The organism is Brevundimonas sp. MEB006b (genome assembly GCF_030209705.1).
In the GTDB taxonomy this organism is placed as follows: domain Bacteria; phylum Pseudomonadota; class Alphaproteobacteria; order Caulobacterales; family Caulobacteraceae; genus Brevundimonas.
In genome coordinates, this window is the sequence record NZ_JARVRL010000004.1 from 111,889 (window position 1) to 167,351 (window position 55,463).

A 55,463-nucleotide genomic window follows, 5' to 3' on the forward strand; every position below is an offset into this window, starting at 1 on the left:
GATCCCCTCGCCTCGCCCGCCTTCTCCGACAAGATCGCCTTGCTGGCCGAGATCGACGCCTGGGCGCGCGCCCGCGATCCGCGTGTGGTCCAGGTGTCCGCCTCCCTGATCGGCGAACGTCGGGCCATCGAGATCCTGCGCGCGGACGAACGGGCGGTGCGCGATGTTCGCCCCCTCGTCCGGCTGAACGTCTCCGTCACCGTCGAACAGAACGGCAAGCGCGAGAGCGCCTCGTCCGGCGCCGGCGGCCGGGCCGGGTTCGAAGCCTGGGTCGCGCCCGAACGCTGGCAGGCCCAGGTGGACGAGGCCCTGCGTCAGGCCTTGGTCAATCTGGACGCCGTCGACTGTCCGGCGGGCGAGATGGACGTGGTTCTGGGCGCCGGCTGGCCTGGCGTGCTGCTGCACGAGGCCATCGGCCACGGCTTCGAGGGCGACTTCCACCGTAAGGGCTCGTCGGTCTTCAACGGCATGATGGGCCAGCGCGTCGCCGCCCCGGGCGTCACCGTGGTGGACGATGGCTCGATCGCCGAACGGCGCGGCTCCCTGTCGGTCGACGACGAGGGCACGCCCACCTCGCGCACCGTGCTGATCGAGGACGGGATCATGGTCGGGCTTATGCACGACCGGCTGTCAGCGCGGCAGCTGGGCGTAGCCGCGACCGGCAACGGCCGACGCCAGTCATTCGCCCATATGCCGATGCCGCGCATGACCAACACCTTCATGGAGGGCGGCAAGGATTCCAAGGCCGACATGATCGCCAATACGAAGCGCGGCCTCTACGCTGCCAACTTCTCGGGCGGCCAGGTGGACATCACCAACGGCAAGTTCGTGTTCCAATGCAACGAGGCCTATCTGATCGAGGACGGGGTGATCACCGCACCCGTCCGCGGCGCGACCCTGATCGGCGACGGCGCCACGGCCCTGACCAAGATCCAGATGGTCGGCGACGACTTCGCCTTCGATCCGGGCGTCGGCGTCTGCGGCAAGGCCGGACAGGGCGTGCCCGTCGGCATCGGCCAGCCCAGCCTCAAGATCGGCGGCCTGACGGTCGGCGGCACCGCCGTCTGAGCGAGCGGAACCGTATCGTCACAAAGTGTGTTTCCCCGCCACACTGGAGAGGAAACACCATGCCTACCGAACGCGAAGTCCAACATCCCGATGGCCGGGTTGAACGCATCACTGAAACCAGCGCGGCGCCCACCACGGTCGTCGAGCGTCGCGGCAGCGGCATGGGCGCCATCGTCGCCCTGATCGTCGGCCTGCTGGCCGTGCTGGTGATCGGTTACTTCCTGATGAACATGAACCGTAGCGATGCGGTCAAGGACAACGCCATCGCCGGCGCCGCCGAGAGCGTCGGCAACGCCGCCGACAACATCGGCGAAGCCGCCCGCGACGCCGTTCCGGAACGCAAGTAGGCTCTAACGCGCCGATTGAGCGGGGGCGGAGGGGCGCCATTCGGGACCGATCGGTTCCAGCCCCTCCGCCTCCAGCCGATCCAATACGCCGTTCGGCTCGGCCAATAGCCGCAAGGGCGCAATAGCGACGGTGACTCCGTCCTCGGCCAGCGCCTTGTCCACCGCCGTGTTCCATATTCGACGCAGATCGTCCGCCTGGGCCATCACCGACCAGTAGGAACAGGCCGTGGCCGCCTTTTCCAAGGGCGAATCCAACACCGCCGGAATCCGGCGCAGACGCCAGTTCTCCGCACGTTGCGCGCCCGCCTCGACCCCGGCCTCGGCCGCCGTCGCCGCAGCGTCGATGCAGTCGAGATAACGTTCGGGCGGCGTCGTCAGAACCTTTTCGATCAGCTCGTCACCCCTGAAGATGCCGACGGGTTCAGCGGGCGTGCGGTTGGCGCGTGTCGCCTGACGGACCAGGCCGGACACCGGACGCCCTCCACTGTTGTAACCGCCCAGTTCCATCAGATCGCCCGACAGGATCAGCATGCTGTCGCGGGTCGGGCCTTCGCCCGTCAGGCTTTCGACCCGGGCTTCAAGGTCAGGTGACAGATAGTCGGCGCTGGTGCGCCCATTCGGCAAACGGGTCAGCGTCCGAAACCGCCAGATCAGCCGGCCCACATCGGCCAGCGAGGCCCGCCCCTCGACGGGAAACAGAACGCGGTCCGCACGATCAACCGCCGAGATGAGAGCGTCGGTGCGCCACTCCATCTTTCTGGGCAAACCGTCGATCGATCCGACCAGGATCAGGACGCTGTCGCCGCGCCGCACCTCCCACATCGGCGCCTCGATCCGGCGGGCAGTGACGACGATATCCTCGACGGCGTCCGATTGCGCATCCTGCGCGACAGCAGGCGCGGTCGTCAGCGCCGTCGCGGCAAGTAAAAGCAATAAAGAAGATGAGCGGCTGATCATTACATCGCTGTAAACTTCATTACTGTCACTGGTGTAATGAAATCGGTGTAATGATGTCGTCGATTTAATCCACCTTGCGGCCTTGTAACTGGAGATGAATGCGCCGGATCGGCACACCTCTCGCCAACACCCGAGGGGAAGACCAATGACAAAGACCCTGCTGCTGGCCAGCACCGCCCTGCTTTTCACCGCCGGCGCCGCATTCGCCGCCGACGCCTCCAACGCAAACAAGCCACAAGTCGCCGAGGCCCCCGTGCCGACCGGCCCGACCAACCAGGCGCCCCTGGCCGACGCCAGCCAGCGCGGCGTGCTGGTCTTCACGCCGGACTTCTTCGCCGCCCAGCGCCCCAATACGGCGCTCGACATGGTCAACCGGGTCCCCGGCTTCTCCATCGACAACGGATCGGGCGCGCGCGGTTTCGAAGGGGCGGTCGGCAATGTGCTGATCAACAACAACCGTCCCGCCTCAAAGAACGACTCGGGTTCGAACGTCCTGGGCCGGACCCTGGCCAATCAGGTCGAGCGCATCGAACTGATCCGGGGCGGTGCGCCGGGCATCGACATGCAGGGCTATTCCGTCGTCGTGAACGTCATACTGAAGACGACCGACAGCCGCCAGTCGATCCTGACCTGGAACGCCATGCTGTTCGAAGGCGGCCATGACATCTATGGCGGCTCCTATCAGTTCACGCAGAACAAGGGCGATCGCAGCTGGGGCGTGACCCTGTCGGACGGAATGGGATCCAGCGATTCCAACGGCGTCGGCCGGTCGGTCCGTCGCAACGCCGCCGGCGATGTCATCCGCGACGAGCGGTACGAGAATGACGGCTGGGGCGGCGGTCAGGGCATCCGCGGCAACTACACCGGCCCGCTGTTCGGCGGAAAGCTGGAAGGCACCGCCCGCTATGGTCTGAACGACTATCAGAACTGGACCGAGCTTTCGTCGCCCACGTCGCTGCGGCGTAGCGACTATGCCGAGGACGGCGATTCCGGTGAGTTGGGCCTGACCTGGACCCGCACCCTGAACCCGCGCTGGACTCTGGAGACGCGTCTGATCCACGAGTTCTCCAGCTTTGACAGCGTCTCGGGCAGCAATGAGACCCTGAACGGGACGGCGGCGCCGGAGCAGCAGTTCAAGTCCAACGGCGACTCTTCGGAATCCATCCTGCGCGCCCTGGTGCGTCACGAACGCTCGCCCGCCCTGACGATCGAGGCCGGCGCCGAGATCGCCTACAATATGCTGGACGTGAACCAGGCCTTCACCATCGGCGGCGTCGGCGTTCCCCTGCCCAGCGCCTCGGTCAAGGTCGAGGAGACGCGCGGCGAGGCCTTCAGCAAGGCGACCTGGCGGATCAATCCGAAGCTGACGCTGGAGGGCGGCGTGCGCCTCGAGGCCTCCACCATCAGCCAATCGGGCGATGCGGACCAGGAAAAGAGCTTCTTCTTCGCCAAGCCGCGGCTGCTGGCGACCTGGACGCCGATGGCGGACAACCAGCTGCGTTTCCGCTTCGAGCGCGAACTGGGTCAACTGGACTTCGGCGACTTCGCCGCCTCGGCCGAACTGGACGACGGGACGGTGTTCGGCGGCAACGTCGATCTGGAGCCGGAACAGCGCTGGATTTCCGAGCTGTCCTATGAGCGCCGCTTCTGGGGCGAGGGCGTGGTCTCGATCGGCTATCGCCACGACCGCATCATCGACGTGATCGACCGCCTGCCCCTGCCCGGCGGCCTGTCGGCGACCGGCAATATCGGCGACGGGACGCTGGATCAGCTGTCGCTGAATGTCGTGGTGCCGCTGGACAAGGTCGGGATTTCGGGCGCCCGGTTCACCTTCAGGAACGATTGGAACAAGACCAGCGTCACCGACCCGACCACGGGCGAGGACCGCCGCATCTCGGGCGTGCGCCCCAGCCAGGCCAACGTCGGCTTCCAGCAGGACATCACCTCATGGAAGACCCAGTGGGGGATCAACTGGCTGCCGCGTCTGGGCCAGGCGACCTACGATCCGGACCAGACCTTCGCCTGGCGCGGCGCGGACTATCTGGAGGCCTTCGTCGAATACAAGCCCAGCTCGACCCTGTCGCTGCGCGCACAGCTGAACCTGTGGGACGACTTCACCCAGCAGCGCACGGTCTACGCCACACGCAATCCGCGCACCGTGGCCTTCGTCGAGGAGCGCTCCATCGACCCGCGCACCTTCATCTCGTTGCGGGTCCGCAAGACCTTCTGAGGTCGCGCTTCACGCAGCAAAAAGCCCCGGCGGATCGCTCCGCCGGGGCTTTCCCATGATCAGGCGTCGATCAGTGGCTGGGCGTCGAGGCCGCAGGACGGGCGACGTTGCCGTCTTCCTGACCGCGGTCGTTCAGCGCAGGGCCAGGGTGGTTGTCCCCGTCATTGGCGCCGTGCGACCAGCCCTTGATGAAGTGGCTGATGACAATGAAGGCCACGCCGATGCCCATGCCCCACAGGCCCAGCAGCTTGAACACTTCAAGCGAGGTCTGCAGCGCAAGGCCCGGGTTCAGCACCTGGCCGCCGACCGTCTCCGTACCCGCCAGGCCGGCGATCCAACCGCCGACATATTGGGCGATGGAGCTGGCCAGGAACCAGACGGCCATCATGAAGCTGACCACCTTGGCGACGGACAGTTTGGTGATTTCCGACAGGCCCACCGGCGACAGGAACAGCTCGCCGGTCGTGTGGAACAGATAGAGCAGACCCAGCAGGAGCAGCGGCATCTGGAAGGCCGAGTTGGCCATGCCGGCGCCCCACACCACGATCATGAAGCCCAGTCCGACCTGGAGAAGGCCGAGGCCGAACTTCAGCGTGGGGTTGGGGTCCAGGTTGCGCTTGCCCAGGAAGGACCAGAGCGCGGCCATGATCGGCGCGAAGATCAGGATGAAACCCGCATTGAACGACTGGGTCTGGGCCGCCGTGATGGTGGCGTCGATCCAGGGACCCGACGTGCTGAGACCGGCGGCGGCGATCTGGGCCGGGGTGCCGACGGTGACGCCCAGAAGTTGGAAGGCCTGTGGCGTGATGCTCAGATCGACGTTGCGGTCGGCGAACAGGTTCAGCGAAGTGCCGGCCTGTTCGAACAGGGTGAAGAAGACGACCGACCCGAAGATCAGCACCAGGGCCAGCATCATCCGCTCGCGCTGCGCCTTGTTCTCGCAAACCTTGACGATGACGTAGAGGATGAACAGCAGCGACGCGACGGTGGCGGCGCCCAAGACCCAGCCCACCAGCGCGTTGCGCTGAACCATGAACCAGACGACGCCGACGCCCAGGATGCTGAGCAGATAGATCGACCATTCGCGGTTGATCGGACCCAGCATGGGTTTGCTCAGATTGGCTTCGGCCGGAGGCTCGCCCTTGCCTTGCAGCAGGGGTTTGCCCAGCACGAAGACCACCCAGCCCAGCGCCATGCCGACGCCGGCCAGGCCAAAGCCTGCCCACCAGCCGACGGTCTGACCCAAAAGGCCGCACAGCACCGCCGCCCAGAAGGCGCCGAGGTTGATGCCGTAATAGTAGAGGGTGAAGCCGGAATCCCGCCGCGGGTCACCTTGCGGATAGAGCTGTCCGACGATGGTCGAGATGTTCGGCTTCAGGAAGCCGACGCCCATGATGATGAAGGACACCGCCAGATAGAAGACGTTCACGCCAGCGAGATCGCGGGTCGCGTCGATCTTGTATTCGCCTGTCGGCAGAACGGCCGGCAGGGGCGAGGCGGCCGGCAGGTTCTCGATCGCCAGGCCGTTCTCGGCCGCCTCGAAGGCGTATTTCTGGCCGTTGACGACGATCGACACTTCACGCGCCGCGCCGCGCCCTTCGGCGTCGATCTGATAGGTCTGACCGGCATAGGTCAGGGTTTCGGTCGCGGGACGGCCCTCGAAAGCCATCATGCCGTGACCGGCGACCAGCAGCAGGGCGCCGAAGGCGACGGCCTTGCGCGTGCCGATGAAGCGGTCGGCCATGATGCCGCCCAGCAGGGGCAGCAGATAGACAAGCGAGGTGTAGGAGCCGTAGGTCGATCCCGCCATGGCGTCGTCGAACAGGAAGTGTTGCGTCAGGAAGAAGATCAGGATGCCGCGCATGCCGTAGTAGGAGAACCGCTCCCACATCTCGGCGAAGAACAGGATGATCAGTCCGCGCGGATGGTGTTTGAGGATCTGCATCAGCACCGGCACGCCTGTGGCGAAGGTGATGATCAGTCCAAGGGCGACGACGATGTTCATGCGCGCGTCCCCCTAATCGTCTTCACGCGTCGTGTAAGTCGCGCCTTCCCCAAATCCGTCCTCAACGGCTCACTCCCAACTGCCGCGCCGCTTATCGGGCGCGCGAAAGGCGCATACCCAGCACAGCGGGCGAATCCGAACAAGTGTTAAGGCTGTCGCGGGGGCGGCCAGGCGACGCGGGGGGAAAGCGAAAGACAACCCTGAGTGATTCCCGGTGGCGCACATCCTGCTAGTGCGTACGTCAGAAACGCACACGGTTTCATAATGGGAAGGAGCGCCAGATGTCTGTCAGACCGATCGACGCTCCAGACCATGAGGCGTTGAACCGGCTGCATCGTCAGGTCGGCTGGCCCGAGCGGTCGCCGGCCGGATGGCGCTGGCTCGAGGCCAATCCGGCGCGGTTGGCGCTGGGCGCGCCCGCGGGATGGGTCGTGGCCGACGAGGACGACAACGCCGTCGCCATGCTGGGCAACTTCATCCAGCGGTTTCGATACGGCGTCCAGGACCACTTCGGCGCCACCGGATTTTCGATCATCGTGCCGCCCAGCCAGAAGGGCGCCAGCCGGCCTCTGATCCGCACCTTTTTGAAGCAGCCAAGGCTTTTCGCCCGCTACACCTTCAACGCCAATGCGCGCTCGGCGCCGCTGTACGGCCTGTTCGACATGAAGCCCTGGCCGGCGCAGACCCATGGTCTGAAGCTGACGTGGATCACTGATCGTCTGGCCTGCGCTCAGGGCCGAGGTCTGCGCCTGCTGCTGGGCCGCACCTCCGCCGAGACCGCCGCGCGGCTGGGCGAGCGGCTGATGAACGGGCGCGTGTTTCGCCAGACGCCGCTGATGCTGCCGGCCGGGGTAACGATGCTGCGCGATCTGTCGGACGCCTCGCCCTATGCCGATTTCTGGCGTCGGTTGTCGCAAGAAGATCGTCTGCTCGCGGACCGCAGCCCGGAAATCCTGCGCTGGCGGTTGGCGGACCCTGACCTGACCCTGCCGCCGGTCATGCTGGCCTGCGTCAGGGACAGCCGAATCGTCGGGATGGCCATGGCGCAGATGACCAAGACCAGCCTGATCGAGCCGCCCTATCTGGATATTGTCGATCTGATCGCGCTGGAGACGGCGCCCGAGGCGATCGCGCTTCTGACCCAGGCCTTGATCGACAACGCCCGCGCGCTGGGGGCCGCCAAGGTGCGGCTGCAGGTGGTGACGCCGCGCCTGCTGGCGCAGTTGGGCGATCTGGCGAAGACGGCGCGGCGCGAAGGCGGCTGGGGACACTGCCACGCCATCATCAACGATCCTGCACTGGCGGCCGCCTGGGCGCCGACACCGTTCGACGGCGACTACGGCATCTGTTCGCGCACGCCGCCGATGCCCAAAACCTTGGCTGCCGCCGCAGTCACGCGCCCCACCTTGGGCGGGCGCGTGTCCAAGGCCTAATCAGGCGTTGGGGCGGGCCTTCAGCTCGTCGCGGATCTCTGCCAGCAGGGCTTCGGTCGCCGTCGGCGCGGCGGGCGCCGGATCGGGCTTGGCGGCTTCCTGACGACGCAGGGCGTTGATGCCCTTGACCACGAGGAAGACGACCCAGGCGACGATCAGGAACTGGATCACGGTGTTCAGGAAGGCGCCGTACTGGATCGCCACCTTCTCGACGGCCTCGGTCGCAGGGTTCTCAGCCCTCAGCACCCATTCCAGTTCCGAGAAATCGATGCCGCCGGTAATCAGGCCGATGGGCGGCATCACCACCTGATCGACCAGGCTTTTGACGATGCCGTTGAAGGCGGCGCCGATGATCACGCCGACCGCCAGGTCCACGACATTGCCCTTGACCGCGAACTCGCGAAACTCCGACAGCAGGCTCATGAGATTTCCTTGAGAAAGTTAGATCAGGCGTCGCCCGAGGCGTTCAGCCGCTCGCGCAGCTCCTTGCCGCTCTTGAAGAAGGGGACGGCCTTGGCGGGCACCTCGACGGTTTCGCCAGTACGCGGATTGCGACCCGCGCGCGCCGGGCGCGACCGCACAGACAGGGCGCCGAAACCGCGCAACTCGACCCGGCCGCCTTCGGACAAGGCCGAGGTCATGGTGTTGAGGATCACATTGACCAGCCGCTCGACCTCGGCGTGGGTCAGGTGGGTGTTTTCCGCTGCAAGCTTCTCGATCAGTTCGGACTTGATCATCTGCGCCCCCGCGAGCTCGGAATGACGGGCTGTTTCGCCCGCCATCGATCCAGAGCCCACACCCTAACCTTCGACAGGCTCTGTAAAAAGCCCTTATCCGACAATGATGCGCGCCATTCGCAAGAAAAATGTCCGGAAGTGCACACAGCAGTGTGCCAGACAGAGAAAAGGGCGACGGGATTGCTCCCGCCGCCCTCATTCTTTTCGCTATCGCAGAGCGCGCGGCGCTCTGCTGATTGAGCGAGGCGACCGAAGGACGCGGTGCGCCCTTCGGCTTGAGCCTTACTCCTTGGTGCCGGCGTTCTTCAGCGCGGCGCCCAGGATGTCGCCCAGCGAAGCGCCCGAATCGGACGATCCGAACTGTTCGATGGCTTCCTGCTCGTCCTTCATTTCCAGCGCCTTGATCGACACGGAGACGCGGCGCGAGGCCTTGTCCACGGCGGTGATCATGGCGTCGACGCGGTCGCCGACGGCGAAGCGTTCCGGACGTTGCTCGTTGCGGTCGCGCGACAGGTCCGACTTGCGAACGAAGGCCGTGACCGGCGCGTCGTCTTCACCGAACTTGACCTCGATGCCGCCCGACTCGATCGCCGTCACGGTGACGGTGATCTGCTGGCCGCGGCGATAGGTGTCGCCCTCGCCGATCGGATCGCCGCCCAGCTGCTTGATGCCCAGCGAGACGCGTTCCTTCTCGACGTCGACGTCCAGGACCTTAGCCTTGACCATCTCGCCCTTGCGGTAGCGCTGGATGGCCTCTTCACCCGACACCGACCAGTCGAGGTCGGACAGGTGCACCATGCCGTCGATGTCGTTGTCCAGGCCGATGAACAGGCCGAACTCGGTGGCGTTCTTGACTTCGCCCTCGACGGTCGAACCGATCGGATTGTTGGCGACGAAGGCGTCCCACGGATTGTCCTGAGCCTGCTTCAGGCCCAGCGAGATGCGGCGCTTGGAGGCGTCGACATCCAGAACCACGACGTCGACTTCCTGCGAGGTCGAGACGATCTTGCCGGGGTGGACGTTCTTCTTGGTCCAGGACATTTCCGAGACGTGCACCAGACCCTCGACACCGGCTTCCAGCTCCACGAAGGCGCCGTAGTCGGTGATGTTGGTGATGCGGCCCGTGTATTTGGCGCCGACCGGATACTTGGCTTCCACGCCGTCCCAGGGGTCCGACTGCAGTTGCTTCATGCCCAGCGAGATACGCTGGGTGTCCGGGTTGATCTTGACGATCTGGACTTTGACGGTGTCGCCAACGGCCAGAACCTGGCTCGGGTGCGAAACGCGCTTCCACGACATGTCGGTGACGTGCAGCAGGCCGTCGATGCCGCCCAGGTCGACGAACGCACCGTAATCGGTGATGTTCTTGACGACGCCTTCGCGGACTTCACCCTCGGCCAACTGACCGACCAGTTCCGTGCGCTGTTCGGCGCGGGCTTCTTCCAGGATGGCGCGACGCGACACGACGATGTTGCCGCGCGGACGGTCCATCTTCAGGATGGCGAAGGGCTGTTCCTTGCCCATCAGCGGGCCGACGTCGCGGACCGGACGAATGTCGACTTGCGAACCGGGCAGGAAGGCCGAGGCGCCGCCCAGGTCGACGGTGAAGCCGCCCTTGACGCGACCGACGATGGCGCCGTTGACCGGCTGACCTTCGGCGAACACGACTTCCAGACGGGTCCAGGCTTCTTCGCGACGGGCCTTGTCGCGGCTGATGACGGCTTCGCCCAGGGCGTTCTCGACGCGCTCCAGGTAAACCTCGACGTTGTCGCCGACCTTGGGCAGGGCGCCGTCGTCGCCTTGGCCGAATTCGCGCATGGCGATGCGGCCTTCGGTCTTCAGACCAACGTCGATGATGACGATGTCTTTTTCGATGCCGACGACGCGGCCGTGCACAACCTGGCCTTCGCCGAAGTCGCGACCCGACAGTTGTTCGTCGAGCAGCGCCGAGAAGTCGTCGCGCGTGGGGTTGAGAGTATCAGACATGAAGCTCTGGTGTTTCCAGTGGGGCTGTGGCGCGTGACCGAAGGACGATCCCGCGCGAGGTGGACCCCTGACGCAGCGAAAGGCGGCGCGCGGGGCGATGGGAAAAGATGGAATCAGGTCGTCGGGATGCGAGACCGTTCAGAACGATCAAAACGCCCGCGGAGGCCGAGGGTGGGAGCGTTGGATTTGCGAAATGGGTCAGAGACCGTGTTTCGCGCGCGCCGCCTCGACGATACGGCGGGCCGCATCGAAGGCGGCCTCTATACCCAGATCGGTCGTATCCAGCAAGACCGCGTCATCGGCCTGAACCATCGGGGCCGCCCCGCGCCCGGCGTCGCGCTCGTCGCGGCGCTGGATGTCGGCCAGCATGGCGTCAAAGGCGATGTCCGAACCGCGCGCCGTCAGCTGCTTCCAGCGGCGCGTGGCCCGCACCTCGGGCGTCGCGGTGACAAACAGTTTGGCCTGAGCGTTCGGCGCGATGACCGTGCCGATGTCGCGTCCGTCGAGAACCGCGCCGCCCGCCTGGGCCGCGAACGCCTGCTGCAGTTCCAGCAGAGCCGCCCGCACGCCGGCGAAGCTGGCGACCCGGCTGGCGGCCTCGCCCGCCTCACCTGTCGTCAGGCGCGGATCGTCCGACAAACCCGCCGCGTCGAGGCCCCGCGCGGCCTGCGTCGCTGCGGCTTCGTCATCCAGCGATCCGCCGTCCGCCAGCACCTTTGCGCCCACGGCCCGGTACAGCAGCCCCGTATCCAGATGCGGCAGGCCATAGGTCTGGGCCAGACGCGCGGCGATGGTCCCCTTGCCAGAGGCGGCCGGTCCGTCGACGGCGATGATCAGGGTCAAGCAGGTCTCCGCAGCGCGTGGCGCATTTCAATCTCGATCCCAAACGCACGGGAGGCCGAACCTGATAGCGAGGATCGCCCGACCAATCCAGCCGCAGGCCTCAGTCTCGACGTCCGACCAAATCACGAATTGCAAGGTCGGCCAGCAGGACCGCCAAGCCCGCTCCGGCCGCAACCGACGCCACATAGAAGCAGACCACACTCCAAAACAGCAGGGGTCGGTCCGCCAACAGAACGTCCGGCCCCTTTCGGTTGTTCAGCACCCCGGCATCCAGGCTTTGGACGATTTCTCGGGCTCCGATCACGCAGAACCAGCCGATCAGGATCGCGATCGCCAGCGTCAGGATCGGCTTGATCCAGCCCGACGGCCCCGGCCGGTTCATGACCATGCCTTCCAACGCGCCAGAACTACGGCCGCGAAGGCCGCCAAACCCAGCCAAACCAAACAGGCGACGCCGCTCAGCGCAACGGTCGAATAGAAGAAGGCGTCGCCCTCGGCCCTGAGATGCACGGCGCCATGCTTGCCCGAGACCCGGCCTGTCGTCACCCCTTGCCAGACGATCCAAGCCGTCCAGCCGGCTCCGCCCAGACAGGTCAGAAGACCAAGGACCGCGATGCCTCGACCGACGACGTCGCGCACGGGCGTCACGCGATACGCCCGCCCAGGCCGTTCATCATCTCGACGAAGCCGGGGAAGCTGGTGGCGATCATCCCAGGCTCGTCGACCGAGACCGGCTGTTCGGCGGCCAGGCCCAGGACCAGATGGCTCATGGCGATGCGGTGGTCGTGGGCGGTGTGGACCAGGCCACCGCCACGCACCGACCCGCCCTGGCCGGCGCCGGTGACGATAAAGCCTTCCGGCTCCTCCTCGACCTGAACGCCGCAGGCGCGCAGGCCCTCGACCATCAGCGAAATCCGGTCGCTTTCCTTGACCCGCATTTCACCCACACCGCGCATGACGGTGACGCCGTCCGCAAAGGCCGCCGTCGCCGCCAGGATCGGGTATTCGTCGATCATCGAGGCGGCGCGATCCTCGGGCACGACCACGCCCTTCAGGGACGAGTGACGGGCGGTGATGTCGCCGACCTCTTCGCCCCCGGCCTCACGCCGGTTGGTGATGGTCAGGTCGGCGCCCATCTCGATCCAGGTATCGAACAGGCCGGTGCGAAGCGGGTTCAGCATCACGCCCTCGACCGTGACCTCCGACCCCGGAACGATCAGACCGGCCGCCAGGGGGAAGGCGGCAGAGGACGGATCGCCCGGCACGGCGACGACCGTCCCGGTCAGGGCCTGCCCGCCCTTCAGCGTCACCTTCCAGCCCTCGCCCCGCTCCTCGACGCCCACCTCGGCGCCGAAGGCCCGCAGCATCCGCTCGGTGTGATCCCGGCTCTTTTCGGGCTCGACCACCGATGTGACGCCCTCGGCGTTCAGCCCCGCCAGCAGGACGGCCGACTTCACCTGGGCCGAAGCCACCGTCTGCACATAGTCGATGGCCTTAAGCGCGCCGCCGGTCAGGGCCACAGGAAGCCGATCCTCGGCCGCCTGCCAGTCGAACGCCGCACCCATGTCCGCCAGGGGTCCCGTGACCCGCTTCATCGGCCGCTTTCTCAGCGAGCCGTCGCCATCGAAGGTCGCCGTCAGCGGATAGCCGGCCGCCGCCCCCATCAGCAGGCGCACCCCGGTTCCGGCGTTGCCGCAGTCGATCACCGAAGCCGGCGTCTTGAAGCCCCCCGCCCCCTCGATCCGCCATCTGCCGTCGCCGGTCCGCTCGACCTTGGCGCCGAAGGCCTCGACCGCTCGGGCGGTGGCCAGGACGTCGTCGCCTTCCAGCAGACCCTCGACCTCAGTCACGCCCGACGCCATTCCGCCCAGGATCATTGACCGGTGCGACATCGACTTGTCGCCTGGCGCGCGGACCTTTCCAGTCAGGGCGGATGCGCGGCGCGAAGTCAGTTGGGACGGCATGATCACCCGCTTCAGGCTGTATTGTGCGAAGGGCCGCGCGGGCGGCGCGAAAGACAGCTTTTGACAGCGGGTCAAAGGGGTGGCAAGGGACCGCCCCGAATTCAACCCGTTGAAAGCATCCAAACGTGGCCAATCCCGAACTGGGCGCCAAACAGGTCTGCCCCAACTGCCAGGCGAAGTTTTACGACCTGAACCGTCGCCCCGCACACTGCCCCAAATGCGGAACCGACTTCGATCCCGAAGAGGCGATGAAGCTGCGCAGCCGCCGCGCCCGTCCCGGCTATCCGTCCGACGATGAGGACACGGAAGATCAGGTCAAGGACAAGAAGGTCGACGGCGACGAGGACGAGGAAGACGACGTCAAGACGCCGGAAATCGACGAGGAAGGCCACGAGCCGATCCTGACGCCGGACGACGAGGACGAGGACTCCCCGGCCGACGCCTCGGAAGAAGCCGGCATGGGCTCGACCGACGGCGACGACGATCTGCTGGCCGACGACGATGACGACTCCGTGCCGTTCATCGAAGACGAAGACGACGACTCGATCGACGACGAAATCGCCAAGCCGTCGCGCGACGACGACTAAATTCTTCGGCCTATCGCGCATCGCGCGACTTGAAGCCCGACTTGCTGTGGGCTTCTCGCGATCTGGCTCAGATTCTTGTTGCACCCGCCGCATTTCCCGTTAGGGAGACGCGGCGGGACAGCAGGGCTTTCACACCTTTCGGTTTGAAAAACCTGCGTATTTTCACCCTTGGGAACGCGGTGAAAATAAATCTCGAAACGGGCTTGATCGCAGAAAAAGCCTGACCTAGTTTCCGCCGCCTCGCCGGGGGCCATCGCAAGATGAACCGGGCGATCCAGACCGATAGGTCCGGGGCTTTAGCTCAGTTGGTAGAGCGCTTGCATGGCATGCAAGAGGTCAGCGGTTCGACTCCGCTAAGCTCCACCATCGTCACCTCCGAGCACCGCAAGGTGTTCGGAGGGACGGCCATCCTCCCCCCCACATTTTCGATCCGCAGAAGTCGCCATTCGGCGCGCGACCAGGTGCCCGTCTCTCGTCCGATGACCGACGCGGCAGGCGGCTCGATCCGAACCTCCCGCCGCGATAGTCGCCGATCAGTTCTCGACTTCGGTCGATCCTTGCCGGAACTCTTCGGCCGGCACGAAGGCCGAGCCTTCTTCATCCAGCACCCAGACGCCGATCAGGGCGGGGTGATCCGGGGTAACGTCTTCGTCCAGCAGGTCGCCCTCATAGACGCCGACATTGCTGTAATCGAAATCCAGCAGCAGCTGATCGGCCATGTCGATCATTTCGTCGGCCATGCGGCGTGCATAACCCACCGCCTCGCTGGCGTCGGAAAAGTCGTCGGTCAGCGTGTTGACCTCTGCGGCCTCGCTACCCTGAACGGCGCTGGTGGTGACGATGGTGAATGCGGACATGGTGATCTTTCTTGAGTCTAAGGACCTCACCTAGCCCGTTTGGCCCCGCAACACGTCGAAATTCGGTTGCGCCATCGACGCTATCGATCGGCCCCGCCGCGATCGTTGCGCTTCGTCGCGCGATAGACCTTCTGCAGGCCGCCCAGCCGCCGACGTTCCGCAGCCTTGGCGATCCGTTCCGCCTTGTCCCCCGCCGCCGCCAGTTCCGACTTCAGCTTCTGGAAATGCGCCCAGCGCGATCCATCCAGCGCGCCGTCCGCCAGGGCCGCTTGGACAGCGCATCCCGGCTCGCTCACATGGCCGCAATTGGTGAAGCGGCACTCCTGCATCAGACGTTCGATGTCGTCGAAGACCGCCTCCACACCCTCTTCGGCGTCGATCAGGCCCACTTCGCGGATGCCGGGCGTGTCGATGATGAGACCGCCGCCGGGCAGCGGGATCAGCTGGCGATGGCTGGTTGTATGCCGTCCCTGGTCGTCGGATGCGCGGATCGCCTGGGTCGCCATCCGATCCTCGTTCAGAAAGGCGTTGACCAGGGTGGACTTGCCGACACCCGACGAGCCGATCAGGACGCAGGTCTCGCCCGGCTTCACCTGAAGACGCAGCGCCTCCATGCCGACGCCTTCTCGCGCCGAGACGGTCAGGACCAGGGTTTTCGTCTCCAGCGCCGCCACCTGAGCGGCCTCGGCCTGGGGGTCGGCGCTGAGATCCGACTTCGTCAGAACAAGAACAGGCCGCGCTCCGCTGTCTATCGCCGCAGCCAGGAAACGCTGTATCCGGCGCGGATTCAGATCTGCATTCATCGAGGTGACGACAAAGGCCACGTCGATATTGGCCGCCAGGATCTGGGTTCGACGCGCGCTGTCCGCCGCACGCCGCACGAAGGCCGTATGGCGAGGCAGGACGGCATGGATGGTGGCGGCGCCGTCCTGAGGGTTCGGCGACAGCGCCACCCAGTCGCCCACTGCAGGGGGCCCAGTCTCCTGGGCTTCGTGCCGCAGTCGGCCGGACGCCTTGGCCTGAAGCTCGCCCGCATCCGTGACGACCAGATAGCCGTTGCGATGCTGGAGGATGACGCGGCCCGGCGTGTGACCGGCATGGGCATGCGGCGCAAACGCCGTCGCCCAGACCTCGGACCATCCATACTGTTCGATCAAGTCAACGGCATCCCTGTCGCTCGCGCTCCTCAGCCGGCTTGTGCTGAACACTGTCCCAAAGCCTTGCCAGTCGGCGGGGCCGCGAACAAGCATGCTCGCCGTCGCGGCGCCTCGGGAACGAAATGCCGGTCGGCGGCGCTCCGCTATCGAGACGATGTTCAGCGAGGAAAGAACGGCGATGAGCGAGATCAAGGAAGGCATGGAAGTCATCGGAGCCGACGGTGTTCACGTCGGCGTCGTGGACCGGGTGGAGAGCGACCGGATCAAGCTGACGCGGCGCGAGAACACCGGCGCCCACGCCGATCACCACCACTATATCGAGAACGGTTTCGTCGCCGGCGTCGAGGGCGATAAGGTGCGCCTGTCGGCCAACGCCGACGTCGCCGTCACCCTTGAGGAAGAAGAATCCGGTCGCCCGGTCGATCTCTGACCGAACGGCTGCGCGTGCCTAAAGCAGCGTGGCGGCCAGATTGACCGTCAGCGCCAGGATAACGGCGTTGAAGAACCAGGCGATCAGGCTGTGAAACGTCGCCAAGCCGCGCAGCTTGCGGCTGGAGATCTGCACATCGGCCGTCTGGTTCGCCACGCCGATGATCAGGGCGAAGTGTAGAAAGTCCCAGTAGTCCGCATCCTCCTCACCCGGAAAAATCAGCCCGCCCTGATCGCCCTTGCCGTCGACACGCGGGGCGTAGAAGCCGTGGGCGTAGTGCAGGGCGAAGATGATGTGCACGTACAGCCACGACAGGCCCACGGTGCACACTGAAAAGACCGCCTGCCCGACGGTCGGCTTGCCGTCGCTGGCCACCATGGCGAGGACGAGGACCACGACGCTGGCCACGGCCGCCGCCATGCTGAGCGGCAGAACCATGACGCCCGCCTGATCCAACTCCGCCGCGCGGCGCCGCATCGCCTCCTGCGAACGCGCGCGAAAGATCCGCACAAAGGTGGCGACGAGAAAGGTCGCCACGCCCGCGTCCCAGCCAGCCGCCAGTCGCATCGGCCAGCCGACGCTGGCCGGCGCCAGCGCCGCGACGGCCGCCATGACCAGCAGCCCGAGCCATAGCGACAAATGCAGACGGAACAGGCGCGCGACAGATCCCATGCCGCGAGATTGCGCATTCTTGGCCGCACGTCCAGCGACCGCGCGGCCTGCGGAGCGGCTACGACAAAATGGATTTCGTCTCATTGAGGGACACGTCTGTCGGCGACGTCATAGAAGTGTCGCTTATCGTTTCGGGGGAAACGCGAATGCTGGTGTCGATCGTGATCGGCGAGGCTCTCTATCTGGCGCATCGCTGTCGGCGGGCGCTGATCGCCTCGCCCGTGGTGCTGATCGGTCTGTGGGCCGTGATGACCGTCATGCCGCACGGGTCGATCCGTCTGCCGAACTGACGAGAGGCTGTCGGCGGTCTTTTCAGGCGCCGGACCGAATCCGGCGTCCCAGGCGTTGTCAGGTGTGAACTCCACGCCGAGGACGCCCTGACCGACTTCACCCCATCCCCCCAACGCATCCGCGTCATCGACCTGGAGACGGCCGGATCCGGCCCTCAGGACGTCTGCGAGATCGGCTGGCAGGACGTGGTGCGTGACGGGGCCGGCCCATGGCGTCTGGATGCGACGCGCGGCGCCCGTTTCGTAAATCCCGGTCGGCCGATTTCGCCCGACACCATGGCGGTCCACCACATTCTGGACGAGTGGGTTCAGGACGCCGGCTATTGGAAGGCCGTCGCCCCGCTCATCCTTCGCCCGGAGGCGGGCGTGATCGCCCTGGCGGCTCACCGCGCCAGCTTCGAGCAGCGGTATTGCACCCCTGCCCTGTCAGGCGGCGCAAAGTGGATCTGCACCTGGAAATGCGCCCTGCGGCTGTGGCCCGACCTGCCGCGCTTCTCCAACCAGATGCTGCGCTATCTGCGCCGGCCCGAGGGATTGGTGCACGAGTTGGGCCTGCCTGCGCATCGCGCCCTGCCTGACGCCTATGTCACCGCCCATCATCTTCGCGACATGCTGAACCAGACGACCGTCGAGCAGCTACTGGCTTGGAGCCGCGAACCGGGACTGCTGCCCCGCGTGCCCGCCGGCCTTGAACGCGGCAAGGCGTGGAGCACGGTGGATGCTGACCGGCTTCATATCCTAGCGTCGGGACGCGACATCGACATCGCCTTCACCGCCGCGACCGAGCTTCGCCGCCGCGGCCTCACGACGGACACGGCCGTCCGGACGTCGGATCAGGGACGGCTGCTCTAGCGCGCGAACGCCACCCAGGGGCTGATGGCGACTGATCTGAAAAGAAAAGGAAATGGTGGACGCGACAGGGATTGAACCTGTGACCCCCTCGATGTCAACGAGGTGCTCTCCCGCTGAGCTACGCATCCGCCGTAGGGCTCCGAAAAACGTCTTCGGAGCGGGAAGAGCGGTCGTATAGCGGCGAGGCCGGTCGGCATCAAGCCGATTTAACGGCAAGAATGCGATTTCTCGCCAAACGCCGCTCGGCCCAGTCGCAGCGAAGGTTCAGGCGGCGACCATCCGCTCGACCTCATTGACCAGATCACGCAGGTGGACGGGTTTTGACAACACCTTGGCGTCCGGCGTGGCCTGGGCGGCGGTCAGGGCCACGGCGGCGAAGCCGGTGATAAACATGATGCGCAGGCCGGGTTGGCGGGCGGCGGCGACGCGGGCGACCTCGATCCCGTCGGCGCCCGGCATGACGATGTCGGTCAGCAGCAGGTCGTAGGGACCGTGTTCCAACGCGTCGATCGCGTCGTCGCCGTTCTCGCAGTCGATGACCTGGTGGCCTGCCCGCTCCAGCGCGCGCGTCAGAAATCCGCGCAACGAACCGTCGTCTTCGGCCAGGAGAATACGCGCCATTCGAGAAACACCCTTGAAACAGACCGCAAACCTAGAGCCCGAACGGTAAACCGCCGATGAAATTCGCCGATCAGCCGACTTCCTTCCACAGCGAAACGCGCTAAGCGGGAGCATGACCGACGGCGGCGACAGCTTTTCGATCACCGCCCCGGCGGCGGACGCGCCCGCGACGGCGCTGGTCTTCGCCTCGCCCCACTCCGGCGACCTGTATCCCGACGACATGGGCGCCGCGCCGGACCTGTCGCGCGCCAGCCTGAAAAGCGCCGAAGACGCCCTGGTCGGGCGCTTGGTCGCAGAGGGACCACGCAGAGGGGCCGCGCTGATCGAAGGGCGGATCGGCCGGGCCTATGTCGATCTGAACCGTGATCCCTCTGAGCTTGACCCGGCCTTGATCGAGGATCTGGATGGGCCGGTGGGGGCCAAGACGGCCGCCGGTTATGGCGTGATTCCCCGATTGGCCGGCGACGGGACGCCGCTCTATGCGCGCCGGCTGACGCTGGCGGAGGCCAGACACCGGATCGCCAGCGTCCATGCCCCCTATCACCAGGCGCTGGACGAACGGATGCGGACGACGCGCGCGACGCACGGACGAGCCGTGCTGATCGACTGGCATTCGATGCCGGCGCGCGCCGTCGGGGCCGAAGTCGTGCTGGGCGACCGTTACGGCTCGGCCTGCAGCGCGCGGCTCAGCCGACGGCTACGCGGCTTGTTCGAGGGGCTGGGCTGGCGCGTGGCGCAGAACCATCCCTACGCCGGCGGCTGGTCGACCCAGCGCTGGGGCCGTCCGGACGAGGGCTACGAGGCCATCCAGATCGAGCTGAGCCGCAAACTGTATCTGGACGAGACGACGCTGGCCCCCAACGCGACCTACGCCAAGACGCACAAGGCCCTGTCGCGCGTGATCGCCGCCCTGTGCGCGGACGCGTGGTCGGCCTGACTGATCGCTGATCAGATCAAAAAAAAGCCGCACCCGAGGGTGCGGCATAAAAGTCTATAGGGAGGAAACGCCCAGGAAGGGCAAGACGCCCGGAGGCGTCAGAGGTCAATTTAGGTTGCGATGCACAATGGGTCAAGACCCATGAGCGCCCGCATGGTCACGCCTTGTTACGCAAATATGGCGGGTCGCCTGACAAGACGGCGCCCTTTCGACGAAAGTCGGAGGGCGCTCGATCTCGCAACTGCGAAAGGATTGGTTCAGTTGTCCAGCAGCCGCCGTGCGTTGCGAATGGCGCGGGCGGCGGGCGACGCTTCCTGACGATAGATCAACAGGCCGAACGAGGACGCCACGCCCAAGGCCAGCCACAGCGGTCCGAACAGCCAGGCCGCCGCCGCCAGGGCGAAGTAATAGCCGCGCACACCCTGACTGAAGGAACTGAGCGCCGGGTTCAAAAGCTGGCCCGCCGCCTCGCTGAAAGCCTTGCGGTCGGTCTTGGTGTGGATCTCCGGCGCCGCGCCGATCAGCGCCAGGGCGTAGTTCATCTGACGCAGCGCCCAGATAAAATCCAGAAAGCCGCGCGCCAGGCAGATCAGCACCAGCGCCAGCTTGGCCTCTAGAATCTTCATCGGCACGTTTTCGGCGCCGACGGCGGCGAACCCCTGGAGAGCGCTCTCGCCGCCGAACAGGATGCCGGCGACCGCCGCGATCAGCAGCAGATTGGTGGAGGCGAAGAAGGAGGCGGAGTTGATCGAATGGCCCATCAGCTGGCTGTCGATCAGCTTCATCTCGCGATGGGTCATGGACTGCATCCAGGCCGCCCGGACATGCTCCATGTCCTGGTTCAGCGAGCCGCCCCGTCGGCTGATGAACGCCAGGATGGGGCTGTATCCCAGCCAGCAGATGAAGAAGAGGGCCAGCGCCGCCCAATCGGTCCAGGTCATGATCCAGATGTCCGCGATGATGCGCCGCGACGCAAGTCCGCCGGGCCCGTGTTCGCCACATGTCGCCCTTGCCGTGACGGGCCGGGGAGCCTATCACCCTTCCCCTTTCAAAGTTTCGCAGTCGCAGCAAAGACCCGCCATGAACCTCGACGCCATTCCCGTCGGCCCGAACGCTCCCTGGGACATCAACGTCATCATCGAAATTCCGCAGGGCGGCCTGCCGGTGAAATACGAGATGGACAAGGCCTCGGGCGCGCTGTTCGTCGACCGCTTCCTGCACACCGCCATGTACTATCCGGGCAACTACGGCTTCGTGCCGCACACCCTGTCGGACGACGGCGACCCCTGCGACGTGATCGTGCTGAACCCGACGCCGGTCGTTCCGGGCTGCGTCATTCGCTCGCGCCCCATTGGCGTGCTGAAGATGACGGACGAGGCCGGCGGCGACGAAAAGATCCTGGCCGTGCCGGTCGACAAGCTGAACCCCTACTACACCGAGATCGCCAGCTATCGTCAGCTGCCCGCCATCCTGATCGAGCAGATCGAGCACTTCTTCACCCGCTACAAGGACCTGGAGAAGGGCAAGTCGGTCAAGGTCGAGGGCTGGGGCGACGCCGGCGAGGCCGCCGACCTGATCGCCAAGGGCATGCAGGCCCACCAGGACAAGCTGGCCAAGAACAAGGCCGCCAACGCCGCCTGATCTGGGCGACAGGCGCTTGAAGCCTTAAGGCGTCCTTCGATCAGGGGACGCCTTTTTGCTGACCATCAGGCTCGCCACTCGTGTCGTAGAAGGGCGTACTGACACGTGTTGACGTAGATCGGCTGGCCCGCGGCGTCGTTCAAGAACGAGATGAACTCGCGGAACAGTCCTTCTCGCCGCATGCCCAGCCGTTCGCAAAGCCTCTGTGACGCCAGATTGTCGTCCTCGACATAGGCGTACAGGCGACGGGCCGCCTCGGACGCATAGCCGGCGCCCCCATAGGCGCTGTTGAAGTTCCAGCCGATGGACCAGGTGTCCGGCGCCTCGAACATTGCGAAGACATCACCGATGACATGGCCGTCTGCCTTGGACTGGACGGCGATATATTCGCCCTCGGCTGCGCGCTTGAGGACTTCCGCCTCGGCCGCCGCCATATCCTGAAGCGCCATCGCGGCGAAACAGGCGGCGCGCGGTTGGTGAAGATAGGCGAGCAGGTCTGCGGCGTCGCCGGCCTCAAAGCGTCGAAGGGTCAGACGATCCGTTTGCAAGGGGGTCATCGTTAAGCCTCTGGTGCAGCGTGCGCGGTCCTAGCGATCGGCATGACGCCCTTTCGCCGATGACGATAGGATTTTGTGCGCGCTGCGACGCCCCGCCCCTCTCCCGCAACGGTTCGGCCTCTCCTATCTGCGTCGCATGACCGAACTGACCCCCCGCGAGATCGTCTCCGAACTGGATCGCTATATCGTCGGCCAGAACGACGCCAAGCGCGCCGTCGCCGTCGCCCTGAGAAACCGCTGGCGCAGGAAGCGCGTACCGGCCGACCTGCGCGACGAGGTGACGCCCAAGAACATCCTGATGATCGGCCCCACCGGCGTCGGCAAGACCGAGATCGCGCGTCGCCTGGCGCGGCTGGCGGGCTCGCCCTTCCTGAAGGTCGAGGCGACCAAGTTCACCGAGGTCGGCTATGTCGGCCGCGACGTGGATCAGATCGTGCGCGACTTGGTCGAAAGCGCCCTGATCATGGTGCGCGAGCGCCGGCGCGGCGACGTGCGGGCCAAGGCCGAGGCCGCCGCCGAGGACCGGATCCTGGACGCCCTTGTCGGACCCGGCGCGGGGCCGGCGACGCGCGACAGTTTCCGAAAGAAGCTGCGCGCCGGAGAACTGGACGACAAGGAGATCGAGATCGCGCTGGCGGACACCACCTCGCCGATCCAGGGCCTGGACATTCCCGGCGGCGGCAACGTCGGCCTGCTGAACCTGTCGGAAATGCTGGGCAAGATGGGCGGCGGGCGGACCAAAACCGTCAAGCTGGCCGTGCGCGACGCGACGACGCCCCTGATCGCCGAAGAGGGCGACAAGCTGCTGGATCAGGACAGCCTGACGCAGGAGGCGCTGAAACTGGCCGAGAACGAGGGCATCGTCTTCCTGGACGAGATCGACAAGGTGGCTGCTCGCCAGGGCGCGTCCGGCGCCGACGTGTCGCGTGAAGGGGTGCAGCGCGACCTGCTGCCCCTGATCGAGGGCACCACGGTCTCGACGAAGTACGGGCCGGTGAAGACCGACCATGTGCTGTTCATCGCCTCGGGCGCCTTCCACGTCGCCAAGCCCAGCGACCTGCTGCCCGAGCTTCAGGGACGGTTGCCGATCCGGGTCGAGCTGAAGGCCCTGACGCGCGACGACTTCAAGCGCATCCTGACCGAGCCGGAGGCCAATCTGATCCGTCAGAACCAGGCCCTGCTGGCGACCGAGGACGTGACCCTGACCTTCACCGACGATGCGGTCGAGGCGATGGCCGATGCGGCGGTGGCGGCCAACAGCGCGGTCGAGAACATCGGCGCGCGCCGGCTTCAGACCGTGATGGAGCGGGTGCTGGAGGAGACCAGCTTCAAGGCCTCGGACCTGTCGGGCCAGACCGTGACCTTCGACGGCGACGCTGTGCGCGAGAAGATGGACGCCCTGACCAAGGACGTCGATCTGAGCCGCTTCATTCTGTAGCGACGCGCTCGGCGGCCTTGCGGTTCTGGCGGCCGCGAAGGCGGTCCGCCACCCGCTCGGCCTGGCGCTGGGTGAAGGCCAGGGCCGCGGGATTGCCGCGCCGGGCGCCGATGCTGTCGGCGACCTGGGCGCCCCGCTCGCCGATCGGCAGGGGCTTGCCGGTCGTGGTGTCCACGGCGGTCTGGTGCTCGATCTCGGCGTTCAGCTCGGCGCCCATCAGGATCACCTGCACCGACAGCCAGGTCCACAGCAGAAAGCCCATCATCGCCGCCAAAGGCCCGTAACTGTCGGTCCGCACGAAGTTGGACAGATACCAGCTGAACAGGAAGGAGACGGTCAGGCTGAGCACCGCCGCGAAGATCGCGCCCGGCGTGACCCAGCGCCAGCGCGCGCGCTGACGGCAGGGGCCATAGCGGTAGATGACGGTCAGGGCCGCGATATAGCCCGCCAGCAGCAGCGGCCAGCGCAGCGGCGCGATCAGGCCCCACTCCTCCTCAAGCCCGAACAGCCGCACCACCACCGGCACGCCGACGACCAGGACCGAGGTCAGCAACACGGCGATGATGGCCCCGACGGTGAAGGCCATGCAGATGAGGTTGTAGCGCACGATGTTGCGGCGTTCGACCTCGTGGTAGGCGACGTTCAGGCCGTAGAACAGCACCTTGACCGCCCCGTTGGCGGTCCACAGCGACAGGGCCAGGGTCCAGGCCAGGGTGAAGGTCAGCTGGCTGTTGGAGTTCTCGGCCAGCCGCTGCATCTCCCCGCCCAGGAACTCGGCGATGCTGTCGGGCAGCAGGGCGTAGAGGAACTGCAGCCGGCCCCAGGCGTCGGCCGGATCTGCGAACAGGCCGTAGAGGGTGACGAACGTCCCCAAGAGAGGGAACAGCGACAGCAGGGTGAAGAAGGTCACGCCGCCGGCGACGAAGCCGACCCGGTCGCCGAAATAAGACCCGCCGGTGCGCCAGACGATGTCGGACCAGCCCCTGTGCGGAATGTGCTCGGGCCGTTTGGCCATGCGGCCGCGACCGGGCTCCTGAGCCTCATAGTCCTCGGGCGTGGGGACCTTGGGCGGCAGGGGTTCGGGGCGGGGCGCGCGCAGTTCGACCCCGACCTTGTGCCCCTGGCTGTAGAGCAGGTGGGCGGCGCCGGCGCCGGCGGCCAGACCCCCGGCGGCGGCGGCCAGGAACTTCCACACGCGGCCGCGCTCGACCGGCGCCGGCGCCCGGGCGAACAGGTTGCGAAGCGGGGCGAGGCGGGAGGGGCGGCGCGCAGTCATCCCGACGCGAACGGTCAAGCTGGCCTCGCGTTCCTCCCGTCGCGCTTGAAATCGGCGCCGGGCCGGGCCAATCAACGCCCATGACCGACCCCATCACGCCCAAGTCCGCTGCCGACGCCCCGACCCTGCTGACCGCCTGGAAGGCGGCGCAGGCCCGGCTGAAGACCGGCCGCATCGACAGCCCCGCCATCGACGCCCGCCTGCTGCTGGAGGCCGCCGCCGGCGCCAGCCGCATGGACATCCTGACCGACCCCTATCGGCCCATCACCGCCGACCAGCTGAGCGCCTATGAGGCCATGGTCGAGCGCCGGCTGAAGCGCGAGCCCGTCTCGCGCATCGTCGGCAAGAAGGGCTTCTGGAAGATCATGCTGAACGTCACGCCCGACGTCCTCAGCCCCCGCCCCGACACCGAGACCCTGATGGACGTCTCCATGCTGGCCTTCGGCAAGAACGAGGCCTTCGACGCGATCGACCTGGGCACCGGCTCGGGCGCGATCCTGTTGGCGCTTCTGGCCGAGCGGCCGGCCGCGCGCGGGGTCGGCACCGACATCTCGTCCGAGGCCCTGGCGGTGGCCAAGGAGAACGCCGCCAACCTGGACCTGAACGAGCGCGCGACCTTCCTGCGCACGGAATGGGCCGCGGGCTTCGGCGACGCCAGCTTCGACCTTGTGCTGTCCAACCCGCCCTATATCCCGACCGACCATATCGCGACCCTGGACCCGGAGGTCCGCGACCACGACCCGCACCTGGCCCTGGACGGCGGTCCGGACGGCTTGCAGGCCTATCGCGACCTGGCGCCCGAGGTGAAACGCATCCTGAAGCCGCTGGGCGTCTTCGCCGTCGAGATCGGCTTCGATCAAGGCCCGCAGGTCAAGGCGCTGTTCGAGGCCGCCGGCTTCACCGACGTCAAGATCATCAAGGACCTGGGCGAGCGCGACCGCGTCGTCACCAACGGCCCGGACCCGCGCACCAATCCGATCCCGCAGGACTGACCGAGATCAGACGGTCGGCGGACAAAAACACCGTCTAATTCGTCTAATTCGTCTGATCTGGCCCTCCCCGGCCGTGCGATGCGCCCCCCTGCGGACGAACCGAGACAGGATCGCACGGTTTGGGAGCGTGTGCAGGAGGATGACGCTGGCGGGCGGTAGGGTGTTGGAATCGTTCGCGGTATGCGCCGCAGATACGCGGGCTGGCGGCTTTGCGTTAGGCTGCGCCATGAGGAGCCGCCCATGACGACCCGCCGCCTGACGCCGCGCGCTCGCGGACTGCGCCAAGTCGGCGGCTTGGCCGAGGACCGTATCTGGGCGCGGTTGCGCGGCGGCGCCGTCGATGGCTGGAAGGTGCGTCGGCAGCATCCGGTCGGCGGGTATGTGGTGGATTTCGCCTGCGTGCCGCTGCGGCTGGTCATCGAGATCGACGGCGGGGTGCATGAACGCGACGAGGTCGTCTTGAACGACCACTATCGTCAGCAGGCGATCGAGGCGCTGGGCTGGACCGTCATCCGCTTCACCAACGCCGAAGCCCTGGCCGACCCCGGCCGTATCGACGCCGCCATCCGCGACCGCGCCAAAACGCTGGGCCTGTGACCTCCCTCTCCCGTTGGGAGAGGGCTTGAGCGCACGGCGGCGCAGCCGACGTCCTTGCGCGAAAGGGTGAGGGTCGTCTGTCCCCGGCCATCCTCTGCGGCCCGACCGCTGCGACGGCTCGCGCCGACTTCAGCACCCGACCCTCATCCGACCGCTTCGCGGCCACCTTCTCCCAATGGGAGAAGGATCTGAATGGTCACGATGCAACTATGTCCGATTTCGTCTTCCAGGCGAGTTACTCATTCACGTGACACCGGCCAGTCAGCACCCTACTTTCATTTTACATTGTGCAAGACTTCGGCCGTATCCTGGCGAAAAGAGAGGGAGGTGACATGCAAGACGCTGAATATACGTTCAAAATCGATGTATTCACCCCTGACACGTTGCCGATGGCACGACTTGCGAAATACCTCGCCGCTTTAGCCGAACTCGTTGGCCACACCGACTCGACGCACTTTGTCGCGATTGAAGCGGGAAGCGCCAAGTTGGTGCATAAGGTCGAGGCACCTGATGTTCCTAAGGTCGAAAGGCGTCTTGTGGACGTGGCTCAAGGTGTTGGACCTAAAGACGCTGTTCGAGCCTTCAAAACACTCGATGAGCTGTTGGCTGATGATAATGCCGTCGCTGAGTTGTCGAGGTCGGGAGCGGTCTTAATCCCCTTTCCGGGTCGAACTCGTCCCAGACCGCTAACCTTTCCAGCATTTAAGCAGGTCGGCACTATTGATGGACAGGTCGTTAGCGTCGGAGGACGAGACAGTTCTGCACACGTCATTTTGCAGGATGGAGGGACAACCTTCTCAGGATGTAGCCTGAGCCGCGAACTCGCACGTGAACTCGCGCAGCACCTATATGGATCAAAGGTACGGTTGGCTGGCGAAGGCCGTTGGGAGCGCCATCCGGATGGCAATTGGAAGTTGCTTGATTTCAAGGTCGATCGATTTGAGGTGTTGGACGACGCAGGACTCATTGATGTGTTGAGCGATTTGCAAAGCTTGGAACCGTTTGCAGACCTTGGGACCGCATTCGATGACCTTATGAATTTCCGGGTCGCCAGTGAGGAAATCCATTGAACGCGGTCATCGATGCAACAACGCTTGCTTATCTAGTCACCCCGGACGGCGCAGCACCGATTGATCCGTCTACGGGCGAGAAGGTCTCGAAGGCCAAGGACCGCATTGAGCATCTGATCACGCAGCTCGATCGCGAAAAGACGACTTTGATCGTACCCACGCCAGCGCTGAGCGAGGTGCTTGTTTTGGCCCAAGACGCAGGGCCCGCAATGCTCGACCGTATTTCTCGGTCGTCTCGAATTCGAGTGGCACACTTCGACACCCGGGCCGCAGTCGAAGTCGCGGCAATGACCCGTGAAGCCCTCCGCCACGGAGATAAGTTCGCAGGATCGGAGTCACCTTGGCAAAAGGTAAAAGTTGACCGTCAGATCATTGCGATAGCACGAGTAAACAGTGCATCCACGATCTATTCAGACGACAAGAACTTAGCCAAGTTTGCGGAGCGGATTGGCTTAACTGTGATACCACTCAGGGCGCTTCCGTTGCCAGAAGCGCCCGAACCAGATTTGTTCACAGATTTGGAGAAGTAGGGCCCGCTAGTGCACCCGCATCTTCCCGATCTCCAACCCGCCTTCACCGGCGGTGACGGCAATCACCCCGCCGTCCTCGATCTCGCCGGCCAGCAGTTTGCGCGCAATCGGGTCCACTAGCTCCTTCTGGATCACCCGCTTCAGCGGCCGCGCCCCATAGGCCGGGTCGTAGCCGCGGTCGGCGAGCCAGGCCAAAGCGGCGTCGTCGAGGTCCAGCGACAGGCGACGGTCGGCCAGCAGCTTCTCGAAACGTGACAGCTGGATGCGGACGATGCCGCCCATCTGGTCGCGGCCCAGGCGGTGGAACAGGATGATTTCGTCGATCCGGTTCAGGAACTCGGGCCGGAAGTGAGCGCGCACGGCGTCCATGACGAAGGGGCGCACGGCCTCCACATCATCGCCCTCGCCCTGATCGGCCAGATACTGGCTGCCCAGGTTGGAGGTCATGATAATCAGGGTGTTCCTGAAATCGATGGTGCGGCCCTGCCCATCCGTCAGGCGGCCGTCGTCGAGCACCTGCAGCAGCACGTTGAAGACGTCGGGGTGGGCCTTTTCGACCTCGTCGAACAGGACGACCTGATAGGGGCGACGCCGCACGGCCTCGGTCAGGGCGCCGCCCTCGTCATAGCCGACATAGCCGGGAGGGGCGCCGATCAGGCGGGAGACGCTGTGTTTCTCCATATATTCCGACATATCCAGCCGGGTGATGGCCGCCTCGTCGTCGAACAGGAAGTCGGCCAGGGCCTTGGTCAGTTCGGTCTTGCCCACGCCGGTCGGGCCCAGGAACAGGAAGCTGCCCAGCGGACGGTTGGGGTCGTTCAGGCCGGCGCGGGCGCGGCGCACGGCGTCGGAGACGGCGGCCAGGGCCTCGTCCTGACCGACGACGCGACCGCCGAGCGCGATCTCCATCTGGAGCAGTTTCTCGCGCTCGCCCTCCAGCATCTTGTCGACGGGGACGCCGGTCCAGCGGCTGACGACGGCGGCGATCTGTTCGGCGTCGACGACCTCGGGGGTCAGGGGGCCCCCACGACCTGAGGCGCCGGAGGTCTCATTGGCCTCGGCTTCTTCGAGCTGCTTTTCGATCTGGGGGATCTGGCCGTAGGCGATCTCTGACGCACGGCCCAGGTCGCCGGCGCGCTGGGCGTTGGCGAGTTCCAGGCGCAGGCGGTCCAGGGTTTCGCGCAGCTGGGCGCCCTGGCCGACCTTGTCCTTTTCGGCCTTCCACTGGGTGGTCAGGTCGTCGGACTGGCCTTCCAGATCGGCGATCTCGTCCTCCAGCTTTTCCAGACGGTGTTGGGAGGCCTGGTCGGTTTCCTTCTTCAGGGCCTCGCGTTCGATCTTGAGCTGGACCAGGCGGCGGTCGATTTCGTCCAGGGCCTCGGGCTTGGAATCCACGGCCATGCGCACGCGGCTGGCGGCCTCGTCGATCAGGTCGATGGCCTTGTCCGGCAGGAAGCGGTCGGTGATGTAGCGGTTCGACAAAGTGGCTGCGGCCACAATCGCGCTGTCGGAAATGCGCACGCCGTGGTGGACCTCGTACTTCTCCTTCAGGCCGCGCAGGATGGAGACCGTGTCCTCCACCGTCGGTTCGGCGACGAAGACCGGCTGGAAGCGGCGGGCCAGGGCGGCGTCCTTTTCGACGTGCTTGCGGTATTCATCCAGCGTGGTGGCGCCGACGCAGTGCAGTTCGCCGCGCGCCAGGGCGGGCTTCAGCAGGTTGGAGGCGTCCATGGCGCCGTCGCCCTTTCCGGCGCCGACCAGGGTGTGCATCTCGTCGATGAACAGGATGATCCCGCCCTCGGCCGCCGAGACCTCGGACAGCACGGATTTCAGACGCTCCTCGAACTCGCCGCGATACTTCGCGCCGGCGATCAGGCTGCCCATGTCGAGCGCCATGACGGTCTTGTCGCGCAGGGATTCGGGCACGTCGCCGTTGACGATGCGCAGGGCCAGACCCTCGACGATGGCGGTCTTGCCGACGCCGGGTTCGCCGATCAGGACGGGGTTGTTCTTGGTGCGGCGGGCCAGGACCTGGATGGTGCGGCGGATCTCTTCGTCGCGGCCGATGACCGGGTCGATCTTGCCGTCGCGGGCGGCCAGGGTCAGGTCGCGGGCGTAGCGTTTCAGGGCGTCATAGCCGTCCTCGGCGCCGGCAGAATCAGCGGTCTTGCCCTTGCGCACCTCGGCGATGGCGGCCTCCAGCTTGTCGGCCGTGACGCCCGAAGCCTTCAGCACCTCGGCGGCGACCCCGCCCTCCTTGGCCAGCGCGGCCAGCAGGCGTTCGGTGGTGACGAAGGCGTCGCCGGCCTTTTTCGAGGCGTCCTCGGCGGCGGCGAAGACGCGCGCGGTGTCGCCGTCCAGATAGAGCTGCCCAGAGCCGCCGGTGACCTGGGCGCGCTTCTTCAGCGCGGTTTCGACATCGGCCTCGGCGCGGCGGGCGTCGCCGCCGGCGGCCGTGATCAGGTTGCGGGCCAGGCCGTCTCGTTCCTCCAGCAGCACCTTGAGCAGATGCTCGGGCGCGAACTGCTGGTGACGGCGGGCCAGGGCCAGCGACTGGGCCGACTGGACGGCCTGTTTGGCGCGGTCGGAATAGAGTTCGAGATTCATGGTTTCATTCCCCTCGGGAGGCGGATGGATTTCAGCACACCCTCTGCTGAGCAGCGCGCCGTTGAGATCGAGGTGGGTGTGACGATCGGGTCACACAAGGGGTCCGCTGGGCGTCTTTCGGGGCTGTCCGTTTCGCCGCCGCGCGCCTAGGCTCTGGCGAACAGGAGCGCCTCGTGATCGCCCATTCCGCCTGGCCCGTCGATCCGGCCGTCGTCGGCCCCTTTCTGATCGCCGTGGCGCTGATCGAGCTGACGCCGGGGCCGAACATGGGCTGGCTGGCGCTGGTCGCCCTGGCGCGGGGACGGCTGGCCGGTTTCGCGGCGGTGGCGGGGGTGACCCTGGGGCTGGCGGTGTGGATGCTGGCGGCCGCCTATGGGCTGACGGAGGTCTTTTCCGTCTGGCCGCCGCTGTATCAGGGCCTGCGCTGGGCGGGCGTGCTGTTTCTGCTGTGGCTGGCATGGGAGGCCTGGCGCGAGCCGACGATCGAGGCGGCGCCCACGCCGGACGCGCGCTCGCTTCGCGGCCTGTTCGTGCGCGGCCTGATGGGCAATCTGCTGAACCCCAAGGCCGCGGTCTTCTACGTCGCCCTGCTGCCGACCTTCATGCGACCGGACCACGGCGCGCCGCTTAGCCAGGCCCTGACGCTGGGGAGCCTGCATCTGGCGGTCGCCGTCCTGGTGCACAGCCTGATCGTGATCGGCGGCGCGGGCGCGGCGCGGTTGGCGCCCCGGATGCAGGGTCGCGCCCTGCGCGCGGTGATGGCCGGCGGCCTGATCGTGGTCGCCGCCTGGCTGGCCTGGGAGACGCGGACCTGAGCCCGCGTCCCCCGTCAGGTCGTCAGCCCCCGGTCGGGCCGGTCGAGAAGTCGAACTGTTCCGGCTGGCGGCGCGGACCGCCGAAGTTCCAGGTCAGGCCGATGTAGAAGGCCCGCAGCTTGATGTCCTGCTCCGAGCGTTCGCGGAACTGCGGCGTCTCGTAGATGGTCGTGGTGTTGAAGGTGTTGAAGATATCCCGCGCGGTGAAGTTGAACGACAGCTGCTCGTTCAGCTTCCTGCGATAGCCCAGATTGACCATGCCGCCGGCCTCGCGCCTTCCCTGGGCCAACAGGCTGTCGCCCTGCCAGAAGCTGGAGACCTGGACGAAGTCCTTGGCGGTCGGCTGCCAGTTCAGGCTGAGACGGCCGCTGGCCAGGGTGGCCTCGCGGTCGCCGCCGCCGACGACAGCGCCCGAGTCGATCTCCTGACGGAAGACGTTGACGCTGGCGCTGTAGCGCAGGGTCGGATGCAGACGCCCGTTCGCCGTCGCCTCCACGCCCAGGTCGCGACGCGAGCCCAGGTTTTCCGGACGGGTCAGGAAGACGCCGCCGCCGATGTCGGACGCCACGTCGGTGAAGGCCTTGTCGGTGTTCCGCAGATAGGCGGTGGCCTGATAGAAGCTCTGGCCCTTTCGCATCTGCCACATGGCCTCGAAGCTGTCGGTCTCCTGCGGCTCCAGATCAGGATTGCCCGAGCGGACGTTCAGCGGGTCCTGATAAACGACGAAGGGATTCAGCTGGCTGGGCTGGGGCCGCTGGATGCGGCGCGAATAGCTGGCGCGCAGGGTCTGTTCGGGCGTCAGCTGATACTGGACGTGGGCGGTCGGATAGGCGCGGAAATAGTCCTGGGACGCCGAGGCGCCGCCGGTCAGATCCTTGATCTCGATGTCCGCCTGCTCAAGCCGCAGACCCAGTTGGGCCGACAGCTTCTCGCCCAGCGGCCGCTCATAGGTGGTGTAGAGGGCATGCACCGTCTGGGTGGCTTCGAAGCGGTTGTTCAGGGCCGGGACCGGCGCCAAGGCCGCCTGCGAGGGACCGCGCAGGAACTCGGCGTCCTGCTCTGGCCGCTGCGCGTTCAGCTCATAACCCAGGCGCAGCTTGCCGCCGTCGGACATCGGGCGGGTATAGGCGCTGGTGAAGCCCCAGGTCACCTGATCGACCGCTGTCTTGGTCCGTTCGTACAGAGCCGCGCCCGCCGGGGTCAGGAAGGTGGTCAGGGTCTGGCTGGTGGTGTCGTTGGCGTTGGAATCGTAGCGCAGCTCGTTGGACCACTCATGGCCGTCGCCGTCGAAGCGGCGCAGCACGCGCGCCGTGGCGCCCCAGTTGTTGAAGGTGAAGTCGGAATCGCCGACCCGGCGATAGGCGCTGGTCACCGCGCCGGCGGCGTTGCGGGTTTCATACAGGCCGTCGCCCGACCCCGTGCCGTCGAAGGCCACGCCGCGCAGTTCGCCGGTCAGCTGGGTCTTGTCGTCCAGCTTGTATTCGGCGGTGAAGCGGGCGAAGGCGCCGTTCTGCTCGGACTCGACCGGCTGTTCGACCGTCGTTGTCGACACTACCGCGCCGGTGACCGGATCCAGCTGTTCGCGGACGCGGTTGAAGGTCAGTTCGGTCGGATCGGAGCGATAGCTGGCGTCGCCCGACAGGGTCAGGCGATCCTTCTGGTACGAGCCGCTGAGGCCCGCGTTCCAGCGGCCGTTGTCGCCGACGTTGACGCGCAGCGAGCCGGTCGTCTGGGTCCCCGGCTTGGGCGCCGTGGGCTTGGTGATCAGGTTGATGACCCCGCCCGAACCCTCGGGGCTGTAGGCGGCGGACGGATTGGTCATGACCTCGATACGGGCGTACTGGCTGGCCGGCAGCTGGATCAGGGCCTGACCGCGACCGGGGCCGGTCAGGATGCCGGACGGGCGGCCGTCGACCAGAATGGTGACATTGGCGTCGCCGCGAAGCGACACATTGCCCTCCGGGTCCACGTCCACCGACGGCACGTTGCGGAGCGCGTCGGCCAGACTGCCCGTCGTCGCCTGAAGATCGTTGGCCAGGCTGTAGCTGACCGAGTCGATCGAAGTGCGCACGTCATTGGCGCGGGCGTTGACGACCACGTCGCCGACGCTGGCGGGCTGCTGTTGCTGGGCCGGTTCGGTCGTCTGAGTGCGCGGCGCGGGCGTCTGGGCCGCCGTCGCCGGGGTTTGGGCGGCGGGCTGGCTCGTCGTCGCCGGCGGCGGGGTGTGCGAGGCGGTCTGGGACGAATTCTGGGATTGAGCCAGAGCGGCGCCGGGCAGGGCGACGGCGGCCGCACCCAGCATGAGAACGAGTTTGGAAGAGGTCATGCCCCGGCGATCCTGAAAGAGTGCGCGGGCGTCTGTTTGCGCCCGTCGATAAGCCTGACTATCGACGTTACTTTGAATCGCAAAGTTACATCTTCTTCATCGAGACGGCGCGGTTGTGGCCAAGCTGGGAACTGTCAGCTTCGCCATACGCTTTGACCCGATGCTGACCACGAAGATGAACCCCCGCGTGTTCTGGGGCGCGAGCGCCATCATCGCGCTGCTACTCCTTGTCGCTATCGTCGCGCCGGGAGAATCCGACCGCCTGTTCCAGAGTGTTCAGGCCTGGGTGATCGACACCTTCGGCTGGCTTTATATCGCCTCGGTCGCCGCCTTCGTGGGGCTGGTGCTGGTGCTGGCGATCGGCCCCACGGGCGCGCTGAAGCTGGGGCCGGACGACGCCGAGCCGGACTTTCCCTATCTGTCCTGGCTGGCCATGCTGTTCGCCGCCGGCATGGGGATCGGCCTGATGTATTTCGGCGTCGCCGAGCCGATCCAGCACTATATCAATCCGCCCGAGGGCGCCGGCCGCACCTTCGACGCCGCGCGTCAGGCCATGGGCATCACCTTCTTCCACTATGGGGCCCACGCCTGGTCGATCTATGCGCTGGTGGGCCTCAGCCTGGCCTTCTTCGCGCACCGCAAGGGTCTGCCGCTGACGCTTAGGTCGGGCCTGTCGCCCTTGCTGGGCAAGCGCGTCAACGGGCCCATCGGCGATGCGGTCGACATCTTCGCCATCTGGGGCACGGCGTTCGGCATCGCCACGTCTCTGGGTTTCGGCGTGTCGCAGATGAACAGCGGCCTGACCTATCTGCTGGGCATTCCCAACACGGCCTGGGTTCAGGTCGGGCTGATCGTCGTGGTCATGGCGGCGGCGACCGCCTCGGTCATGAGCGGGGTCGGCAAGGGGGTGCGCCGTCTGTCGGAGCTGAACTTGGTTCTGGCGGTGCTGCTGATGCTGTTCGTGCTGGTGGTCGGGCCGACCGGCTTCCTGTTCAAGGCCCTGGTCCAGAACTTCGGCTTCTACCTCAGCCATTTCGTCGAGCGGACCTTCACCCTCTACGCCTATGAGCCGCGCGCCTGGATGGCGGACTGGACCCTGTTCTACTGGGCTTGGTGGATCGCCTGGTCGCCCTTCGTGGGGATGTTCATCGCCCGGATTTCGCGCGGGCGAACGGTGCGGGAGTTCCTGTTGAACGTGCTTTTGGTGCCGGCCGGCTTCACCTTCCTGTGGATGACCGTCTTCGGCAATACGGCGATCAGCCTGGACATGGGCCAGGCGGCGGGCGCGATTTCCAACGCCGTCTCGGCGGACTTATCGACCGCCCTGTTCTACTTCCTGGAGCAACTGCCTGGCGCGGCCTTCACCTCGGGTCTGGCCATCCTCCTGGTGGCGGTCTTCTTCGTCACCTCGGCCGATTCGGGGGCCCTGGTGATCGACACCATCGCCTCCGGAGGCGCCGACGACACGCCGCGCTGGCAGCGGGTCTATTGGTGCCTGCTGCTGGGCCTGATCGCCGCCACCCTGCTGCTGGCGGGCGGGCTGGGGGCGCTACAGGCCGCCACCCTGGCCGCCGCCCTGCCCTTCGTTCTGATCATGATCCTGCTATCGATCGGCCTGGTGCGCCAGATGACCGCCGACGTCGCCGGCCGCAGCCTCGAGACCGAGGGCCCGCCCTTGGCGCAGCAGCTGAAACGCATCCTGGCCCCGGCCAGCCGCCGCGATATCAACGATGAGATCAAGCGCCACGGCCTGCCTGCGCTTCAGACGGTTCACGCCGCCATGGAAGCCGAGGCGGCGGACTCCGAGATCGGGCGTGACGACGGCGTCGCCTGGCTGACGGTCAAACAGGGCGAGCGCACCTTCATCTATCGCCTGGGCGCCCGCTCGCGTCCGCGTCCCGCCGTGACCCAGCGCGAGACGCCCGAAGGCCGCCGCCTTCTGGAATGGCGACTGACCGCCCAGACCGGCCAAGGCGAACGCCCCCACGACATCACCGGCTTCACCCGCGACCAGATCGTCGCCGACGTGCTGGAAAAGCTTCAACGCTGGCGACTGGCCTAGACGACGAAGGGGCGCTAGCGTCCGGCGGTCTTTGCTGGAGTTCGCCATGTCCCCTCGTCTGTCGCGCCGCACCCTGTTCGCTTCCGGAGGCGCGGCGGCGCTAGCGGCGGGGCCCGTGTTCGCCCAGAGCACGCCGGCGAACGACGATGCGTCGCTGGCGGCGGCGGTGGACGCCTATGTGGCCAGGTGCATGGCGGCCTGGCCTGATCAGCCGGCACTGGGAGTCGCAGTGGTCAAGGACGGGGCGACCGTTCTGGCGCGGGGATACGGCGTCAAGGTTCAGGGCAAGCCGGCGCGGGCCGATGAGCACACCCTGTTCGCCATCGCCTCCAACACCAAGAACGTCACCGCCGCCGCCCTGGCCATCCTGGTCGACGAGGGCAAGGTGAAGTGGGATGAGCCGGTTCGGACCTATCTGCCCGGTTTCACCCTGTCCGATCCCTATATCGGCGAACGCATCACGGTGCGCGATACGCTGAGCCACCGGGCCGGTTTCGGCCTGGGCGCCGGCGACCTGCTGTTCTGGCCCAACTCGGACCGCACCCGCGCCGAGGTGCTGACCCAGGCCGCCTTCGTGCCGATCGAGGACGGGTTCCGCGCGCGCTATCACTACTGCAACCTGATGTTCGTGGTCGCGGGCGCGGTGCTGGAGGCCGTGTCTGGCATCAGCTGGGAGGCCTTCATCCAGACCCGCATCCTGGACAAGGTCGGGATGACCGAGACCGTGCCGCTGGCGCGTCTGGCCGATGCGTCCAAGTCCGCCCTGCCCCACGGCCGGGTCGGGCCGCCGCTGCGCTATCAAGGCGCGATGACGCCGATCGCCAAGTCCATCGTCGAGGTGTGGAACTGGGACTCCGCTGCAGCGGCGGGGGGCATCTGCACCACCCCGACCGACTGGGCCAAATGGATCGCCGTGCGGCTGAACGACGGCAAGCTGCCCGACGGGACGCGACTGTATTCCGAGGATGCGGCGCGCGAGATGTATCGCCCCAACATCATCGTCGGCTGGTCGGCCGGACCGACGGCGGACCTGCCCAACCGGTCCATCGCCTCGACCTATGCCATGGGGCTGCAGGTTCAGGACTATCGCGGCGAGCGGATCGCCAGCCATGGCGGCGGCTCGCCCGGCGGGATTTCCGCCACGGTGCTGATCCCTGGCCGCAAGACCGGCTTCAGCGTCTTCTCCAACGCCGAGGAGAGCTTCCTGCTGCGCGCCTTGCGGTCCGGCATCACCGACATCTGCATGGGCAAGGTCGATGTGGACTGGATCGCAGACTCCAAGAAGCTGGAGGCCGAGGGCAATGCGAAATCCATCGCCGCCGCAGCCGAAATCGACGCCAAACAGGCGGCCGGCGCGCCCCCGTCCATGCCGTTGGAAGCCTACGCCGGGACCTGGCGCGATCCGTGGTACGGCGACATCGTCATTGCGCCCAAGACCGAGGGACGCGGCCGAAACAGGAAGAGCGGCCTGTGGCTGAGCTTCACCCACACGCCCGCCCTACAAGGCTGGCTGGAGCCGTATGACGGCGAGACCTTCCGCACCCGTTTTCCGGACAAGCGCGAGGAGGACGCCTTCGTCACCTTCTCGATCCTGACGGCCAAACCGGCGACGGCGACGGTGAAGGGGGTCAGCCCCGACATCGACTTCAGCTACGACTATCAGGACCTGAGACTGACCCGCGTGTGACCTCGGACGACCCTGTGACCCAGGGTCGCAAACCGGCACGGCCCTGGCGTCCTGACGCTGTCTTCCCATCAATCGAAAGGGAGACCGTCATGTCCAAGACCCCAAACCCGCGCGCGCTGGATCGCGACGAGGCGGATATGGTCGAACAGACGAAGGCGTTGGCCGAGCGTTCGCCGGCGGAACTGCGCGACCTGATCGGGCGGCTGCGCGGGCGGCGTGACCGGGTGCAGCGTCAGATCCGAGGACGCGTTCGTGCGGGAGAGAGCGGCCCGGATACGGGCGCGCGTGAAAAGAAGGCGCTGCTGACCGAGGCCATCGCCCGCGTCGCCAATGAGATGGACCGGCGTAAATCCGGCTCTAAATCCGGCGGGGCGTCCGCGACGGCGACCGACAATCTGCGCGAGGCCGTCCGTCGCAAGGCCGAAAGCCCGAGCTGGACCGGGCCGGACGATCGCACCGCCGATCTGGGGCCCACCGAAACGCCGAACACCAAGATCGCCCCGTCAGGCGCGCTTCATGCCGAGGGCATGCGCGCCGCGATCGCCCGCTCGACCGGCGCGCGCTAGCCGGTGATCTCCAGCAGCTCCAGCTTGGCTTCCTGCTTGGGCCACGGCAGGACCAGGCGCCAGCGGTTCTGGCCGATGCGCTCGATGACGCCGACCTGATCGCGTTCGGCCTTGTCGCCATAGGCGGGGAAGGTCTTCTCGTCGGCGCCCCAGGCCTGGGCGCCGACATAGACGGCGCGGCGGTCGGTGTCGGGATAGATCAGGCCGCGCGTGCGCTGCGATCCCGTCGTCTTGGTCAGGACCAGATCGCCGCCGGGCGTCAGCTCGACCGAACAGGCGAACCAGGGATATTCGACATAGGCCAGTCCCTGACCCTCGACGCGGCGGCCCATCTTGATGGTGCGGCAGCGATAGGTTCCGGGGCCGGGTTGGATGCGGCCCGTCTGGGCGGCGTTTGGGTCGGCGAGCGGCCCTAGAGCCTCCACCTGACGCGAGAAGCCGCCGTCCTCGGCCTCGGCGCGGGCCATGCGCCAAGCCTGATCCAGCCGGCCAAGCAGGCTGGCGTCGGCGGCCTTGGCGACCTGACGCCAGGAGTCGGTTCCGCCCTGCATCCCCTCGTCGGGCGCGGCTGCGGACTGCGGGGTCGCCGTCGCCTCAGGTGCGGCCTGGGCCGGCACGCCTGGCGCGGGCGTCGTGACGGCGGGCGAGGCCTCGGTCGGGGCGGCGGGACTGTTGTCGCCACAGGCCGCCAGGGCCGTGGTGGTCATCAGGGCCAGAACGGCCAGAGGGGTGCGGCGCATCAGCGTCTCCATCGGTTGCCCTGACCGAACGTGACAGGGCGCCCGAGGTTCAGCCGAACCTTAGCCGCTCGGCGCCGGGACCAGCTCGATCAGGTCCAGATTGGATTCGGTGTTGGGCCACGGCAGGACCAGCCGCCAGCGCGCCTCGCCGATGCGTTGCAAAATGGCGACCAGATCACGGTCGGGGTTGCGGCCATAGGTGTTGGCGGCGGGCTCCTGTGCCAGGGCCAGCGAGCCGAGCATCACCATATGGCGGTCGTCTTCGGGAAAGAGCAGGCCGGAGGGGCGCTGCGAGCCGGTAAGCTTGGAGAACTTCAGGCCTTTCGGCGTCTGTTCGATGCGGCAGGCGAACCAGCCGTAGACGACATAGCCCAGACCGTCCTCACCGCCCTGGGTGCCCAGTTTGACGGTGCGGCAGCGATAGTCGCCGGGCGGCGGCGAGACGCCGGGCCGGGCGGCCTTGGGGTCGATCAGATCGCCCAGGCTGTTCAGGTCGCCGGAGCCGCGCTGACGCTTGGCCTGTTGCAGGGCCAGGGTCCAGGCGGCGTCGATGCGGCGATAGCGATCCCGGTCGGCCGAGGTGATGACGCCGCGCCAGTCCATCAGCGCACCCGATGCGCCGGACGGCGGCGGGGGCGGCGGCGGCGGGGTCGAAGCGCAGGCGGCGACGGCGCACAGGACGGCCAGCGGCGCCAGACGACGCGTGAGCGAACGGAACGGGACGAACGGGGACATCGACGCTTCCCTTGGGGCGACCAGGCGAACTTAAGCCTCTTAGGCCCTTTCGCGACCGTCGGCGTCAACCTCCGGGCCGCCCAGCGCCGTATTCAGCGCCGCCGCCAGGGCCGCCAAATCCAGCGGCTTGGCCAGCCAGGCGTCGAAGCCGGCGGCGCGGCCGCGCGCCCGGTCTGGCGCCGATACGGCCGCCGTCAGCGCCAGGACCGGCACGTGACGCGTCAGGGGATCGACGTCCAGCCGCGCCTTGACCTCATAGCCGTCCATGTCCGGCAGGCCGATGTCGAGCAGGATGACGTCGGGTCTGAGCGCACGCGCCAGATCCAGCCCCTCCGGTCCCGTCGTCGCGGCGTGCAGCGTCAGGCCCAGTCCGATCGCCGCCTGGCGCATCAGGGCGATGTTGGCGGGATTGTCCTCGATATAGAGCACCACCGCCTGACGCGATGACGCCAGACCCGGCGCGTGGGCTGCCGGCAAACTCAGCGAAAAGATCGTGCCCGCACCGGGGTCGCGCGCCATGGTCAGGGCGCCGCCCATCCGCTCGGTCAGCCTCTGGACCGAGGCGACGCCAAGAGCGGTGCCGCCTCTGGCGTCGTGACCATCCAACGGGCGGAACGGTCGGTCGTCGCCCGCACCGACGGGGATCATGCCGGCGTCATGGATAGCGATGACGATCCGGTCCTCAGCGCGCGACATCTCCATGCGCACTGTGCCTCCGCCGGGCGAATGGCGCAGGGCGTTCTCGACCAATCGGCGCAGGATGCGGCGAATCTGGCCCGGATCGGCCATGACGCACAGGCCGTGGGCAGGCGGCGGACAGGCCAGCGTCACCCCCGCCTCTCGCGCCTGCGCCTCCAGCCCATCGCAGACCTGACGCAGCGCCAGACGCAGATCGACGCGGTGCAGCGAAGGCGAACCGCCGCCGTCGCCGCCGCTCATGAAGGCTTCGGTTTCCTCGATCAGGGCCAGCAAGACACCGGCCGCGGCCTCGATCTGACGCACGGACTGAGTCTGGCGCGCGGTCAGGGGATTGGCCGGGTCGTCGGCGCGCAGCAACTGGGCGAAGCCCATGATCGTGGTCAGGGGACTACGCAGTTCGCGCCCGAGGGCCTGCATGATCTCGTCCCGCGTCCGAAGCTCGGCGGTCAGACGGTCGACCTCGCCGTCGGCCGTCGTCAGGGCGCGGCGCAGGCCTTGGGTCTGGTGGGCGATGCGGGCTTCGAGCCGGGCGTTCTCACGACGCAGGCGCTCGGCGACCCCGTGCGCCTGAAGCCAGAGCCAGATCCCCGCGCAGGTTCCCGCCAGCGCCAGGGACAAGACAAGCAAGACGAAATCCATGACGCCCCTCCGACGCGCCATATTGACGCGTCAGAGTTGCATTCAGGTAAATGCGCCCGCTTGGGTTGTTATCAGTCTTCGCTGGCTGCGGCGGCTTCGGGCTTGCGACGCGGCGCACGGCGACGCGGGGCCGCCTCGCCTTCGGCTTGCTGGGTCGGGGTCGACGACGCCGGCGCGCGGGTCAAAAAGCCCGGCAGGGCGGTAGGGGCGTCGCCCTCGTCCGCCGCAACAGCGGCGGCGGTGCGGCGCGGTCGGCGTGCTGGCCGTTCGTCGGCAGCGGGCGCCTCGACGCTCGGGGCGTCAGTGGCAGGCGCATTGACCGGCGTCTCGACGACGGGCGCTTCGCTGACGGCTTCGGCGCGGTCGGCCTCGGCGTAGGAAGGGGTGGCGCCCTCAGCGCCGTCTTGGGCGCCGTCCTGATTGTCGAAGCGGCGATTGCGCTCCTCGCGGCGACGCTCCCAGCGTTCGCGACGGCTTTCGCGACGACCGCCGCCCTCGCCCTCGGCGCGGACCTCGTCGCCCTCGCGCGGCTCGCGGGGTTCGCGGGGTTCGCGCGGCTGCTGGCCGTCGCGGTTCTGGTCACGGTCACGGTTCTGATCGCGGTCGCGGTTGTCCCGATCGCGGTTGTCCCGGTCCCGGTCCCGATCCCGGTCGCGATTGTAGTCGCGGTCGCGGTTCTGATCGCGGTTCTGGTTCTGCTCGGCGCGTTCGGCGGCCTCTGCGGCCTGGCGATCGGCGGCCTGCTGGGCGGCGACGAAGGCGGCGGCCTGGGCGCCGGATTCGTCCTCGAAATCGATGTCGAAGCCCTGGTTGGACTGTTCGCGCGCGGCGATGTCCGAGAAGGACCGCTGCGGCTGGAGCGCGCGCAGGACGCGGTAATAGTGTTCGGCGTGCTGCTGATAGTTTTCGGCCAGCACGCGGTCGCCGCTGGAGGCCGCATCGCGGGCCAGCTGCTGATAGCGCTCATACACCGTCTGGGCGTTGCCCCGGACCTTGATGTTCTCGGGGCCTTGCGAATCCCACGAACGATTCGGATTGGCGTTGTTGGCGTTGTTGGCGCCCGCCTTGTTCCGATTGCGTCCGCGCTGACGCTTCATGCCCTTGAAATCTCTCATTCGCGCTACCGTGTGCAGGGACGGACCAAAGCCTGAAGGCCGGTTCCGTCCGTTTCGTGGTTCCGTCTCGCTCGGGGCCGATCCCCGATTGTCGAACTGTCGGAATGCCTTGTCGCCCGCATGGTGCGCCGGTCCTTTCGGGACCGACCGTCATGGCCGGCTCAAGCCGCGAACAGCCGGGTATGCGCCCGTAAAGCTGCGATTGAGTGGGAGACGGCAGAGACTTAACCCGAGTGGGCGGCCTTTCCAAGCGATATTCGTCAATGCGTCGCACCGAACCCTGCACAGCGCCGCTTTGCCAAGCGCGACGGCTGGGCTAGGCATGACCTTTGAGACGACGACGAGGCTATCCCATGCGCGTGCTGGTTCTGGGCGGCGACGGTTTTTGTGGCTGGCCCACGGCCCTGCATCTGTCGGCCGAAGGGTGGGACGTGACCATCGTCGACAACCTGAGCCGCCGCAACATCGACAACGAGCTGGAGGTCCAGTCCCTGACGCCGATCCGCACCATGGGCGAGCGGATCAAGGCGTGGAAAGACGTGTCCGGCCGCGACATCGGCTTCGTCAACATGACGGTTGGCAAGGAATTCGACCGTCTGGTCGCCCTGATCCGCGACCTGGCCCCCGACAGTGTGGTGCATTTCGCCGAGCAGCGGGCGGCCCCCTATTCGATGAAGTCGGCGCGGCACAAGCTGTACACCGTCGACAACAACATCAACGCCACCAACCATCTGCTGGCCGCCATCGTCGAAAGCGGCCTGGACGTCCACCTGGCGCACTTGGGGACGATGGGAGTCTATGGCTACGGCACCGCAGGCCTGCGCATCCCCGAGGGCTATCTGAAGGTGACGGTGGATACCGACAATGGTCCCGCCGAGCAGGAAATCCTGTTCCCGCCCAATCCGGGCAGCATCTATCACATGACCAAGACGCAGGACGCCCTGCTGTTCCAGTTCTATGCGCGCAACGACAATCTGCGCATCACCGACCTGCACCAGGGCATCGTCTGGGGCACCCAGACCGAACAGACCAAACAGGACGAACGGCTGATCAACCGCTTCGATTATGACGGCGATTACGGCACGGTGTTGAACCGCTTTTTGATGCAGGCGGCGGTCGGCTATCCGTTGACGGTGCATGGATCGGGCGGCCAGACGCGGGCCTTCATCCATATTCAGGACACGGTGCGCTGCGTCGAACTGGCGCTGAAGAACCCGCCCAAGCGCGGCGAGCGGGTCAAGATCCTGAACCAGATGACCGAGAGCCGCCGCGTGCGCGATCTGGCGGCCATGATCGCCGACAAGACCGGCGCCGAAATCCACAATGTCGCCAATCCGCGTCAGGAGGCCGACGAGAACGATCTGGTCGTCGCCAACGACCAGTTCCGGGATCTAGGGTTGAAGCCGATCACCCTGGCGCAAGGCCTGATGGACGAGGTCACGGACATCGCCCGCCGCTATGCCGACCGGGCCGATCTGGGTCGGGTGCCGTGCGTCTCCGCCTGGAACCAACGCCGGGCGGAGGCGCTGGAAAATGAGGCGCGGCCGACAGTTGACGCGCCGCCTTCCCAAGTTCTGACGACCTGAGTTTCGTAATGCCTATCGCCTCCCCTCCCCTCGATCTGCTGGTCTTCGGCGGCGGCTATCTGGGACGGGCGGCGGCGCTGGAGGCCATGAGGCGCGGCGGGCGGGCGACCGCCACCTCGCGCGATCCCGAGCGGCGTCGCGCCATGGCGGCCGACGGGATCATGGCCATCGATCCGGGTGATACGGCAGCCCTCAAAACGGCGCTGGAGGCGGCGACAGCGATCCTGATCACCGCCGCGCCGGACGCCCAAGGCTGTCCCGGTCTGCGGGCCCTGGGGCCCCTTGCGGGCGACGCCTGGCCGGACTGGATCGGTTATGTTTCGTCCACCTCCGTCTATGGCGACCGGGCCGGCGGATGGGTGTTCGAGGACGGGCCGCTGAACGCCGCCAATCTGGAGGGCGCACGCCGCGTCCGGGCCGAACGCGATTGGCTGGATGGTGCGCAGGGGATGGGGCTGACGGTCCAGATCTTCCGCCTGCCCGGTTTCTACGGGCCGGGCCGCAGCGTGGTCGAGCGGCTGAAGGAAGGCACGGCGAAGCTGGTCAGGAAGCCCGGCCAGGTCTTCAACCGCATCCATGTAGATGACATCGTCTCGGGCCTATTCGCCTCGATGGCGCAGCCGCGACCGGGCGCCGCCTACAATCTGACCGACGACGAACCGTCGCCCGCCGATGTGGTGATGGAATGGGCGGCGGACCGGATGGGTCTGCCCCGCCCGCCAGAGGTGGACTGGACCGACGACAGCGTCAGCGAGGCGATGCGTCGCTTCTATCTGGACTCCAAGCGCGTCTCGAACGCCCTGGCCAAGGCCGAGCTGGGCTGGCGGCCCGCCTATCCCAGCTGGCGCGAGGGGCTGGCGACGCTGATGGACGCACCGCCGCCGCTGCGATTGGTGAGCTAGGGCGCAGTCACGCGCCCTAGCCGCGAGCGACCGCGTCGCGAGCCTAGCGCGCTTAGAAGGGCAGCAGATTGCGCTGGCGGCTGTAGCTCATAGTGCCGACGTTGGCGCCCAGGCGCAGGCCGACGCCGGTGCGGATCGGCGCCAGGACGATGCCGTCGGCGCGCTGATAGTTCACGCCCAGGCCCGCGACCAGATAGGCCGAGCCCTCGATGCCGGGATAGCGGCGATAGATCATGTCGGGGTGGTATAGGCCGTAGACAAGGGTGAAGACGCGGCTGGCGTTGCCGCCCCAGTCCCAGCCCACAGACGCGCCCTGCCAGAACACTTCCTGGGAGGCCGACAGGTCCTTCATGTGCAGGGCGCCGCGGCCGTAGCGGGCGCCGACAACGACGGCGCCGGAGCCTTCCTCGCCCGCGATATAGGCGGTCGGGCGGTCGCCCTGGTCGGCGAATACGCGCTCGATCGCGCCGCCCACGACCTCAGCCGCGATGCCCAGCTCGCGCGAGCCGGCCGAAACCAGTTCATCGAAGCTGTAGGCCTGGGCCGTCTGGTCCGAGCGGATCGGATAGTTGGGATCGCGCGGCGGCGCCGAGGCGCAGGCGCCCAGCGACGAGGCGCCGGCGGCGGTGGCGAGGCCCGAAAGGATCAGTTGGCGGCGATGCATGGAGGGCGCTCCGAAAGGCGACGAGAGGACGGCCGGCTGGCGCGCCGGTCTTGGCCTCACCGTCCCCGACCTTTGCGGCAGCCTTGCGGCTTCAAGGTTAACGAGGACTTACGAGAGGAGGACCAGCGTCGGCGATCAAAGAGGCGGATGGCTCACAAAGGCATGGTCAGCTATCGTCTGGATCAATGATCAATGAGATGCCCCGTCATCAGACACGGTCACGCTGGATCACGATCCCAGTCGGGATCGCTATCGCGATCTCACTTGCATACGTGTTGAATCAACCCGGCAAGATAAGACTTGAGACCGCTCGGCGCGATCTCGCCAAAGCCGGCCACCCCAATGCGCGCGTCAATCGGGTTCAACTTCCGAAAATTATGCAGCGTTGCGGGGTCGGCCAGATTCGCAACAAAGGCTATGCTTATAGTTGGGAGACAGACGCTCACGGCGGTGTGTTCTGCCTGCGCCAAGACGGTCGTCCCAGCAGCGTCATTCAAGATCAATAACGGAACCACCTTCAAGCAGTCTTTAGAAGCCACCTCGATCCGTAACCTTGCGCTCGCAGTTAGCCCGCCCTGCTTTTCACCGCCGCTGCGACTTTCACGATCAAGCTTGGAAGCGCTTGCCGCGGATCACCAGCCAGGCCAGGCCGATCAGGACCGCCAGCATTCCGAGGGCCTTTCCAGCCGTCAAAGGATCCTCGACCACGAAGATCACGAACAGGGTCGTATTGATCGCCAGGGCGATGATCGCCGGCAGGGGATAGAGCGGCATTTTCCAAGGCCGTTCCAGATTTGGCTCGCGCACCCTCAGGACGATGACGGCCGCGTTGACCAGCACGCTCATCAGCGCCAGCAGCGACGTCGAGAAGGTCAGCAGGGTCTCATAGACCCCGATGGTGGCCAGCAGCCCGCCGGCCAGCACGGTCGCGATCAGGGCCAGACGCGGCGTGCCATTGGCGGCGACCCGGGTCAGGGCCGAGATCTGATATTCGCGCGCCATGGCGAACAGGACGCGCGGGAACACCATCACCATCGCATTGATGATCGTCACCAGCGACACCAGCGAAATGGCGGTGACGATGGGGCCGGCGACATCGCCGAACACCCGACCGGCCGCATCCGCCGCGACGAGGTTCGACCCGGCCATCTCGGCCGGCGTCAGGACGTTCAGATAGGCCAGGTTGGCCAGCACATAGATCACCGTGACCACGGCGATGCCCGAGAAGGTCGCCCGCGCGATGGTCCGGCCCGGATCGACGACCTCTTCACAGAAATAGGAGGCGCTGTTCCAGCCGTAGTAGGTGCCGGAAATCGCCCGCAGGGCCATGACGATGCCGCCGAAGGTCAGGGCCGCCGCCGTCGCCGGCGCGAGCTCGGTCGCGACGGGCGCGCCGCGCGGCGCCAGGAACAGGCCGATGATCAGCACGGTGAACAGGGCCGCCTTGACAGCGCTGCCGATCTCCTGCGACCGACCGCCGACCTTGGTCCCCAGCCATTGCACGCTGCCCACCACGACCACGATCAGCAGGGCGAGGACGCCGATCGGCACGCTGGTCGCGACGCCGAGTCGGTGCAGATATTCGCCAAAGACCACGGCGATGAAGGCGATGCCGCCCATATTGCCCAGCCAGTCGCAAGCGCCGACGGCGAGGCCGGTCAAAGACCCGAAGGCGCGACGGGCGAAGATATAGGGGCCGCCAGTCTTGCGGATCGAGGCGGCCAGCTCGACGGTCGACATGGCGTCGATCCAGGCGACCAGACCGGCGACGCACCACAGCGCGATGATGATCGTGGGGTTCTGAACCCCCTCGGCGACCACGCCAGGGGTGCGCAGTATGCCCTGACCGATGACGCCGCCGACCACGACGGCGACGCCGAACGTCACGCCCAAGACGCGCAACAGATGGCCGCGATCCGGTTGGGCCGCCTGAGGTTCCGTCGTCATCGCCTATGTCCCCCGCGCCGCCCGAAAGACGGCGCTGCGCCCCCTCAAGCCCGCAGCTTGCCGCCCTGCTTCTCGACCGCTCCAACGACCTTGGCGGTCAAGGCCTCGATCTCGGCTTCGGTCAGCGTGGCTTCGCGCGGTTGGATCACGACTTCCAGGGCGACGGACTTGAAACCGCCGTCCACGCCCTTGCCGCGATAGACGTCGAAGACGCGCACGTCGGCGATCAGGGCCTTGTCGGCGCCCGTCGCGGCCCGGACCAGATCGCCCACCGGCTTGGCGTCCTCGACCACGAAGGCGAAGTCGCGCGTCAGGGGCATGAGGGCCGACAGATCGGCGGTTCCCCGCGCCTTGCCCGATTTTCCGCGTGGCTCCGGCACGTTGTCCAGCACGATTTCGAAGCCCAGCATGGGGCCGTCGGCGTCCAGCGCCTTCAACACGCGCGGATGCAGTTCGCCGAACTCGACCACCACATTCTTGGGGCCCAGCTGCAGCCGGGCCGAACGGCCGGGGTGCCACCAGTCGCGGTTCTGGCCTTGGGTCAGTTGCAGCGAGGCCACCGGGGCGCCGATCTCTTCCAGCAGGATGGTCAGATCACCCTTGAGCGTGAACAGGGCGTCCTCACCGGCGCCGGCCCAGTGACGGGCGGCGTGCGGGGCGACCAGGGCGGCGATGACTGTGCGCTGATCCGCCGGACCGTCGCCCAGATAGATGGGGCCGATCTCGAACAGCGCGGCGTCGTCGAAACCGCGCGCGGCGTTGCGCGCCGCCGCCTGGACCAGGTTCGGCAGGGCCGAGGGCCGCATGCAGTCCAGATCGGCCGCGATGGGGTTCTCCAGCACCAGCCGGTCGTCTCCGCCGCCGAACAGGGCCGCCGTCGATTGTTTGGTGAAGGACCAGGTGACGGCCTCGGCGTAACCGAGGGCCGCCAGAGCGCGACGCGCGGTGCGGACGCGGGCCTGGCGCGGGCTCAGCACGCCGCCGGCGGGGCGAGCGACCTCGGGCAGAGGCGTGTCGGGGAGGCTGTCGAAGCCCTCGATCCGCGCCACCTCTTCCACCAGATCGGCCGGACCTTCGACGTCGCGGCGCCACGAGGGCGGGGTGACGAGCCAGGGCTCGGCCTGACCGGCGGGCGCGGCCTGAACCAGGAAACCGAGCTGGCCCAGGATGGTCCCGATCCGGTCATCGGCCAGGTCCATGCCGCTGAGGCGCTTCACATAGGCGGGGTCGAAGGCGAAGGGCGCCGGGCTGGCCGGCGGTTCGCCGACGAAGACGATCTCCGACGGCTCGCCGCCGCACAGGTCCAGGATCAGGCGCGTCGCCAGTTCCAGCCCCGGCGTGACCGAGACCGGATCGACGCCGCGCGCGAACCGGTACTGGGCGTCGGAATGGATGCCCAGCGCACGGCCGGTCTGGGCGATGACCAGCGGGTCGAACCAGGCGCTTTCCAGGAAGACGTCCGTGGTGGTCTCGTCACAGCCGGTCGATTCCCCGCCCATGACGCCGCCCAGGCCGATGGGGCGCTCGCCCCCAGCGTCGGCGATGACGCAGTCGGCTGCGGATGCGGCGTAGGTCTTGCCGTCCAGGGCGATCAGATGTTCGTGCTCGCCGGTCGCGGCCGAAACCTGCCCCGCCCGCACCACGATCTCGGTCCCCGACAGCTTGGCGACGTCATAGACGTGCAGCGGCCGGGCGCGGTCATAGGCGATCAGATTGGTCACATCGACCAGACGGTTGATCGAGCGCAGGCCGATGGCCGTCAGACGCTTTTGCAGCCAGGCCGGCGACGGGCCGTTTTTGACGCCGCGAATGACGCGACCGGCGAAGACCGGGCACATCTCTAGAGCCTCCAGCCGCACGTTGATCGGCGACGGGAAGGCCCCGCGCACCACGGCGATGTCGAAATGCTTCAGCTTGCCGACGCTGGTGGCGGCTAGATCGCGGGCGATGCCGGCGACGCCGAGCCAGTCAGGCCGGTTCGGCGTGACCTCGAAATCGATGACCGGCTCGGCGCCGAACAGGCCGGCGACCGGCGTGCCGACGGGGATTTCCGGCGGCAGTTCCTGAATGCCATCGCTCTCGTCCGACAGCTCAAGCTCGGAGGCCGAGCACAGCATGCCGTTCGACACCACGCCGCGCACCGGCTTCTCCACCAGGGTCACGCCCAAGCCCGGCACATAGGCGCCGATGGGGGCGTAGATGGTGGTCAGGCCCGCCCGCGCGTTCGGCGCGCCGCAGACGATCTCTTTAAGACCATCGACCGTCTCGACCTGGCAGACCTGCAACCGGTCGGCGTTGGGATGCCGCTCGGCCGAAATAATCTTGGCCACGGTGAAGGGCGCCAGTTTGGCGGCGGGGTCGAGCACTTCCTCGACCTCCAGCCCGGCCATGGTCATGGCCTCGGCGATCTGCTGAACATCCGCCTCGGTCTCGAGGTGGTCCTTCAGCCAGGACAGGGTGAACTTCATGCCGCCGGTCCCGCCACCGTCGGCACGGCCGCCAGCTGCTCCAAAACCGCCGCCGAGCCAGTGTACCCCACGTTATAGAACTCACACCCCACGAAGGTGCAGTTGTGCATTGGGACAGTCCCCAGCGCCTTATCGCCCATGGGCTGAAGCAGCAGGTTTTTCATTCCGCCCCGCGAGTCGCCGAAGTTGGTCTCATCGAAGGTCGTGCCAGGACCGATCAGGACGATTGCGGGGCCCTGGAGCCGGCATCCGGTGAAGGTTCGCCCGACGATAGCGCCCTGCTGCTGATGCGCGGTGTACAGGTCGTACAGGTTGATATCGACATCGACGAAATCCACCTGCGTCAGAGACTTGGCGACGCTCATGGGACGGTTGATCGGAAGCCGGCTCATGCTTGGTTCTCCCGTGCGCTGAGGAGGTCAGCCTCGATCTGCTCAAGCAGATCTGGGGCGCCGGTGAAGCCGACCTGTACGAAGCGGCAGCGGACAAAGCGGCAGTTGGACATGCCCACGACACCCGCAATCATATCGCCCATCGGCTGAAGCAGCAGCGTGCGCGGATTGGACGCCACGCCCATGTTGCAGCTGTCGAACGTCGTGCCGTTCATGACCGCCATGACGGCTGGCCCCTCGATCAGACAGTTCGTGAAGGTCTTGTCCTCGATGAATGTCTTGCCGGCGTTCATGTGATGAACGGCCAACGACGGCAGCCAAACGGCTTCCTTTTCGAAGGTTGTGCGGGCCACCAGTTCGCGGCCGAATTTCTCTTCGGCCGACATCGGCGTTTCAGTTTGATCGGTCATCTTGAAACTCGTTCAGCTCAGGCCCGAGGCCGGGTTGGGGGCGGCGAAGGCCGAGAAGCCGTAGTGGGACAGCCAGCGGGTGTCGGCGTCGAACATGGGGCGCAGGTCGGGCACGCCGTATTTCAGCATGGCCAGCCGATCCACCCCCATGCCGAAGGCGAAGCCCTGATATTCGTCCGGGTCGATGCCGCAGTTTCTGAGCACATTGGGATGCACCATCCCGCAGCCCAGGATTTCCAGCCAGTCGTCGCCGGTGTTGAACACCAGTTTCCCGCCCGAACGGTCGCAGCGGATGTCCATCTCGGCCGACGGCTCGGTGAAGGGGAAGTGGTGCGGACGGAACCGCGCCTGGATCTCATCCAGTTCGAAGAAGCGGGCGATGAAGGTCTGAAGCGTCGTCTTCAGGTGGCCCATGTGGATGTCACGATCGATCACCAGGCCTTCGATCTGATGGAACATCGGCGTATGGGTGGCGTCCCAATCCTTGCGGAAGGTGCGGCCCGGCGCGACGATCCGGATCGGCGGCTTTTGCGATATCATGGTGCGGACCTGCACCGGGCTGGTGTGGGTGCGCAGCACCTTGCGCTCGCCCGTCTCGGGGTCCGGCTTTAGGAAGAAGGTGTCGTGCATTTCCCGCGCCGGGTGTTTGGGCGGGAAATTCAGGGCGGTGAAGTTGTGGAAGTCGTCCTCGATGTCCGGACCTTCGGCCACGGCGAAGCCCATCTCGGCGAACAGGGCGATCATCTCGTCCATCACCTGCATGGTCGGGTGGACGCCGCCCTTCCTGAGCGGACGCGCCGGCAGGGTCAGGTCGATGCGTTCGGACAGCAGGCGGGCGTCCAGTTCGGCGGCTTCCAGCGCGGTCTTCTTCGCGGCGATGGCGGCGGCGACGCGGTCACGCAGACCGTTGATCATCGGTCCCTGTTCGCGGCGTTCGTCGGGGCTCATAGCGCCCATGCCCTTCAGCAGGCCGGAGACGGAGCCGGACTTGCCCAGGGCGGCGACGCGCACCTCTTCCAGGGCGGCGACGGTTTCCGCGCCGCCGATGGCGTTGATCAGGTCGAGTTCGAGTGTGGCGAGATCGGTCATTTGCCCCGTGCCTTAGAGCATGATCGGTTCGGACGGAACCGCCTCGCGGTTCCGACAGGAGCGTGAATCATGCTCACGGTGAAAATAAGGGCCTGATTCACGGCATCAGCGAAATCGCGAAGCGATTTCCCCTCAGCCGATCAGGCCCTGACGGGTGGAAGCCGTTTCGTCACCCTTCAAGGGGCGGATGCGATAGCCTGAAGGTCCGACGCCGGCGCCTTGTTGGCCGCAACGATCCAGGCGGGCGGTTCCGGCTCCCAGCGGATGGGCCGGCCGTCGGTCTGCATCCAGCGATGCAACCACGAGATTCCGTTGGCGCGGACGTAGGTGTCGGCATGGCCGTAGATCGGATCGGCCAGCGCCTCTTCCAGCGGCACGAAGCGATAACCGCGCGCCAGATATAGGGCGTGGATCTGCGGATACCAGGCCTGGTTCAGGCTGTTGGCGTGCAGCAGCAGCACTTGCGCCGGTTCACGCCCGCCCGCCACCTCGGCGCTGTAGGGTTCGTAGAAGTCCAGCACCGTCGCCATATGCGCCACATAGGCCTGGCCGATGCGCTGCATCAGCGCCTGGTCGCCGACCTGCTCGGCCTTGCGATAGACGTCGGCGAACATCCAGTCGTTGTTGTCGAGGGTCACCGGCGCGATCGTATAGCCGCGCTGGGCAAGCCCGGCGGCGATGGCGTCGTGCTTTTCCTGCGTCTCGCCGGTGAACAGATAGGGGTGGCGGAACCACCGCAGGGTCTGGCCGCGCGCCTCAAGCGCCTGCCGAACGATCGGCGCCCCAGCGTCCACATCGGCCAGATAGGCCTCGACCGTCGTCGAGTGGATGTTCAGATGGGTGTTGGTGTGGTTGCCCAGGTCCAGACCAGCGTCCAGCCAGACGTTCAGCACACGCGGCAGGATCGTGGCGCGCTCGGCCTCGCACACCTTGCCCGCATTGACGAAGGCTGTGCCGTGCGTGTCCAGCGGCTTCAGCATGGCGACGAAATCCTGGGTGATCGTCATCAGGCGCGCCGGATCGCACAGGGTCGCCGCATCCGTCTGGAACGGCAGGTCGTCGAAGGTCACGGCGACGCGTCGGTCCTGCGTGGCGGCGGAAGTGACAAGAACGAGGGCGGCAGCCAGGCCGCAGATCAGGGTGCGCATCATGCGGCGAGGCTATCGAAGCCGCGGCCGCGAGGGAATATGTCGCGCGATAGCGACTTTCCATCCGCCCACGGATTGACTGTCGAAAACCCGCCGCGAAAGGTTCATGAACGGCAAAGCTGGCGTTAAATATCACCATCTAATCAGGCCTCCGGACTTGCGAGGACCTTGATGCCGCTGATCGGTGATTTCGTCGACTTGATCGCGCCCGTGGCCCCGTCCGCGCCGGGCGCGGATGTGTTCGAGCGGTTCCAGACCGAGCCGAACACCCTGGCCCTGGCTGTCGTCGACGACGATGGCCGGCCCCTCGGCATCATCGAACGCAACGCCTTCACCCTGAGGATGGCGGCCGAGTTCGGACGCGCTCTTTATGCCCGCAAACCCGCCGAAAGCCTGATGGACCGCAATGCGCCGGTGGCGGAGGCGGCGACCAGCGCCGAGGCCTTCTTCCAGGCCTATGGCGCGGCTGAGCTGGGAGCCTTGCTGACCGGCTTCATCGTGGTGGCAGGCGGCCGCTACGTCGGCGTCGGCACGGCGCTGCAGGTGGTTCAGGCGGGCGCGGCCCTGCACCGCCAACGGGCCGAGGAAATGAGCGCTCTGGCCCGCGACCTGGCGCTGGCCGAGGCCGAGGCCGTCGCCTCCAGCCGGGCCAAGTCCGAGTTTCTGGCGGTGATGAGCCACGAGATCCGCACGCCCCTGAACGGCGTGCTGGGCGTCGCGGCCCTGATGGACAAGAAGCTCGAGCAGGAAGAACTGCGCCCCTACGTCCGCACCGTGATCGATTCGGGCCAGAGCCTGCTGCGGCTGCTGACCGACGCGCTGGACATGTCACGTGCCTCGGCCGGCATGCTGACGCTAGAGGAGGAGCCGCTGGACCTGGGGGCCGTCGCCTTCGACATCGACGCCCTGTGGCGCGCGCGGGCCGAGGAGAAGTCGCTCGGTCTGACCATCCGCACCGACCTGACCGTTCCTTGCGTTCGGGCCGACGGGATGCGGTTGAAGCAGCTGCTCAACAATCTGATCGGCAATGCGCTGAAGTTCACCCTGACGGGCGAGGTCGTCGCCCTGATCGAAAGCCACGCCGACGGCGAGGTGATCTTCACCGTGGACGACAGCGGACCCGGCGTGCCCGAGGCGGCGGCCGCGACCATCTTTGATCCGTTCAACACCGGAAAGGCCGGGCGCGAGGGGGCGGGCGCGGGCCTGGGCCTGGCCATCTGTCGTCAGATCGCCGAACGGATGGGCGGCGCGATCTCGCTGGGCGCCTCGCCCCAGGGCGGCGCGCGCTTCCAGGTGCGCCTGCCGCTGCGTGTCGCGACCGAGAGCGCGGCGCCCGCCCCCGCCATGGCCGAGCCGACGCCGCACGACACCCTGCATGTGCTGGTGGTGGACGACAACGCCACCAACCGCTTCGTCGCCGGCAAGCTGCTGGAGATGTTCGGCTGCACCTGCGAGATGGCCGAGAATGGGCGCGAGGCGCTGGATGCCGTCAGCGCGCGCCGGTTCGACCTGGCCCTGATGGACATCAAGATGCCGGTGATGGACGGGGTCGCCGCGACGCGGGCCATCCGCGCCCTGCCCGGCCCGGCCGGCGACCTGCCGATCCTGGCCCTGACGGCGAACGCCGACGAGCGCGACGAACTGGACTATATCGCCGCCGGCATGAACGGCGTGGCGCAAAAGCCGATCCAGCCCGACGCCCTGCTGAACGCCATCCGCATGGTGCTGGCGCAAAGCCAGGCATCCCACGTCCCCAAGGCGGCCTGAAACGAAGAACGCCCGCCCCGGAAACCGGAGCGGGCGTCATTCTTAGTGTGCTACGCTCGCGACGCGGTCGCTCGCGGCTTCAGCGCAGCTCTTACGCCAGGGCGGCGCGGACCTTGTCGGCGACGGCCTTGAAGCCGGTCGCGTCGGCGGCGATCGCGGCCAGAACCTTGCGGTCCAGTTCGATGCCGGCCTTGTTCAGGCCGTTGATGAACTGGCTGTAGGTGAAGCCTTCCAGACGGGCGGCGGCGTTGATGCGCTGGATCCACAGGGCGCGGAAGTTGCGCTTCTTGGCGCGACGGTCGCGATAGGCGTATTGCCCGGCGCGGTCGACGGCGGCCTTGGCCGTACGGATGGTATTCTTGCGGCGGCCGGAGAAGCCCTTGGCCTGCTCCAGAACCTTCTTGTGCTTGGCGTGCGAGGTTACGCCACGTTTAACGCGAGCCATGTCGCTATTCCTTCAAATTCTTTGGGATGGAGATCAGTCGTACAGCGCGCGCCGATCAGGCGTACGGCATGTAGGATTTGATCTTCTTGGCGTCGGCGTCGGCCATGACCGAGGTGCCGCGGTTCTGGCGGATGTATTTCGAGTTGTGGCTGATCAAGCGGTGACGCTTGCCCGCAACGCCGGCCTTTACCTTGCCAGTGGCCGTGAATTTGAAGCGCTTCTTGGCGCCCGACTTCGTCTTCAGTTTCGGCATTTCAGTCTCCTTTTTGGAGGGCTACCGTCCTTCGGACTGCTTGAGCCCGTGGGGAGGTGTCTCTCCAGAGTTTAAGAACCGCCCAGGCATGCCTGTTCGCCTGGCGGTTCGGTACGCGAAGGCGCGGCTTCTACGTGAAGAGCGCCGCCATTGCAAGACGAGTCAGGCCGGGGCTTTGACGCCGCCCTCGCCGCTGCGAATGACGCGACCGGCGTTGATCGCCATCAGGGCCGCCGGGATGGTCAGCAGCGCCCCGATCACGAAGGGCCAGTCATGCCCCAGCCCCGAGAACAGCGCGCCCGCGATCATCGGCCCGAAGATGCGCGC

The 55,463-nt window shown here is 66.7% G+C and carries 55 protein-coding genes and 2 tRNA genes (2 of these 57 only partly in view); 24 read left to right on the top strand and 33 right to left on the bottom strand.

The window, feature by feature from the left end; genetic code table 11:
- Together tldD and QRN13_RS05985 are read left to right on the top strand one after the other, a co-directional pair.
- On the top strand, window positions 1-1,068 hold the 3' portion of the coding sequence (gene tldD / locus QRN13_RS05980; protein WP_284877224.1) for a metalloprotease TldD. Its footprint begins 363 nt before the window's first position; only the last 1,068 of its 1,431 coding nucleotides appear in the window; the start codon falls outside the window, past its left edge; its stop codon occupies window positions 1,066-1,068.
- A 59-nt stretch (window positions 1,069-1,127) separates the two neighbouring features.
- The gene (locus tag QRN13_RS05985; protein ID WP_045809440.1) at window positions 1,128-1,415 is read left to right on the top strand and encodes a hypothetical protein; all 288 of its coding nucleotides are present in this window, start codon (window positions 1,128-1,130) and stop codon (window positions 1,413-1,415) included.
- Between the two features lie 3 nt (window positions 1,416-1,418).
- On the opposite strand, the gene QRN13_RS05990 is transcribed toward QRN13_RS05985, so the two are convergent.
- Entirely contained in the window at window positions 1,419-2,372 is a 954-nt protein-coding gene (locus QRN13_RS05990) for a TraB/GumN family protein (protein WP_284877225.1), read from the bottom strand.
- A gap of 145 nt (window positions 2,373-2,517) precedes the next feature.
- On the opposite strand from QRN13_RS05990, the gene QRN13_RS05995 reads away from it, so the two are divergent.
- Window positions 2,518-4,602: a TonB-dependent receptor plug domain-containing protein gene (locus tag QRN13_RS05995; RefSeq protein ID WP_284877226.1), complete on the top strand. Its 2,085-nt coding sequence runs from the start codon at window positions 2,518-2,520 to the stop codon at window positions 4,600-4,602.
- Between the two features lie 70 nt (window positions 4,603-4,672).
- Here QRN13_RS05995 and QRN13_RS06000 read toward each other — a convergent pair whose 3' ends face one another.
- Window positions 4,673-6,607: a peptide MFS transporter gene (locus tag QRN13_RS06000; protein WP_055752799.1), complete on the bottom strand. Its 1,935-nt coding sequence runs from the start codon at window positions 6,605-6,607 to the stop codon at window positions 4,673-4,675.
- A gap of 281 nt (window positions 6,608-6,888) precedes the next feature.
- Here QRN13_RS06000 and QRN13_RS06005 point away from each other — a divergent pair, with 281 nt between their 5' ends.
- Window positions 6,889-8,040 carry an ATP-binding cassette domain-containing protein gene (locus tag QRN13_RS06005; protein ID WP_284877227.1) on the top strand — a complete coding sequence of 384 codons (1,152 nt, stop codon included), beginning with the start codon at window positions 6,889-6,891 and terminating at the stop codon, window positions 8,038-8,040.
- Here QRN13_RS06005 and mscL read toward each other — a convergent pair whose 3' ends face one another.
- From mscL to aroA, 7 genes are all read right to left on the bottom strand, one after another.
- Window positions 8,041-8,463 carry a large-conductance mechanosensitive channel protein MscL gene (mscL, locus tag QRN13_RS06010; RefSeq protein ID WP_066624021.1) on the bottom strand — a complete coding sequence of 141 codons (423 nt, stop codon included), beginning with the start codon at window positions 8,461-8,463 and terminating at the stop codon, window positions 8,041-8,043. It lies immediately after the preceding gene.
- A 23-nt stretch (window positions 8,464-8,486) separates the two neighbouring features.
- Window positions 8,487-8,777: an integration host factor subunit beta gene (locus tag QRN13_RS06015; protein ID WP_039244165.1), complete on the bottom strand. Its 291-nt coding sequence runs from the start codon at window positions 8,775-8,777 to the stop codon at window positions 8,487-8,489.
- A 282-nt stretch (window positions 8,778-9,059) separates the two neighbouring features.
- On the bottom strand, window positions 9,060-10,763 hold the full coding sequence (rpsA, locus tag QRN13_RS06020) for a 30S ribosomal protein S1 (RefSeq protein ID WP_066552585.1): 1,704 nt from the start codon (window positions 10,761-10,763) through the stop codon (window positions 9,060-9,062).
- A 198-nt stretch (window positions 10,764-10,961) separates the two neighbouring features.
- Window positions 10,962-11,606 carry a (d)CMP kinase gene (cmk, locus tag QRN13_RS06025; RefSeq protein WP_165115386.1) on the bottom strand — a complete coding sequence of 215 codons (645 nt, stop codon included), beginning with the start codon at window positions 11,604-11,606 and terminating at the stop codon, window positions 10,962-10,964.
- A 100-nt stretch (window positions 11,607-11,706) separates the two neighbouring features.
- Complete coding sequence (locus tag QRN13_RS06030; RefSeq protein WP_284877229.1) at window positions 11,707-11,988, bottom strand: hypothetical protein; 282 nt, start codon at window positions 11,986-11,988, stop codon at window positions 11,707-11,709.
- Window positions 11,985-12,254, bottom strand: coding sequence for a hypothetical protein (locus tag QRN13_RS06035; RefSeq protein WP_284877230.1), 270 nt, complete (start codon window positions 12,252-12,254; stop codon window positions 11,985-11,987). The genes QRN13_RS06030 and QRN13_RS06035 overlap by 4 nt, the downstream gene beginning before the upstream one ends.
- Window positions 12,251-13,573, bottom strand: a complete 1,323-nt coding sequence (aroA, locus tag QRN13_RS06040) for a 3-phosphoshikimate 1-carboxyvinyltransferase (RefSeq protein WP_502868580.1) — start codon at window positions 13,571-13,573, stop codon at window positions 12,251-12,253. Before aroA ends, QRN13_RS06035 begins: the two co-directional genes overlap by 4 nt.
- A gap of 122 nt (window positions 13,574-13,695) precedes the next feature.
- On the opposite strand from aroA, the gene QRN13_RS06045 reads away from it, so the two are divergent.
- Both QRN13_RS06045 and QRN13_RS06050 read left to right on the top strand, forming a co-directional pair.
- Window positions 13,696-14,157, top strand: coding sequence for a TIGR02300 family protein (locus QRN13_RS06045; RefSeq protein ID WP_055752793.1), 462 nt, complete (start codon window positions 13,696-13,698; stop codon window positions 14,155-14,157).
- Window positions 14,158-14,447: 290 nt separating this feature from the next.
- Window positions 14,448-14,523: transfer RNA gene (locus QRN13_RS06050), tRNA-Ala, on the top strand.
- Window positions 14,524-14,690: 167 nt separating this feature from the next.
- Here QRN13_RS06050 and QRN13_RS06055 read toward each other — a convergent pair.
- Window positions 14,691-15,014 (bottom strand): hypothetical protein, encoded by a 324-nt coding sequence (locus QRN13_RS06055; protein ID WP_055803275.1) that lies wholly within the window; start codon window positions 15,012-15,014, stop codon window positions 14,691-14,693.
- Between the two features lie 80 nt (window positions 15,015-15,094).
- A complete protein-coding gene (gene rsgA / locus QRN13_RS06060) occupies window positions 15,095-16,171 on the bottom strand; it encodes a ribosome small subunit-dependent GTPase A (RefSeq protein WP_284877232.1) in 1,077 nt (358 codons plus the stop codon).
- A 178-nt stretch (window positions 16,172-16,349) separates the two neighbouring features.
- Here rsgA and QRN13_RS06065 point away from each other — a divergent pair, with 178 nt between their 5' ends.
- On the top strand, window positions 16,350-16,601 hold the full coding sequence (locus tag QRN13_RS06065; protein ID WP_055805252.1) for a DUF2171 domain-containing protein: 252 nt from the start codon (window positions 16,350-16,352) through the stop codon (window positions 16,599-16,601).
- Window positions 16,602-16,619: 18 nt separating this feature from the next.
- On the opposite strand, the gene QRN13_RS06070 is transcribed toward QRN13_RS06065, so the two are convergent.
- Window positions 16,620-17,273: a DUF1345 domain-containing protein gene (locus QRN13_RS06070; RefSeq protein WP_284877233.1), complete on the bottom strand. Its 654-nt coding sequence runs from the start codon at window positions 17,271-17,273 to the stop codon at window positions 16,620-16,622.
- Window positions 17,274-17,419: 146 nt separating this feature from the next.
- On the opposite strand from QRN13_RS06070, the gene QRN13_RS06075 reads away from it, so the two are divergent.
- Entirely contained in the window at window positions 17,420-17,563 is a 144-nt protein-coding gene (locus QRN13_RS06075) for a hypothetical protein (RefSeq protein WP_284877234.1), read from the top strand.
- Window positions 17,564-17,752: 189 nt separating this feature from the next.
- Entirely contained in the window at window positions 17,753-18,415 is a 663-nt protein-coding gene (locus tag QRN13_RS06080) for a DNA polymerase III subunit epsilon (RefSeq protein WP_284877235.1), read from the top strand.
- A 53-nt stretch (window positions 18,416-18,468) separates the two neighbouring features.
- On the opposite strand, the gene QRN13_RS06085 is transcribed toward QRN13_RS06080, so the two are convergent.
- Window positions 18,469-18,543, bottom strand: a tRNA-Val gene (locus tag QRN13_RS06085).
- Between the two features lie 136 nt (window positions 18,544-18,679).
- Window positions 18,680-19,036, bottom strand: coding sequence for a cell cycle two-component system response regulator CpdR (gene cpdR / locus QRN13_RS06090; protein ID WP_017506825.1), 357 nt, complete (start codon window positions 19,034-19,036; stop codon window positions 18,680-18,682).
- 112 nt (window positions 19,037-19,148) lie between these two features.
- On the opposite strand from cpdR, the gene QRN13_RS06095 reads away from it, so the two are divergent.
- Complete coding sequence (locus tag QRN13_RS06095; RefSeq protein WP_284877236.1) at window positions 19,149-19,973, top strand: N-formylglutamate amidohydrolase; 825 nt, start codon at window positions 19,149-19,151, stop codon at window positions 19,971-19,973.
- A gap of 257 nt (window positions 19,974-20,230) precedes the next feature.
- Here the strand turns inward: QRN13_RS06095 and QRN13_RS06100 are convergent, their stop codons facing one another.
- Complete coding sequence (locus QRN13_RS06100; protein WP_055803258.1) at window positions 20,231-20,914, bottom strand: DUF599 domain-containing protein; 684 nt, start codon at window positions 20,912-20,914, stop codon at window positions 20,231-20,233.
- Window positions 20,915-21,053: 139 nt separating this feature from the next.
- On the opposite strand from QRN13_RS06100, the gene ppa reads away from it, so the two are divergent.
- The gene (gene ppa, locus QRN13_RS06105) at window positions 21,054-21,614 is read left to right on the top strand and encodes an inorganic diphosphatase (protein WP_066552596.1); all 561 of its coding nucleotides are present in this window, start codon (window positions 21,054-21,056) and stop codon (window positions 21,612-21,614) included.
- Between the two features lie 65 nt (window positions 21,615-21,679).
- Here the strand turns inward: ppa and QRN13_RS06110 are convergent, their stop codons facing one another.
- Entirely contained in the window at window positions 21,680-22,171 is a 492-nt protein-coding gene (locus tag QRN13_RS06110) for a GNAT family N-acetyltransferase (protein WP_284877237.1), read from the bottom strand.
- Window positions 22,172-22,307: 136 nt separating this feature from the next.
- Between QRN13_RS06110 and hslU the strand changes: the two genes are divergently transcribed.
- The gene (gene hslU, locus QRN13_RS06115; protein WP_284877238.1) at window positions 22,308-23,609 is read left to right on the top strand and encodes an ATP-dependent protease ATPase subunit HslU; all 1,302 of its coding nucleotides are present in this window, start codon (window positions 22,308-22,310) and stop codon (window positions 23,607-23,609) included.
- Here hslU and QRN13_RS06120 read toward each other — a convergent pair.
- On the bottom strand, window positions 23,599-24,903 hold the full coding sequence (locus QRN13_RS06120; protein WP_284877239.1) for a YihY/virulence factor BrkB family protein: 1,305 nt from the start codon (window positions 24,901-24,903) through the stop codon (window positions 23,599-23,601). The two genes, hslU and QRN13_RS06120, sit on opposite strands and share 11 nt — an antisense overlap.
- A gap of 62 nt (window positions 24,904-24,965) precedes the next feature.
- On the opposite strand from QRN13_RS06120, the gene prmC reads away from it, so the two are divergent.
- The 4 genes from prmC (at window position 24,966) to QRN13_RS06140 (ending at window position 28,074) form a co-directional block, all read left to right on the top strand.
- A complete protein-coding gene (gene prmC / locus QRN13_RS06125) occupies window positions 24,966-25,877 on the top strand; it encodes a peptide chain release factor N(5)-glutamine methyltransferase (RefSeq protein ID WP_284877240.1) in 912 nt (303 codons plus the stop codon).
- 240 nt (window positions 25,878-26,117) lie between these two features.
- Window positions 26,118-26,474, top strand: coding sequence for an endonuclease domain-containing protein (locus tag QRN13_RS06130; protein ID WP_284877241.1), 357 nt, complete (start codon window positions 26,118-26,120; stop codon window positions 26,472-26,474).
- 332 nt (window positions 26,475-26,806) lie between these two features.
- Complete coding sequence (locus QRN13_RS06135; RefSeq protein WP_284877242.1) at window positions 26,807-27,544, top strand: hypothetical protein; 738 nt, start codon at window positions 26,807-26,809, stop codon at window positions 27,542-27,544.
- Entirely contained in the window at window positions 27,541-28,074 is a 534-nt protein-coding gene (locus QRN13_RS06140) for a hypothetical protein (protein ID WP_284877243.1), read from the top strand. Before QRN13_RS06135 ends, QRN13_RS06140 begins: the two co-directional genes overlap by 4 nt.
- A 6-nt stretch (window positions 28,075-28,080) precedes the next feature.
- Here QRN13_RS06140 and clpB read toward each other — a convergent pair whose 3' ends face one another.
- Entirely contained in the window at window positions 28,081-30,681 is a 2,601-nt protein-coding gene (gene clpB / locus QRN13_RS06145; protein ID WP_284877244.1) for an ATP-dependent chaperone ClpB, read from the bottom strand.
- Between the two features lie 173 nt (window positions 30,682-30,854).
- Here clpB and QRN13_RS06150 point away from each other — a divergent pair, with 173 nt between their 5' ends.
- Window positions 30,855-31,496 (top strand): LysE family translocator, encoded by a 642-nt coding sequence (locus QRN13_RS06150; RefSeq protein WP_284877245.1) that lies wholly within the window; start codon window positions 30,855-30,857, stop codon window positions 31,494-31,496.
- 22 nt (window positions 31,497-31,518) lie between these two features.
- Here the strand turns inward: QRN13_RS06150 and QRN13_RS06155 are convergent, their stop codons facing one another.
- Window positions 31,519-33,822: a TonB-dependent receptor domain-containing protein gene (locus tag QRN13_RS06155; protein WP_284877246.1), complete on the bottom strand. Its 2,304-nt coding sequence runs from the start codon at window positions 33,820-33,822 to the stop codon at window positions 31,519-31,521.
- A 160-nt stretch (window positions 33,823-33,982) separates the two neighbouring features.
- Here QRN13_RS06155 and QRN13_RS06160 point away from each other — a divergent pair, with 160 nt between their 5' ends.
- The 3 genes from QRN13_RS06160 to QRN13_RS06170 all read left to right on the top strand — a co-directional run bounded on the left by QRN13_RS06160 (window position 33,983) and on the right by QRN13_RS06170 (window position 38,137).
- Window positions 33,983-35,884 (top strand): BCCT family transporter, encoded by a 1,902-nt coding sequence (locus QRN13_RS06160; RefSeq protein WP_284877247.1) that lies wholly within the window; start codon window positions 33,983-33,985, stop codon window positions 35,882-35,884.
- A gap of 46 nt (window positions 35,885-35,930) precedes the next feature.
- Window positions 35,931-37,571 (top strand): serine hydrolase, encoded by a 1,641-nt coding sequence (locus QRN13_RS06165; protein ID WP_284877248.1) that lies wholly within the window; start codon window positions 35,931-35,933, stop codon window positions 37,569-37,571.
- 89 nt (window positions 37,572-37,660) lie between these two features.
- On the top strand, window positions 37,661-38,137 hold the full coding sequence (locus QRN13_RS06170) for a hypothetical protein (protein ID WP_284877249.1): 477 nt from the start codon (window positions 37,661-37,663) through the stop codon (window positions 38,135-38,137).
- Here the strand turns inward: QRN13_RS06170 and QRN13_RS06175 are convergent.
- From QRN13_RS06175 to QRN13_RS06190, 4 genes are all read right to left on the bottom strand, one after another.
- Window positions 38,134-38,877 carry a DUF4893 domain-containing protein gene (locus QRN13_RS06175; protein WP_284877250.1) on the bottom strand — a complete coding sequence of 248 codons (744 nt, stop codon included), beginning with the start codon at window positions 38,875-38,877 and terminating at the stop codon, window positions 38,134-38,136. The two genes, QRN13_RS06170 and QRN13_RS06175, sit on opposite strands and share 4 nt — an antisense overlap.
- A gap of 60 nt (window positions 38,878-38,937) precedes the next feature.
- Window positions 38,938-39,612, bottom strand: coding sequence for a DUF4893 domain-containing protein (locus QRN13_RS06180; RefSeq protein WP_284877251.1), 675 nt, complete (start codon window positions 39,610-39,612; stop codon window positions 38,938-38,940).
- 39 nt (window positions 39,613-39,651) lie between these two features.
- Window positions 39,652-40,938 carry a hybrid sensor histidine kinase/response regulator gene (locus QRN13_RS06185; RefSeq protein WP_284877252.1) on the bottom strand — a complete coding sequence of 429 codons (1,287 nt, stop codon included), beginning with the start codon at window positions 40,936-40,938 and terminating at the stop codon, window positions 39,652-39,654.
- Window positions 40,939-41,021: 83 nt separating this feature from the next.
- Window positions 41,022-42,065, bottom strand: a complete 1,044-nt coding sequence (locus QRN13_RS06190; protein ID WP_284877253.1) for a DUF4167 domain-containing protein — start codon at window positions 42,063-42,065, stop codon at window positions 41,022-41,024.
- 353 nt (window positions 42,066-42,418) lie between these two features.
- Between QRN13_RS06190 and QRN13_RS06195 the strand changes: the two genes are divergently transcribed.
- Together QRN13_RS06195 and QRN13_RS06200 are read left to right on the top strand one after the other, a co-directional pair.
- Window positions 42,419-43,651 (top strand): NAD-dependent epimerase/dehydratase family protein, encoded by a 1,233-nt coding sequence (locus tag QRN13_RS06195; protein WP_284877254.1) that lies wholly within the window; start codon window positions 42,419-42,421, stop codon window positions 43,649-43,651.
- An 8-nt stretch (window positions 43,652-43,659) separates the two neighbouring features.
- On the top strand, window positions 43,660-44,553 hold the full coding sequence (locus QRN13_RS06200) for a Rossmann-fold NAD(P)-binding domain-containing protein (RefSeq protein WP_284877255.1): 894 nt from the start codon (window positions 43,660-43,662) through the stop codon (window positions 44,551-44,553).
- A 52-nt stretch (window positions 44,554-44,605) separates the two neighbouring features.
- On the opposite strand, the gene QRN13_RS06205 is transcribed toward QRN13_RS06200, so the two are convergent.
- Window positions 44,606-45,217 (bottom strand): DUF1134 domain-containing protein, encoded by a 612-nt coding sequence (locus QRN13_RS06205; protein ID WP_017506335.1) that lies wholly within the window; start codon window positions 45,215-45,217, stop codon window positions 44,606-44,608.
- A 185-nt stretch (window positions 45,218-45,402) separates the two neighbouring features.
- Between QRN13_RS06205 and QRN13_RS06210 the strand changes: the two genes are divergently transcribed.
- Window positions 45,403-45,723: a hypothetical protein gene (locus QRN13_RS06210; protein WP_284877256.1), complete on the top strand. Its 321-nt coding sequence runs from the start codon at window positions 45,403-45,405 to the stop codon at window positions 45,721-45,723.
- A 100-nt stretch (window positions 45,724-45,823) separates the two neighbouring features.
- Here the strand turns inward: QRN13_RS06210 and QRN13_RS06215 are convergent, their stop codons facing one another.
- The 6 genes from QRN13_RS06215 to QRN13_RS06240 all read right to left on the bottom strand — a co-directional run bounded on the left by QRN13_RS06215 (window position 45,824) and on the right by QRN13_RS06240 (window position 52,674).
- The gene (locus QRN13_RS06215; RefSeq protein WP_284877257.1) at window positions 45,824-47,164 is read right to left on the bottom strand and encodes an APC family permease; all 1,341 of its coding nucleotides are present in this window, start codon (window positions 47,162-47,164) and stop codon (window positions 45,824-45,826) included.
- A gap of 44 nt (window positions 47,165-47,208) precedes the next feature.
- Window positions 47,209-49,632 (bottom strand): phenylalanine--tRNA ligase subunit beta, encoded by a 2,424-nt coding sequence (gene pheT / locus QRN13_RS06220; RefSeq protein ID WP_284877258.1) that lies wholly within the window; start codon window positions 49,630-49,632, stop codon window positions 47,209-47,211.
- Window positions 49,629-50,024 (bottom strand): hypothetical protein, encoded by a 396-nt coding sequence (locus QRN13_RS06225; RefSeq protein WP_055752757.1) that lies wholly within the window; start codon window positions 50,022-50,024, stop codon window positions 49,629-49,631. Before QRN13_RS06225 ends, pheT begins: the two co-directional genes overlap by 4 nt.
- On the bottom strand, window positions 50,021-50,410 hold the full coding sequence (locus QRN13_RS06230) for a hypothetical protein (protein WP_284877259.1): 390 nt from the start codon (window positions 50,408-50,410) through the stop codon (window positions 50,021-50,023). Before QRN13_RS06230 ends, QRN13_RS06225 begins: the two co-directional genes overlap by 4 nt.
- 36 nt (window positions 50,411-50,446) lie before the next feature.
- A complete protein-coding gene (pheS, locus tag QRN13_RS06235) occupies window positions 50,447-51,523 on the bottom strand; it encodes a phenylalanine--tRNA ligase subunit alpha (RefSeq protein WP_284877260.1) in 1,077 nt (358 codons plus the stop codon).
- 176 nt (window positions 51,524-51,699) lie between these two features.
- A complete protein-coding gene (locus QRN13_RS06240; protein WP_284877261.1) occupies window positions 51,700-52,674 on the bottom strand; it encodes a polysaccharide deacetylase family protein in 975 nt (324 codons plus the stop codon).
- 168 nt (window positions 52,675-52,842) lie between these two features.
- On the opposite strand from QRN13_RS06240, the gene QRN13_RS06245 reads away from it, so the two are divergent.
- Window positions 52,843-54,438: an ATP-binding protein gene (locus QRN13_RS06245; RefSeq protein WP_284877262.1), complete on the top strand. Its 1,596-nt coding sequence runs from the start codon at window positions 52,843-52,845 to the stop codon at window positions 54,436-54,438.
- 91 nt (window positions 54,439-54,529) lie between these two features.
- Here QRN13_RS06245 and rplT read toward each other — a convergent pair whose 3' ends face one another.
- The 3 genes from rplT to QRN13_RS06260 all read right to left on the bottom strand — a co-directional run.
- Window positions 54,530-54,883 (bottom strand): 50S ribosomal protein L20, encoded by a 354-nt coding sequence (gene rplT / locus QRN13_RS06250; RefSeq protein ID WP_017506327.1) that lies wholly within the window; start codon window positions 54,881-54,883, stop codon window positions 54,530-54,532.
- 55 nt (window positions 54,884-54,938) lie between these two features.
- A complete protein-coding gene (gene rpmI, locus QRN13_RS06255) occupies window positions 54,939-55,136 on the bottom strand; it encodes a 50S ribosomal protein L35 (RefSeq protein WP_003166435.1) in 198 nt (65 codons plus the stop codon).
- Window positions 55,137-55,298: 162 nt separating this feature from the next.
- A protein-coding gene (locus tag QRN13_RS06260; RefSeq protein ID WP_284877263.1) for an MFS transporter crosses the window boundary here: on the bottom strand, window positions 55,299-55,463 show its final stretch. 1,122 nt of this gene lie beyond the right edge of the window; 165 of the gene's 1,287 nt are visible here — the last part of the coding sequence; the start codon falls outside the window, past its right edge; it ends in the stop codon at window positions 55,299-55,301.

Coding starts and splice junctions, on each gene's coding strand:
- QRN13_RS06175 (WP_284877250.1), bottom strand. CDS start 38,877: ATGCGCCGCACCCCTCTGGCCGTTCTGGCCCTGATGACCACCACGGCC.
- QRN13_RS06000 (WP_055752799.1), bottom strand. CDS start 6,607: ATGAACATCGTCGTCGCCCTTGGACTGATCATCACCTTCGCCACAGGC.
- QRN13_RS06210 (WP_284877256.1), top strand. CDS start 45,403: ATGATCAATGAGATGCCCCGTCATCAGACACGGTCACGCTGGATCACG.
- QRN13_RS06165 (WP_284877248.1), top strand. CDS start 35,931: ATGTCCCCTCGTCTGTCGCGCCGCACCCTGTTCGCTTCCGGAGGCGCG.
- QRN13_RS06015 (WP_039244165.1), bottom strand. CDS start 8,777: ATGATCAAGTCCGAACTGATCGAGAAGCTTGCAGCGGAAAACACCCAC.
- QRN13_RS06160 (WP_284877247.1), top strand. CDS start 33,983: ATGCTGACCACGAAGATGAACCCCCGCGTGTTCTGGGGCGCGAGCGCC.
- rpmI (WP_003166435.1), bottom strand. CDS start 55,136: ATGCCGAAACTGAAGACGAAGTCGGGCGCCAAGAAGCGCTTCAAATTC.
- QRN13_RS06155 (WP_284877246.1), bottom strand. CDS start 33,822: ATGACCTCTTCCAAACTCGTTCTCATGCTGGGTGCGGCCGCCGTCGCC.
- QRN13_RS06065 (WP_055805252.1), top strand. CDS start 16,350: ATGAGCGAGATCAAGGAAGGCATGGAAGTCATCGGAGCCGACGGTGTT.
- QRN13_RS06170 (WP_284877249.1), top strand. CDS start 37,661: ATGTCCAAGACCCCAAACCCGCGCGCGCTGGATCGCGACGAGGCGGAT.
- QRN13_RS06095 (WP_284877236.1), top strand. CDS start 19,149: ATGACCGACGGCGGCGACAGCTTTTCGATCACCGCCCCGGCGGCGGAC.
- QRN13_RS06245 (WP_284877262.1), top strand. CDS start 52,843: ATGCCGCTGATCGGTGATTTCGTCGACTTGATCGCGCCCGTGGCCCCG.
- QRN13_RS06240 (WP_284877261.1), bottom strand. CDS start 52,674: ATGATGCGCACCCTGATCTGCGGCCTGGCTGCCGCCCTCGTTCTTGTC.
- clpB (WP_284877244.1), bottom strand. CDS start 30,681: ATGAATCTCGAACTCTATTCCGACCGCGCCAAACAGGCCGTCCAGTCG.
- ppa (WP_066552596.1), top strand. CDS start 21,054: ATGAACCTCGACGCCATTCCCGTCGGCCCGAACGCTCCCTGGGACATC.
- pheT (WP_284877258.1), bottom strand. CDS start 49,632: ATGAAGTTCACCCTGTCCTGGCTGAAGGACCACCTCGAGACCGAGGCG.
- mscL (WP_066624021.1), bottom strand. CDS start 8,463: ATGAGCCTGCTGTCGGAGTTTCGCGAGTTCGCGGTCAAGGGCAATGTC.
- QRN13_RS06205 (WP_017506335.1), bottom strand. CDS start 45,217: ATGCATCGCCGCCAACTGATCCTTTCGGGCCTCGCCACCGCCGCCGGC.
- QRN13_RS06005 (WP_284877227.1), top strand. CDS start 6,889: ATGTCTGTCAGACCGATCGACGCTCCAGACCATGAGGCGTTGAACCGG.
- QRN13_RS06215 (WP_284877257.1), bottom strand. CDS start 47,164: ATGACGACGGAACCTCAGGCGGCCCAACCGGATCGCGGCCATCTGTTG.
- rplT (WP_017506327.1), bottom strand. CDS start 54,883: ATGGCTCGCGTTAAACGTGGCGTAACCTCGCACGCCAAGCACAAGAAG.
- QRN13_RS06070 (WP_284877233.1), bottom strand. CDS start 17,273: ATGGGATCTGTCGCGCGCCTGTTCCGTCTGCATTTGTCGCTATGGCTC.
- QRN13_RS06190 (WP_284877253.1), bottom strand. CDS start 42,065: ATGAGAGATTTCAAGGGCATGAAGCGTCAGCGCGGACGCAATCGGAAC.
- QRN13_RS05985 (WP_045809440.1), top strand. CDS start 1,128: ATGCCTACCGAACGCGAAGTCCAACATCCCGATGGCCGGGTTGAACGC.
- QRN13_RS06130 (WP_284877241.1), top strand. CDS start 26,118: ATGACGACCCGCCGCCTGACGCCGCGCGCTCGCGGACTGCGCCAAGTC.
- QRN13_RS06075 (WP_284877234.1), top strand. CDS start 17,420: ATGCTGGTGTCGATCGTGATCGGCGAGGCTCTCTATCTGGCGCATCGC.
- QRN13_RS06195 (WP_284877254.1), top strand. CDS start 42,419: ATGCGCGTGCTGGTTCTGGGCGGCGACGGTTTTTGTGGCTGGCCCACG.
- pheS (WP_284877260.1), bottom strand. CDS start 51,523: ATGACCGATCTCGCCACACTCGAACTCGACCTGATCAACGCCATCGGC.
- QRN13_RS06135 (WP_284877242.1), top strand. CDS start 26,807: ATGCAAGACGCTGAATATACGTTCAAAATCGATGTATTCACCCCTGAC.
- QRN13_RS06230 (WP_284877259.1), bottom strand. CDS start 50,410: ATGTCGGCCGAAGAGAAATTCGGCCGCGAACTGGTGGCCCGCACAACC.
- hslU (WP_284877238.1), top strand. CDS start 22,308: ATGACCGAACTGACCCCCCGCGAGATCGTCTCCGAACTGGATCGCTAT.
- QRN13_RS06055 (WP_055803275.1), bottom strand. CDS start 15,014: ATGTCCGCATTCACCATCGTCACCACCAGCGCCGTTCAGGGTAGCGAG.
- rpsA (WP_066552585.1), bottom strand. CDS start 10,763: ATGTCTGATACTCTCAACCCCACGCGCGACGACTTCTCGGCGCTGCTC.
- cpdR (WP_017506825.1), bottom strand. CDS start 19,036: ATGGCGCGTATTCTCCTGGCCGAAGACGACGGTTCGTTGCGCGGATTT.
- QRN13_RS05990 (WP_284877225.1), bottom strand. CDS start 2,372: ATGATCAGCCGCTCATCTTCTTTATTGCTTTTACTTGCCGCGACGGCG.
- QRN13_RS06180 (WP_284877251.1), bottom strand. CDS start 39,612: ATGTCCCCGTTCGTCCCGTTCCGTTCGCTCACGCGTCGTCTGGCGCCG.
- QRN13_RS06200 (WP_284877255.1), top strand. CDS start 43,660: ATGCCTATCGCCTCCCCTCCCCTCGATCTGCTGGTCTTCGGCGGCGGC.
- QRN13_RS06110 (WP_284877237.1), bottom strand. CDS start 22,171: ATGACCCCCTTGCAAACGGATCGTCTGACCCTTCGACGCTTTGAGGCC.
- prmC (WP_284877240.1), top strand. CDS start 24,966: ATGACCGACCCCATCACGCCCAAGTCCGCTGCCGACGCCCCGACCCTG.
- QRN13_RS06030 (WP_284877229.1), bottom strand. CDS start 11,988: ATGAACCGGCCGGGGCCGTCGGGCTGGATCAAGCCGATCCTGACGCTG.
- QRN13_RS05995 (WP_284877226.1), top strand. CDS start 2,518: ATGACAAAGACCCTGCTGCTGGCCAGCACCGCCCTGCTTTTCACCGCC.
- QRN13_RS06225 (WP_055752757.1), bottom strand. CDS start 50,024: ATGAGCCGGCTTCCGATCAACCGTCCCATGAGCGTCGCCAAGTCTCTG.
- QRN13_RS06100 (WP_055803258.1), bottom strand. CDS start 20,914: ATGACCTGGACCGATTGGGCGGCGCTGGCCCTCTTCTTCATCTGCTGG.